Source organism: Actinoallomurus purpureus, assembly GCF_024055795.1.
GTDB classification, from domain to species: domain Bacteria; phylum Actinomycetota; class Actinomycetes; order Streptosporangiales; family Streptosporangiaceae; genus Actinoallomurus; species Actinoallomurus purpureus.
In genome coordinates, this window is record NZ_JAMXMY010000002.1 from 1 (window position 1) to 55,932 (window position 55,932).

Sequence of the window (55,932 nt, forward strand, 5' to 3'; positions counted from 1 at the left end):
CTCCGCGGACCGGCGGTGGATCGCGGCGGACCATTCCTCGTCGGTCGGTTCGAGTCCGACGGCGAGGGGGCTCGGCGCCACCAGGACGAGCCGGCGGATCCGGTGCGGGTGGCGGGCGGCGTACCGGTCAGCCGACGACCGTGCAGGTCGTCGTCGCCTTCTTGGCCGGGTCGCTCTCGGAGGTGGCGGTGAGCCTGACCCGGCCGGCGTGGACCGCGCCCGTCGCCCTCTTGGCGTAGACCCGCACTGTCGTGCTCTGCCCCGCCTTGGCCGTGGCGAGGGCGTTGGGCAGCCAGGCCGTCCAGCCCTTGCCCGCCGCGGTGGCGGACAGCCGGTAGACGTCGGAGTCACCGTACGGGCCGGCCCCGGGCGCACCGGTGTTGCGCAGCGGCAGCGTGCACCGGGCCCAACCGCGCTGCGGGGCGGCGACGCCGGCGCGGGGCGACAGGCGTACGCCCCGGCGCTGGGTTCCGGCGCCGTCCAGCGACCGGATCGCGATCGTGTACGACAGGATGCCGGTCTTGTCGCGCTTGATGTTGAGCACGTAGAAGTGCAGCCGGTTCGCCTGATCGACGTACTCGTACTCACTGCCCGAGTCGGTGCCCGCGTGGAACAGCGCGTCCGACAGTTGCCGGTAGTCGCCGATCGTCATCTTCTGCGGCGTGCCGTTGGGCAGGACGAAGTCGACCTTGTCGATGTCCTGCGGGTGGGCGTCGACGGTCCAGATGAACGGGGCGGCGTCCTGGTTCTTGGTCTTGGCGAGCAGTACGCCGCTGTCCGGGGTGAACGAGTCGAAGCCCATGCGGTCGACGACCTCGACGGTGTAGTTGTCGTAGCCGCCGCCGTCGCAGAGGGGATCCGTCGAGGTGTCGCAGGCGGGGCTCTTGTCGCCGCCGTTCAACGCCAGGTTGATCCCGGACAGTTCGCCGGAGGCGGGCTGCGCCTCACGGGCATTCACCCTGGCCACCACGATCCCCGACCCGGTCAGGCCGTCGCGGGAGAGGTTCAGGACGTTCGACGGGTCGACGATGCCGAGTTTCATCTTGTTGCGCAGCATGTGCTGGGCGCCCATCGAACTCCCGGCGGTGCCGGGGACCAGCCAGCGGCTGTGCGGGCCGCCGGGGCCGTTGAACGTTCCCCGGCTCAGCATCTCCCACGGGCCGGAGTAGTCGCGGCGCCGGGGAACCGAGTACGGGTTGTTGTAGTTGTCGCCGATCCCGAGTATGTGGCTGAACTCGTGGGCGTAGGTTCCCATCCCTGAGCTCTCCGCCTGGATGGAGCTCCCGTTGGCGGCGTTCGGCCAGATGTTGGCGGAGGCCTGCCAGGAGGTCCAGTCGACGTAGCGGGTCTTGTTCCAGTTCGGCAGCGCCGGGTCCGGCGGCCCCCAGTCGTCGGTGACGTCCTCGCGCGTGTTGAACTTCATCTGCCCGAACTCCTGCCAGGTGGACGACTCGTCCTGCCCGGCGCTGAGGAAGAACACGAAGTCGTACTGCGACGCGACCTGTTCACCGACGTCCGCGACCCACTGAGCGCGCGCGTCCTTGCGGAAGTCGCGGTCGCACGTGTCGCCCGCCGGGCAGCCCTGGCCGCCCTGCATGCTGGACTCCACGCCGTACTCGTGGCTCTTGGCGGGCATCCGGTACGGACCGAACCCCTTCAGGTCGATGCCGTACCGACCGCCGGAGTCCTCCATCCAGTACTCGTGGATGGTGTGCCCGCGGTTGAGCTGCTCGGGCTTGTTGAGGAAGTCCTGGTAGAACTGCGGCACCTGGTCGCGCGGCACGTCGCTCACCGAGGTGGGGTTGCCGTAGATGGTGGAGTTCTTCGGCTGGGAGACGATGAACGACTGGTTCGGATAGTCGACCAGGACCAGCGCGCCCTTGAAGTTCTTGATGGAGCCCGCGCGGGCCGGGTCGTTCCAGTGGGTGTTCGGGATCGCCTTGTAGTCGTCCCAGGTCATCGTGTCCGGCAGCTCGTAGTTCTGCGGGTCGATCGGCCGGGGCGCGTTCTGCGCGTACGACCGCAGGGGCTGCGCCTGCTGCCAGGGTTGGGTCCGCGGCCAGTGCCGCATCTGCCAGGGATTCGGGGTTGGTTTCGGCGGTTTCGCGACCGCGGCCGTGGCGGGCGTGCCGGACAGCAGCAGCATCGCCGCCGAGAGCAGCGCGCACGCGCCGAACACTCTCCGAGGCCGCTTCGTACGCACGCCGGCGAACCGGGCGGGAGCACCCATGACATGTCCTCTTTCGGGGGAAGGGTCCACGTCACCGTCCGCTCCTGGGGTCGGGGGCACGGGGTGTCGGAGCGGATCGGACAGTCGATCATCTCCCGTGGCCCTGGTTCGCACCAGAGATCAGCCAAGGGCCGAGTGGCTGGCTTCGGCCATCACCCCGCGCACCGGCGAGGCGATCACCTCCCGCTGAGGCTCACGGTTCGCCGTGTCGATCCGCCGCGCCCAGGCGGTCGGGGACGGGCCAGACGTACGGCAGGTCGTCGGGGACGTCCGGGAAGAACCGCCCGTAGTGGGCGGGGTCCTTGCGGAGCAGCGCGGATCGGTGGCTGCGGTGGAACTCCGCCTCGCCCAGCCACGGCGGCAGGGCGCCGGCCTGGGCGAGCCGATCCTGATCGCGTGCGACGGCGATCCGCTTCGCCGCCCGCAGTTCGGCGCTCAGGCTCGCGGCGCAGGTGTCCCGGCGGCCGGTGCTGCACCACTGACGGCAGATCTCCAGGCCGTAGCGCGTCAGCGCCTCCTCGTAGCCCGCCCACATCCGGACCGCCGGGTGATGCCGCCAGCCGTATCCGGGAACGGTGAGCCCGCGCAGCACCTGCAGCGCCTCGACCCGCTGCTTCCCGAGGCGGCGCGGATCGAGAATGCGCGCCGTGGCAGCGAAGTCCGCGTACGGAAGGAAGGTCTGCATCGCGTCCCCGGAGTACGGTCCGGACCGGCCGGCGAAAACCGATCGTCCGTGTCCTACCCACGGAACCGAGGCGGGACGGCCCGCGCTCAGCTCCTGATCCCTTGCCGCGGACGACGGCCGGCCTTCCGGGACCGGTGCTCCGACCAGTGCCGGAGGAGGAGACGGAGGACGGTCAGAGCGGCGTGCCGGCGTTCGGCGTCCCTGGACCAGACGGCAGGGAGGACGACGACGGCGACGAGGACCAGGACGACGAGAACGGCGAGGCAGGCACTCAGGCCCGGGAGGAGCGCGATCTCCTCGTAGCCGCTCAGGGAGTGAGTCACGGACGAACCTCCGGCCAGGTGGAAGCGCCGGAGGTCTCTTCCGCCCATGGCCAGGGCCATGGACCGACGGCACCGGGCCTGAAGTCGAGCACCGTGATGACGACGCCGCCGCGGGGGAATACTCCCCTCCTGGGTCCCGATGGTAAAGCGTCGCCACCGGCACGGCCAGAGCAGATTTCACCGAGGGGGCCCATCTCAGTTCCCGCAGCCCGCCGATCCCGTACAGAATGCTCGATGAACGGCCGATTCCCTGGCGGCTTTCGGCGTTTTATCCGGTTTCTTCGAGTCAATGCCCGCACATTCGGCGCGCGTCCGACCCCCCGTCGATCGTGTGCGCCACGAAAGCGTCGTGATTCGCGGGGGACATGGGGTTGAGTACCCCGTCGACGTCCACGTACAGCAGCGGCCTGGTCGCCGGCCGGCTGCCAGGCCGCAGCACACCCCCGATGCCCCAGGCCATGGGATCATCGTCCCCGACGAACCGGCACGGCGGAACCCGGTCACGCCGATCGACAGAGGCGCCACCGGGACTCGGCCGTGTGCACCACCGCCATCGACGCCCGCCGCGCCGACGACAGTGCCGACCGGCTAGGCCGTGAGCAGTTTGCGGTAGACCGTGGCGGACTTGACGTAGTCCTCGTCGCCGTAGACGCCCTTGTCGGTCCACTGCCAGATCGTGTAGGAGCTCCACGCCGACGGGACCGGGATCTTGTGGGCGGTGGCCTTGTGGTCGTTGACCCACAGCCGGTCCTTGGCGGAGAACGCCTTCGAGTTACCGGTGCAGTCGATCCACCAGTCCTTGAACGTGTTGATGACCGCGTAGCGGCCCGTACGGGCGTGGTACTCGTTCAGGAAGGCGCCGATCCACGTGACCATCTTCGCGTGGCTCAGGCCGTAGCACTTGTTCTTGCCGTACGGGTTCTTCTCGATGTCGAGCACGCCGGGCAGGGTGTGGCCGTCGGCCTTGCCCCCGCCGCCGTGGGCGATGAAGTAGTCGGCCTGACGCTTGCCGTTCGCGGTGTTCGGCGTGGCGAAGTGGTAGGCGCCGTGGGCCAGGCCGGCCTTGCGCGCGCCCGCGTACTGGGACGCGAAGGTGGAGCTGACGTACCGCACGCCCTCGGTGGCCTTGATGTAGGCGAACTTGTTGCCCCTCGCCTTGACCGACGCCCAGTTGATCTTCGCTTGGTAGGCGCTGACGTCGATGCCGGGAATGAGGCCCTTGGGCCGGGATGCCGTGCGTACGGTGCTGTCCTGCGGCTGGGCCGCCGTTCCGGCGGCGTCCTGGCGCGCGTCGGCCTGCCGCGGGGCCGGGGACGAGCACCCGGTCAGGACGCCGCAGGCCAGGCTCGCGGCCACGGCGGCGCTGAGGGGGACGAGGGTGGTCTTCCGCACGGATGAGGCTCCTTGGGCGATGATCTTGGCCTGAGGGACCCTATCGTCCGTTTCGCCCTGACCTGTCGCCTTTGCCGACTCTTGACCTCCGCGCGCACGAGGCGCTCGGTCGTCAGTGTCGGGGAATCGCTCACCGGCCGACCCTGTCGGGACGGATGCGCGAAAAAGGGGCCCTCGGGTCGAGGGCCCCTTTCGCCGTACTTGGTGTTACTTGATGACCTCGCGCTCGGCGGACGCCGTGCTCTTGGCGGTGGCCGCCGGCGGGGTCGGGTCGCCGAGCTGGGACACGTGAACGGTGTCCTGCTTGGGCAGCGCCCCGTTCAGGAAGTAGGCGTCGAAGTAGGAGTCGACGCCACCTGGGCGCAGGTCGCCGCGGTGCACGATGCAGTGCGTACGGTCGCCGTCCTGCACGACGAGGTGCGAGCCCTTCAGGGCCTTGTGCAGTTCGAGCGCGCCCGCGTACGGGGTGGCCGCGTCGGCGGTGGCCTGGAACATCAGGATGTTCTTCGGCAGGTCCTTGGTGTGGCCGACCTTGACCGGCGTGCCCGCCTTGGCGTTCCAGTACAGGCAGGGCGCGTTGAACCAGACGTTGCCCCACGTCTCGAACGGCGCGGTCCGGTTGACGCGCACGGCGTCGGCGCGCCACTTGTTCCAGTTCAGCGGCCAGTGCGTGTCGGTGCACTGGACGGCGTTGTACACGGCGAACTCGTTGTCGTCGCTGCCGCCGGTCGTCTGGGCGCCGAAGGTGCCGACGAACTTCTCGACGTCGTTCGTCTTGTAGGCGGCCAGGCCGACCGCGTAGGAGTTCCACACGGCCTGGCTGCGCCGGTACGCCGCGGTCTGGATGCCGTCGACGAGCTCGTCCGGGCCGACCGCGGAGACCGCGCCGCTGGAGTCCTTGAAGGTCACGGCCTTCTTGCCCAGGGCCGCATCGAGGCCGTAGAAGAACTTGTGGACCTTCGCCGGGGTGTTACCCAGGTGGTACACGTTGTCGTACTTGGCGATCCAGCCGAAGTAGTACTCGATGTTCTTGTCGAACGCGTAGTCCTGGTCCAGCTGGGCGTCGTACCAGACGTGCTTGGGGTTGACGTTCCCGTCCAGGACCATGCGGCCGACGCGCTTGGGGAAGACCGTCGCGTACACCTGGCCGAGGTAGGTGCCGTACGAGGCGCCGTAGTAGTCGAGCTTCTTGTGTCCCAGCGCCTTGCGGATCGTGTCCATGTCACGAACCGAGTCGATGGTCTTGATGTGGTCGAGCAGGTCCAGCTTCGAACCCGCGCCGAACTTCTTGTAGCACGCCTGGGCGTAGGCCTTGGTCTTGAGCAGCCAGGCCGCGTCGTCCGCCTTGCCGCCGGTGCCGTACTCCGGCCGCGGGGCGTTGCTGTAGTTCTCGTCGCAGGTGAGCTTCGGCGTGCTGAACCCGATTCCGCGCGGGTCGAAGCCGATGACGTTGTACGCCTTCTGCATCGCGGCCGAGTTCTGCGCGTAGACGCGCGCGCCGAACAGGGCACCCTCACCGCCCGGGCCGCCCGGGTTGACCAGGATGTCGCCCTTGGCGGTGCCCGAGCCCTGGTGCGGCGTACGGGTGACCTCAAGGGTGATCTTCTGGCCGTTCGGGTGGGCGTAGTCCAGCGGCGCCTGGAGTTCGGCGCACTGAATGATCGTGGATACCTTGACCGGGCCGAGGGCGTCGTACGCCTTCGCTCCGTTCACGATGTCCGCCGAGCAGGCGTGCCAACTGAGGCTCGCCGGGCGGAAGGCATCGGACGTGTCCGTGGCCGCGGACGCGCTTGTGGCGCCGGCAAGGCCGAGTCCGGTCATACCGAGACCGGCCGTCGCGGCAACGACGACAAGCTTCTTCACGAGACCCCTTTCGGGCCGGGCGTGACGGGCCCGGCCGACAGTGAACAAGGGGAGATTGTCGTTCCGGACAATCCGTGACATAAGGCCGAAAGTAAGAAGTTTGCCAAAATGTGACGCATTACGGCAGGTGTTCCCAGTGGGAGTGACTGCGAGTGGTCGACGGGGGCCGGTGCGTCACTCGGCCGGCGGTCGGGTGCGGGTCGCAGTCGCCGGCAGGGATCTTCGCGGGGCCGGCCACGGGTGCCGGGGCCGCTCCTCATTCGCCGTGCGATCGCCGCCCGCCGATCCGGCGTTTCGTATCGCGATGTCAGGTCGAATGACGCGGAATGCTCGGCCGAGGCCGAAAGGAGATGGGGGTTTAGAGTGCTTTATCCGGTTCTGTGATGGCGGTTACCGAGCGTTCGGTTCGTTCATCGCGGTCTTCCTCCCCGGATGCCGAGGAGGAAGGCCGTTGAGTGCGATATTCCGGGCAGAGGAATGGTGCCCGGGCCCTGGCGTCACCAGGTGATCAGTGGAAGCCGCTCGGTGGCGATGAACAGCCACGCGACCACAACCACCAAGGTGGCCAGGCGGAACGTGTGGCCCCACGTACGCAGTGCGAGCCGCACCGTCCTCCCTACTTCCTGGGCGGTGGTTGACTTCATGTGGTCCCCCCTAAAAGTAGAAAAGACGCCCATTCGGGCGCCCATGACCAGCTCGAAAATGGTAGTTGACGGTGATGGTGGTTGCTATTGCCTTACTGCCTCCCAGCGACAGATCTGGTCTCTGTACTGTCGGTGATCTTGCCGGACCGTGTCAAGTTTCGCACGGTAAAGAATTGGCCTGCTCCATCGGTCGTGCAGAACACCCTTACCGGGAATGAATGCCGATGCGCGGGAAATGCCGAATTCCGCCCAGGGTCCGGGCGTCAGATCACGTCCCAGGGGACCGACGCGTACGCCTCGGTGAGGGTCTCGACCAGCCCCGGATCGACCGGGAGGGTCAGGTCGTCGACCCGGTCGACCGGCGCGACGCCCCCGGAATTGGCGACGAACACCGTGTCGAACGCCGGCAGGTCGGCCACGCGAACGGTGCGCCGCCGCGAGGGAAGCCCGCGGGCCGCCAGCGCCGGTTCGAGCACCTGCATCGTGATGCCCCGCAGCGCGGGAGCGTCGGGCCAGACGACCGAGTCGCCGTCGAAGAAGCCGACGTTGGCGATCGACGTCTCCGAGATGACGCCGCCGGGCCCGGTCAGCAGCGCGTCGTCGAAGCCCTCACGCTCGGCCGCCATCCGGTGGTGGATCTGGCCGAACGCCCCGACGTGCTTGATGTGCGCGACCGGCCGCTCATAGCGCACCGTCCGCAGGCCCTGCGGGGCCGCGGGCATGCCCCCTGGCGGGCGGACGATCACCATCACCGAGACGTCCTCCGCGTCGACCGGCCGGAACACCGTGACCCGGATCGTCGCGTCCGGGATGTCGTCACCGAGCGCGTGGCGGATGTGGCCGCGGACCCGGTCGCCGTCCAGGCCGAGGCCGAACAGCTCCCGGTTGGCGGCGTCCAGCCTCGCCAGATGGAGATCGAGGCCGCGGGTGCGCCGGTCCCGGACCTGCATGACGGTGAGGTGGCCGTAGTTCACCAGCGCGAGGTGCCGTAGCCGGTCGGCGGTCGCCGGGCCGCCGTCGACCTCGACGCGGAGGGGAGCCGGAGTCGCCATGATCACACGATAGCGAGCGCGGCGCCCAGCCCGGCCGCGTCCTCCTCACCGCGCCCGATGCCGAAGACGCGGCCACCACCGTGCCGACCTCACCGGGCCCGAGCCCGCGCCGGGCCGTCCCGTTGGAACCTTCCAGCCGGCCCGAGAGTCGTACAGCCTTACAGCCCAGAGGAAACACGAACAGGAGGACCATGACGCTCCCCGCCTATGACCTCGTCGGTGAGACTCTGCTGCGCGCCCTCGCGGAGCGCGGCTTCCAGGCGACCCTGCCGGAGCCCACGACCCTCGAGATCGTCCTGCCGGACGGCCACTGCCTCACGCAGGACATCACCGAGTGGCGCCGGAACGCCGACCGCGGCGGCCCGGCCGTGGTGCCGCGGATCGCCGCCGAGTTCGCCGATCAGGCCGCGACGGTGCTCGGCCGGTACGCCGCCCAGCAGCGGGCCGGAGGGATGCCATCGCCCGAGAGCCTCCGGACGCGGATCTATACCGACGAGGCCATCGGCGACATGCGGGACGGCGTGGTGGCCCGCCGGCTCGCGCCCGGCCTGCTGGAGACGGTGGTCATCGACCACCCCGACATGATGACGGTCCTGAACCGCGCCGACCTCGGTGACGCGGACGAGAACCGGGTCTTCGGCACGGCCCTCGCCAACTCCATCGGCGCCGAGCCCCACTACGCCGAGAGCGACGACGTGCAGGGCGTTCCCGTGACGCACATCGGCGGCACGCACCGGTACGTCGGCGCGCACGTCCACGTTCTCGGGCGCCACGTCGACCCCTCCCGCGCCCCGTACGGAGCGCTGGTCTCCTTCCCGGTCCCCGAGTACGTGATCGTTCATGTGATCGAGGACGACGTGCACCTCTTCGGGGCGATGGAGGTCATGCAGGCCCTTACGGAGCACCAGTTCGAGAGGGGCGAGAAGTCGATCAGTCCCCAGGTCTACTGGTGGCGGCCCGGCCCGTACGAGCGGCTGCCCGAAGAGGAGGCCCTCGCCGGCGGCGGGGTCCCCGACCTGCGCCCGGTGGGCATCGAGATCGACCACGAGGACAAGACCGTCACCTCCGGGACCGCGGACACCGCCGAGCTCGTCGACCTGTGGATGCTCGACCGCGCCTGAGCGAGGGCTGGACGACGCGGCGTCGCGGGGCGCTGAGAGAATCGCGTCTGATGTATTCACTCGTGTTCTCGCTGATCCTCCGCCGCCTTCCGGCCGAGACCGTCCACCGGATGAGCTTCGCCGGGCTGCGCCTCCTCGGCGCGGTCCCCGGGGCGGTGCCGCTGCTGCGCCGCGCCCTCGGTCCCCGCGACCCGGCGCTGCGGGTCCGCGCCCTCGGCCTGGAGCTCCCCGGGCCGCTCGGACTCGCCGCCGGGTTCGACAAGGACGCCGAGGTGTACGAGGCGCTGGGCGCGTTCGGCTTCGGGTTCGTGGAGATCGGTACGCTCACCGCCCGCCCGCAGCCCGGCAACCCGAAGCCGAGGTTGTTCCGCCTCGTACGCGACCGGGCGATCGTCAACCGGATGGGTTTCAACAACCACGGTGCTCGGGCGGCGGCCGCACGCCTCCGGCGGCACCGGAACGTCATCGTCGGCGTGAACATCGGCAAGACCAAGGTGGTGCCGGAGGCCGAGGCCGTCGCGGACTACGTCGAGAGCACCGAGGCGCTCGCCGCGCTCGCCGACTACCTCGTCGTCAACGTCAGCTCCCCGAACACCCCCGGCCTGCGGAACCTCCAGGCCGTCGAGCACCTGCGGCCGCTGCTCACCGCCGTACGGGAGGCCGCCGACCGGGTGTCCGACCGCCGGGTGCCGCTGCTCGTGAAGATCGCCCCGGACCTCGCCGACGCCGACGTCGACGCGGTCGCCGACCTGGCGCTCGAACTCGGCCTCGACGGCATCATCGCCACCAACACCACCATCTCCCGCGACGGGCTGGCCACCGATCCGGCCGAGGTCGAGGCGGCGGGCGCGGGCGGCCTGTCCGGGGCACCGCTGAAGCGGCGGTCGCTCGAGGTGCTGCGGCGACTCCGCGACCGGGCCGGCGACCGCCTCGTGCTCATCTCCGTCGGCGGCGTCGAGACTGCCGATGACGCCTGGGAGCGCCTCCGCGCCGGGGCGACGCTCGTCCAGGCGTACACGGCGCTGATCTACGGCGGCCCCCTGTGGCCCCGCACGATCAACCGCGGCCTCGCGCGCCGCCTGCGCGGTACGGCCGCCCGCCGCTGACGCGGGCCGCGCCCCGAGGATCCTCCGGGCTCGGCCCGCGAAGATCCACCGGTCACGGTCCGGCGGCGCTCAGCGGGGACGCCAGAACGGCTTGCGGGCGGCCTTCTCGTCCACGAAGGCGGCGAGCTCGCGAAGCGTACGGTCCCACAGCTCGTCCAGCTCCCGGCCACGGGGGCCCGCCGGGTCGTCGCAGGTACGGAGCGCGGCGACGAGGTCGGTGAGCCCGCCGGGGACGAGCACCTCCAGGCGACTGCCCAGGTCGGCGAGGATCTGGCGGCGTTCGAGCTCCGAGGCCGGCCGGTCCGCGCGCAGGCGCCGCAGCTCCTCCGCGACCTGGGCTCGGGCGTCCACGGCCGTCGACGGCTCACGCCGGGGCATCCGCGTCCGGGCCGCGCTGAAGCCCCGCACGGGTCCGCCCGGGGCCGCGCCGCTCGGTGGCGGAGCGGCGGCCGGAGCGGGCGCGGGCGGCCCTCCGTACCCGCCAGGGGCGGCCGGAGCGCCGTACGAGCCCGGCGCGAAGGCGGCGGCCATGGCGACCGGCGCCGCCTCCCAGCCGGAGGGCGGCTCGACGGGCTGGATCACCTTGTGCGCCGGCGCGCTGTCGGCCGCGACGCGGGTGTCGACGGCCACGAAGGCGGTGAACCGGCAGAGCACGCCGTACCGCAGGGACGTGTCGACGATCCGCTCGATCTCCCGCTGCGGGTCGCCATCGCCCGCGATGTGCCGGTCCTCCAGCTCCCGGAGGTGGGCGCGGGCCCAGATCGCGGTGGCCGCCGGATCGTCGGTCTCCACGGGCTCCAGGCGGCGCTCCCAGGGTGCGCCGTCGGCCGCGACGCCGCGCAGGGTGACGGCTCCGGGCGCGGTGCACCGCCCGCGAACGACCAGGGGCACGCCGGGGAACAGGTCGCCCGGCCGCGCCGGCGTCAGGGTGTCCGGGACGGCCGAAGGCATCTCCAGGGACACGCCGGTCACGGCCGGGGTGGCGATGCGCCGGTGGACGTGGTCCATGACCTCGTCGAGACGGTCCTCCGACTCGACCAGTTCGCACCGGCCGGCGCCCGCGGCGGCGAGGCGGCCCAGGAATCCGGCGTTGACCGCCCGGTCGATGCCGATGGTGTGGACGCGGAGGCCGTCGAGGGACAGCCGCCCGAGGACCTGGTCCTCGTTTCCGACCTGGCCGTCGGTGACCAGGACGATGATCCGGTCGCGGCCGGCGTCACCGGACAGGAGCGCGACCGCCTCCTCCAAAGGGCGCAGGATCTCGGTGCCGCCGCGCGCATCGAGCCGGGCCAGGTGCTCGACGGCGCGGTACCGGTTGCGGTCCGTCGCGGCGGACAGCCCCTCGGGAAGGGCCCACTCGATCTCGTGGTCGAAGGACAGCACGGCGAACCGGTCGCCGCCATCCGGGGTTCCGCCGCGCAGGGTGTCGACGATGCGGGCGGCGGCGCGGCGCGCGGCCACCATCTTCCAGCCGCCCATGCTGCCGGAGCGGTCGAGAAGGATGACGACGTCGCGTGGGCGCGGCGCGGCCGGGCCCGCGGGCGGCAGCACCGTCACGGTGAACGTCTCGCCGGACACCGCGCACGAGGCGCCGGCGGCGTACCGCAGCCGCAGGACGAAGTCGCGGTCGAGCCGCTCGCCCGGCTCCAGCCGCAGGGTGCGGCCGTCGGTGGTCACCGTGTGCAGGCTGGACCGTACGCCGTCGAGGGCGAGCCCGGCCGGGTCGACGTCCACGGACAGCTCGAGCCGCACCGGGTCGGGAAAGCCGGGCAGCAGCACCGGCGGGCTGATGCGGGACGCGTCGGGCACCGCGTCGGTGTCGGATCGCGTGCCGGAGCCGGCGGACGGGCCGTCCAGCGGCGCGCCGGGGATGTAACGGGGCGCGACGACGAGGGGGAACCGCAGCGTGGCCTCCCCGTCCTCGTACGGCAGGGGCTGGCTGAGCGTGAGGCGTACGGTCACGCGCTCGCCCGGCAGGATGTTGCCGACGCTCATGGTGAACACGTCGGGCCGCTCCTCCTCGGCCAGCGCCGCCCGCTGTCCGGCCGCGAGCGCCGCCGCGTAGTCCTCGCGGGCCTGGCCGCGCTCCTTCAGCACGCCCTCGACGACGCGGTCGGCGGCCTCCATGCGCATTTCGGTGACGGCGGCGCGGTCGGGCAGCGGGAAGACGTAGGTCGCCTCCAGCGGGACGTCGAAGGGGTTCTGGAACCCCTGGGTCATCGTGACGCGGGCGGACAGGCCGGTGACCGCCGCCCGTACGTCGACCGACTCGAGGGGCAGGTTGCCGCGTTCGGTGCGCAGGGCGCCCAGCCCGGCCTCCGGCATCGGCTCCACATCGCCGGACAGCGTTTCGATCTTCACAGGAGGCCCCTTTCGGTGAGCAGGTCGAGCAGGGGAGCCGCGGCGGCCACGATGGCGGCGGCGTCGTCGGAGGACGGGGACGAGTCGAGGAGCAGCGTCACGCCGGGAGCCAGCCGGACTCCGCGGACGAGCAGGTCGTCTTCCCTCGTATGGGACATGCCAGGAGCGGACCCGGCCGCCGGCCGCCTGAGCGGAGACGCCGGCGGCTCGGGCTGGAACGCCGGCCGCTCGGGCTGGAACGCCGGCCGCTCGGGCTGGAACGCCGGGCGCCCGGGTGGGGGCGCCGGGCGCTCGGCCCAGAACCGGCGGGCGCCCGGGACCGCGCGGCCTCTGCCGGCATCCCGGGAGGGAAGGACCGCGCCGGGCTCCGATTCTGAGGGAAACGTGCCGGGCTCCGGGGCCGAGTGGATCGCGCCGGGCTCCGTGGTCGCCTCTCCCGAGCTCGCCGGCACCGCGTCGAAGGCGTCGAGGGTGTCGAGCCGGGCGATCCGCCGCAGCGTCGCGTCGGTGGCGCCGGTCAGCTCGGCCTGGATGTCGGCGAGGGAGCGGCCCTCCGCCTGGCGGCGCTTGACGGCCACGAGCTGCAGCAGGTGCCGCGGGCCGTACACGGCGACGCGACCGCGCCGGCTCAGCGGCGGGTCGACCAGGCCGATCGTCACATACCACCGGATCGTGCGCTCGTTGGGCAGGTCACGGACCCGTCCGCCCGGCCGTGGCGAACGCCCGTCGGTCAGGGCGGAGGCGGCCAGGGCCGTCAGCTCCGCGAGCGTCCATGGTCCGTCCATGCCTCCACGATGACACTGTAACTATTGCAGTGTCAATGACGCTCGGGTCCGCACTTCGTCAAGCGGCTTGAACAGGCCGTTCAAGTGCCTTGAACCGCCGGCGCCTCGACAGCACCCTTTCCGATGAGGAGGAGTGCCGTGTCCGGACGAGGTGCGTCCATGGCCGGCGCGTCGGCGCGGGCCAGATACCGGGCCCTGCGGGCGCAGCAGCGACAGGAGCGAGCCGTCGCCCGGCTCGTCGTCTCCGGTGTCGCCGGATCCATGGCCGCAGGGCTGCTCGGCTGGCTGCCCGGGGTGGCGGTCGGTGTGGGCCTGCTGCTCGCGCACCTTCTGTACTTCCGCGTCCGGCCCTGCGCGCTGACCGCATGGCGGCGGGGCGCGGCCGCCGAGCGGCGGACGGGCCGCCGGCTGTCCCGGCTGGACCCGGCGTACTTCCACGTCCTGCACGACCGGGCGCTTCCCGGCGGTCTCCGGGTGAATCTGGATCACCTGGTCGTCGGCCATACCGGCGTGTACGCGATCTCCTCGCGACGGTGGCCGCCGCTGACCCGGTTGCGGGCGGACGGCCGGCTGTGGGCCGGGCCGCGGCGGCTGACGCGCCTTCCCGTCCGGGCCCGCCGGGCCGCCTCGGTGGTCGCGGACCGCATCGCCGCCGAGACCGGTCGCGAGGTCGAGGTGTCTCCGGTGATCGCCGTGCACGGTGGTCGGCTGCCGCGCGGCGGGATCCTGTTCGACGGGGTGCTCCTGCACCGGGCCGAGCGCGTGAACCGGCTCATCGAGCGGCAACCGGTGCTGTTCACCACCGCCGAAGTGGCGGCGATCGCCGCCGCCGCAGAACGCATCCTCCCCCCGATGATCGACATATGACGAAAAACCGGCACGCTTCGTGACGGATTAGTACGCTCAGCGCGACAGCCGAAGATTTTTCACAGCCGGGGAGATCGCATGGAGGGTCGCATCGTGGTCTTCGGCGCGACCGGCTACACCGGCAGGCTGACCGCGCGCACCCTGGTCGCCCAGGGGGTACGGCCCGTCCTCGCCGGGCGGAACGCCGAGGCCCTCGCCGCGCTCGCCGACGAACTGGGCGGCCTCGACACCGCGTACGCGGACGCCACCGAGCCGCGGACGGTCCGCGCCCTCGTCGAACGCGACGATGTGCTCGTCACGACGGTCGGCCCGTTCCTCCGGTACGGCCAGTCGGCCCTCGCCGCGGCGGTCGACGCCGGTGCGCACTACCTCGACACGGCGGGGGAGTCGCTGTTCGTGCGCGAGGTGTTCGAGGGGTACGGCGTCAAGGCGAGCTCCGCCCTTCTCCCCGCCTTCGGCTACGACTACGTGCCCGGGAACCTGGCCGGGGCCCTCGCCCTCGACCGGGTCGGCGAGGACGCCGTACGGGTCGACGTCGGCTACTTCGTCGGCGGCGGCTCCCTCGTGCGCGGGCTGTCCGGCGGAACCCTCGACTCGGCGTCCGGCCTGCTGGCCACGCGCATGTACACCTACCAGGACGGCGTCGTCGAGGAACCACGCTCCCGGGTACGGGACTTCGAGATGGCCGGCCGGTCGCGGATGGGGGTGTCCATCGGGGCGTCCGAGCACTTCACGCTGCCGGCGTCCTATCCCGGGCTGCGTGAGGTCAACGTCTACCTCGGCTGGTTCGGCGCGGCGACCCGGGCCGCCGCCCGGCTGCCGCGCGGCCGGGCCGCCGTCGCCGCGATCCGTGTGTGCGGTGGAGGGCTGGCCCGCCTGGCCCGCCGACGGGCCGGCAAGGGCACGCTGACGTCGCGGATCGTGGCGGCAGCCTACGACGCGGACGACGCCCTGCTGACCGAGGTCCACCTGTCGGGCGGCGATCCGTACGATTTCACGGCCGGAATTCTCGCGTGGGGTGCCCGCCAAGCCGCCGGTGGAATGACGGAAACGGGGGCGCTCGGGCCGGTTGCGGCTTTTGGGTTGTCCGAACTGGAAGCGGGCTGTGCCACGGCGGGAATAGCGCGCGTCACGGGCTGAGGAATCGGCCGCGGGATGCGGGTCGGATCCATGCGAGCTCGCCACGCTGCCGACCTGCGACAAGACGATTTAGCGCGCAGTTCCCGGTAAATCTCGATAATCGGTTTAAATGCCATCGAATCGGCCTATTAGTCATCAGTCTGGAGATCGTTTATCCGGCGCGCCAAATTATCTACGCAAGGCTCGCTGGAAACAGTTGAATGCGAGGCGGAAAAGGCTTTACCTTCGCGCCATGGAAGACCGCCTCCTGGTCGGTGGCCTGCGGTCGGGCGATCCCGGCGCGATCGGCGCGGTGTACGACGCGTACGCCGATCGTCTCTACGACTATTGCTGGTTCCAGCTGCGCAACCGTGAGACGGCGCAGCTGGCCCTGCGCGACGCGCTCCTCGGCGCCGAGGCCCACATCGGTGAGCTGCGCGCCCCTGAGCGGTTCGGGCTCTGGCTGTACGCCCTGACGCGGATCGAGTGCCGCCGCAGGCGGCCTCCGGGGGTGCTGCACCCCGACCTGGCCGTCGCCCGGCACGACCAGGACGACGTCGACCTGCGCGTGATCGCCTGGCGCGCGGTCACCGGGCTGCCGGCGCTCAGCCAGGAGCTCCTCGACCTGCGCCACCGGCACGCCCTCACCCCCGCCCACATCGCCGGTGTCGTCGGGCTGCCGGCCCGCGAGGTCACCGACCTCCTCCACCAGGCGAGCGCCCTGCTGGAGGCGGCCGTGCTCGCGGAGATCCTCGCCCACGACGACCCGTTCGAGTGCGACGGGCGGGCGGCGATCCTGCGTAACCGCTGCGGGGAGCTCGGCGACGACCTGCGTGAGGCACTGGTGTGCCACGGTATGGAGTGCGGAGTCTGCGCCGCCCACCTGCCGCGCACGATCTCCACCGCGAAGGTCTGCGCGCTGCTGCCCCACGCCACGCCGCCCGACTCCCTGCGGCAGCAGGTCACCAGTTGCTTCACGGACCCGCGGCTGGCCGGCTACCGGCTGTTCGCCGCCGCCCGACTGCGCGGCTTCGGGGCCCGCGGATTCCCCGCGCAGCAGGGGCCCGGGCGCTCGCGCACGCCCGCCCGTGACTCGCGCTGGCCGCGCGGGCTGATCGCGGTGACCGGCGCGGTGTTCACCGCGGTCAGCGCCGTGACGGTCTGCCAGTGGCTCAGCCAGGACACCCACCGCACCCACGTCGCCGGCGGTACGGTCCCCGCGCCCCGCGCGCGCGTGCCCAGTCCCGGCCTGATCGGCGCGCCGGCGGTCGGACGGCCGGTGTCGGCGACGTTCCCGCTCGGCCCTCGCGACCGGGCCGTGGCGCCGAGCGCGCTGGACGGGGCGCGGCCGAAGGCCCTCGATCCCGCCCACGGCGACGGACGGCTCGACGTCGCGCCCGGCCGACTCGTGCTCGGCCCCGGCGACAGCGGCACCATCACCCTCCGCGCGGTCGGCGGGCCGGTCCGATGGCAGGCCGCGGTGACGGGCGCGGCGACCGTCAGCCCCGCCGGTGGATCGCTCGACCGCGGAGAGACGGCCACGGTGTCCGTCCAGGCCCCGGACGACGGCCCGGGCGGCGCCGTCATCGTCTTCTGGCCTACCGGCGCGCGCGTGGCGGTCGACTGGAGCGGCCCGGCGTCCCGCCCGCCGCATTCGTCCCCGCCGCCCACCGGCACGCCGCCCACCGACACGCCGCCCGCGTCACCGCCGACCTCCACGCCTGCGCCCCCGCCCTCTGCGCCCCCGCCCTCTGCGCCTGCGCCCCCGCCCTCGACCCGGCCGCCCCTGAGCCGGTCGCCCGAGCCCCCGTCGACCACCCCGCCCTCCGCCCACTCCGACCCACCGGAGCCGCGGCCCGTCCCAGAAGGACATCCCGGCCCGGCCCGGCACCCGGCCCCGTCGGCCGAGGGCACCGGCTGATGCCGGCGTTCACGGTGCGCCCCGGCGATCTGCGCGGCGACGTGGTCGCTCCGCTCGCGGTCGCTCCCCGGCTGGTCGACATGGTCGAGCGGATCCAGCGGGCCCCGTGGCCGCAGTGGCTAGAGCCCGGTGTCCGGATGCGCCGCGAGGTGGCCGAGCTGTGCCGGCTCCAGGCGGCGCGCGGGCTGACGGTCCTGGCCTGGCTCGCCGAGGGCGACGCCCCGGGCGACATCGACTGGCTGCTCGACACCCATCGGCTCACGGGCCGGCGGCAGGAGCGGATGTACGGCGCGGCCGAAGGGCTCGCCGACCCGGTCCGCGAGCTCGTCGTCGCCAACTGGACCTGGGTGCTGTCCACCACCCACGGCGGCCGGGTGACCGCTCCGTTCTTCGCCAGCCGCGCCTATCCGGACGACGGGTACGCCGCCGCGCACGCGACCGTCACGCTGCTGCAGCTGTGGGACCGCGTCCCCGAGGTGCGCCAGGCGCTCGCCGTGGCGTGGGCCGCGACGCGCACCCCGGCCGACTGGTGCAAGGCGGCCGAGCTGAGGGCCGGACACGGAGGCGAAGTGCCGATCTTCACCTATCCGCGGGGACCGCTGCCGCCGAAGTCCGCGGTGCGGCCGTGGATCGGCAGACTCCTGCGCTGCGCCTGACCACCGCCCGCCGCTCGCCTTCCTGCGGGAACCCAAGTCTGACCGGCCCCCGCCGCTCGCCTTCCTGAGGGAACCACGACGGTGACGGGTGTTTCTCTTGTGACTGATGGGGCTACGTGAGTGACAGATCACTCGCGAGGAGCCGGTCCGAGGGGGCACTTTGTCAGTTGTGATCCGGCGCCGGCTCGGCGCCGTGGTGTTCGCGACGCTCGCGATCGCCGGCCCGCCGGCCGGCCCGGTCGGCGCCGAACCGGCCGCCCTGTCCCCTGGAGCGCCCGGCGCCCGCTTCGCGGAGCCCGGGCCGCCCAGCGCCAGTGACGTCGCGCGGGGCAGGGAGCGGGTGCGCGAGGAGACCGCTCGGGTCGGACGCATCGGGGCCGCCCTCGCTCAGGCCGACGGGCTGCTCGACGACCTCGGTGACCAGGCGGAGAGCGCCGTCGAACGCTACAACGGCGAACGCGTCAGGCTCGCCCAGGCCGGCGCGGCGTACGAGGCGGCCGTGCAGCGGTCCGCGCAGGCGCGACGCCGGCTCGCCGAGGTGCGGGACGACGTGGCGGCGCTGGCGGCCGGTGCCTATCAGAGCCAGGGCGGCCTGCTGTCCGGCGCCGCCGCTCTGGGCGGGCCGGGGGGACCCGCCGGGTTCCTCGCGCGGGCGACCACGATGCAGGTGCTCGCCAACCGCCAGCACGCCCTGCTCCAGCGGGAGGCCGCGGTCAGGACCGTCGCGGATGTCTTCGAACGTCAGGCGCGCGACGCCCTGGCGGCCCGCCAGGAGGCGACGCGCAGCGCCGCCGACGCCTGGCACGGGGCCGTCACGGCGGTGACGCGGCAGCAGGAGGCCGTGAAACGGATCCAGGGACGGAAGGCCGCCCTCGTCGCCGAGCTCGACGCGGCCCGGACGCACGCCGCGGCCCTGGAGCACGCCCGCGCCGCGGCCCTCGAACGGGCCCGCCTCGGAGCCCAGAGGACCGTCTCGTCGCATCACGTGGTCCTCACCGGTACGGCCGGCGGCCGGGCGCTCGTCCGCGGACTCACGCGAGGAACCGACATGGGCTCCGTCGCCGCCTCCGCCGCGCTGAAGTGGCTCGGCACGCCGTACTCCTGGGGCGGCGGCAATGAGACAGGGCCGACCCGGGGCATCGCCCAGGGGGCGGGCACGGTGGGGTTCGACTGCTCGGGCCTGGTGACGTACGCCTGGGCGCGGGCCGGGCTCCGGCTGGTCCACTACGCGACCGCGCAGTACAGCGCCGGACCGCACCCGGCGCGGAGCGAGCTGCGCCCGGGCGACCTGGTCTTCTTCGCGCACGATCCCGCCGATCCGAGCACGATTCACCACGTCGGGATCTACATCGGCGACGGCCGGATGGTCGAGGCGCCGTTCACCGGCGCACGGGTACGGATCTCTCCGGCGTTCCGCCCGGACTACGCCGGAGCGACCCGCCCCGTCGTCGCTTAGGGCCGGCTTCGAGACAGGCCCTAGAGCCCGCGCGGAATGGGCGCCAGGTCAGGGCGGTCCGTTCCGCGCGGGCTCTCAGTGACCGTGCGTCGCCGCCCGCTTGAGCGAGCGCTCGATCTCGGCCTCGGCCTCGACGCGGCCGGTCCAGCTCGCGCCCTCGACGGACTTGCCGGGCTCGAGGTCCTTGTACACCTCGAAGAAGTGCTGGATCTCCAGCCGGTCGAACTCGGGTACGTGGTGAATGTCGCGCAGGTGTTCCATGCGGGGATCCGTGGCGGGCACGCACAGGACCTTGTCGTCGCCGCCGGCCTCATCGGTCATTCGGAACATTCCGACCGTACGGCACCGGATCAGGCAGCCGGGGAACGTCGGCTCCTGGAGGAGGACCAGCGCGTCGAGCGGGTCGCCGTCCTCGCCGAGCGTGTTGTCCACGAATCCGTAATCGGCGGGATACTGCGTCGAGGTGAACAACATCCGGTCCAGCCGGATACGGCCGGTCTCGTGGTCCATCTCGTACTTGTTGCGCTGACCTTTCGGAATCTCGATAGTGACGTCGAATTCCACAATGTCCTCCGCTCCCCGGGGCGGGCCGAGGTAGTTCTGGTTGGATGTTGGCTCGTACAAGGATGTCGCACGTCATGACTACACGGCGATGGGGGAGGGGCGTCACGTGCCGAGGCCTGAGCGCGTCATGGCCATGCTCACACTGGCGCTCCTGAACGTTTTCCTCGTCGCCGCCGCGCTCGCAGTGGTCAAGCTCACACCAGACCGTTCCCTCGCGGTGCGCCCGCCAACCGTTGCGGAGCGGGCGATCGTCAGCGCGGCCGCGCCCGCGCTGGGCCCGACGTCCGCGGCCGCGCCCGCCCCGGGCTCGGGCAACCTCGCGTCGCGGCTGGACGGCCTCATGAGCAGGGCCGGGATGGGCTCCGACCTGACGGGCACCGTGATCGACGCGAGCACCGGCCGGGCGTTGTACACCAGCAACGCCGACCGATCGGCCGTCCCGGCCTCGACCACCAAGCTGGTCACGTCGACGGCGGCGCTCGCCGCCGTGGGGCCCGATCACCGGCTCACCACCAAGGCGGTCAAGGGTGGCGGGGGCGTCGTCCTCGTCGGCGGCGGCGACTCGACCCTGACCCGTACGGCGGCCAAGAACGCCTACCCGCGCCCGGCCTCGCTGACCGACCTGGCGAAACAGACGGCGGCCGCTCTCAAGGCGGCCGGCACCCGCAGCGCGCGCGTCGACTACGACGTGTCCCTGTTCCAGGGAAGGCAGATGGGGCCGGGTTGGAAGCCCAACTACGTCTCCGAGGGCGACGTCTCCCCGGTGTGGGCGCTCGAGGTGGACGAGGGCAGGGTCGCCCCGTCCTCGCACGTGCGCGTGCAGAATCCGCCCCGGATCGCCGCGGACGCGTTCGTGAAGCTGCTGCGGAAACAGGGGATCTCCGCGACCATCGGCTCCTCCACCACCGCGCCGCGGGGTGCCCGGCAGCTCGGCGCCGTGCAGTCACCGCCGGTGTCCGCGCTGGTCGAGGCGCTGCTGACCAACAGTGACAACGACATGGCCGAGGCGATGGCCCGCCAGGTCGCCCTCGCCCGCCACCGGCCGGCGTCCTTCGCCGGGGGAGCCGCGGCCGTGCACGACGTGCTGGCGGGGCTCGGGCTGGCGAACGGCGTCGCGACCGTCGACGGCAGCGGTCTGTCCCCCAACAACCGGATCACTCCGAATGCCCTGGCCCGGATCCTCGTCGCCGGGTCCTCCCCTGCCCACCCCGAGCTGGCCTCGGTGATGTCCGGCATGCCGATCGGAGGCTTCTCCGGCACCCTCGCCTTGCGGTACCGCACCGGCACCGCCGCGGCCGGGATGGGCCTAGTCCGGGGCAAGACCGGCACGCTCAACAACGTCAACACGCTCGCCGGCGTCGCGTACGACACCGACGGCAGGCTGCTGGCGTTCGCCTTCATGGCCAACAACGTGGCGAACTCCGAGGCCGCGAAGGCGGCGCTCGACAGTCTGGCCGGCACCCTCGCGACGTGCGGCTGCCACTGACGCCGTTCCGGGAGTCGATCGGGCCCGTTCACGCGTTGGGCCGATATGGGCATGCCCCCGACACCAGCGGGGACGTACCGTAGAGGTGCCCGGCCGGAGAGGTTTGTGATGCCAGCATCCATGATCGACTGGAACGTCGCCGTACAGACGGGGACCCGCCTCGTTCGCTCGGGACCCCAGGTGAGCCCCACCGAGGCTCGCCAGGTCGTCGTCGAGCTCAGAGACCTGTCGCGGATCGCGCAGGGCCATGTCCGTGACTTCACCGGGATGGACGGCGCGCTCGACCCGTCCCCGGCGAAGGTCGTCGACCGCCCGGGCTGGATCAAGGCGAACGTCGACGGCTTCCGTGTCGTCCTCGAACCCCTGATGGAACAGCTCCAGGAGCGCCGGGGCGGCGGCATGCTCGGCGGCCTCGGCGGAGCCGCGGGCGGCGCGGTCGTCCAGGCCGTGGGATCGCGGGTGACCGGAGCCCAGGTCGGCGCGATCCTCGCGTACATGGCCAGCCGCGTCCTCGGCCAGTACGAGCTGTTCCTGCCGCCGGACCCGACCGGCCGCGCGCCGACGGGGCGGCTGACGCTCGTCGCGCCCAACATCGTCAGCGCCGAGCAGGAGCTGGACGTCGACACCCGTGACTTCCGGCTGTGGGTCTGCCTGCACGAGGAGACGCACCGGGCTCAGTTCGCGTCGGTGTCGTGGCTGCGCGCGTACGTCCAGGACCAGATGACGGCCTTCCTGCTCGCCGCCGACCTCGACCCGGGGGCGCTGCTCGACCGGCTGCGCGACGTGGGCGAGGCGGTCGCCGACGCGGTGCGCGGCGGCGAGGGCAACCTCATCGACGCCATCCAGACGCCGGAGCAGCGGGAGATCCTCGACCGCCTGACCGCCGTGATGACGCTGGCCGAAGGCCACGGCGACTACGTGATGGACGCCGTCGGCCCCGAGGTGGTGCCGAGCGTGGCGGAGATCCGCGCCAAGTTCCAGCACCGCCGTGCGGGCGGCTCGCAGGTCGACCGGGCCATCCGCCGCCTGCTCGGCCTCGACATGAAGATGAAGCAGTACGCCGAGGGCGCCCGGTTCGTCAGGCAGGTCATCGACCAGGCCGGCATGGACGGGTTCAACCGCGTCTGGACCTCCCCGAACACCCTGCCCACCCACGACGAGATCAAGGATCCCGCCCTGTGGGTCGGCCGGGTCATCGGCAAGCCGGAGCTGCCGCCCACCGCCGAGTGACCGGCGGGCGGGGACTCAGGCCGTCCGGTGCGGCGCTGTGCTCGCGTACCGCCTCGGGACGCCGGGCGGAGGCGGCCCGCGTCGGCGTGGAGACCACCGTCGCCGAGCTCCGGCACGGCCGTATTCGGCGGGGGTCGCCCCTCCGCCGGTCGCCGCGCTGGAGAATGGGGCCGTGGGACCTGATCCGGCGGTCGCGGCGGTACGCCTGGCGGTCCGCGGCACGCTCCGCGAGATCGAGCCGGGCGACCTGGTGCTCGTCGCGTGCAGCGGTGGCGCCGACTCGCTCGCGCTGGCCGGGGCCCTGGCCTTCGAAGCGGCCAGATCCGGCCACCGGGCCGGTGGCATCACCGTCGACCACGGTCTGCAGGAGGGTTCGGCCGAGCGCGCCGCCGGCGTCGTACGGACGATGGCGGGGCTCGGACTCGACCCGGTGGAGGCCGTGCGCGTCGCCGTCGGCACGTCCGGTGGCCCCGAGGCGGCGGCCCGCGACGCCCGGTACACCGCGCTCGCCGACGCCGCCGCGCGCCATCGCGCCGCCGCCGTCCTGCTCGGACACACCTTGGACGACCAGGCCGAGACCGTGCTGCTCGGCCTGGCGCGCGGCTCCGGCGCGCGATCCCTGGCCGGGATGCCGAAGGCGGCGGGCCGCTACCGTCGGCCGCTGCTCGACCTCGACCGCGACCTGATCCGCCGCGCGTGCCTCGCCATGGGCCTGGCACCCTGGGACGACCCGCACAACGGCGACCCGGCCTTCGCCCGGGTGCGGGTCCGCCGCGACGTGCTCCCGGTGCTGGAGAGGGAGCTCGGACCGCGGGTCGCCGCCGCGCTGGCCCGTACGGCGCGGATGCTGCGCGACGACGCCGACGCCCTCGACGCCTGGGCCGAGCGCGCGCTCCGGGAGGCCACCGTCCCGGCCGGCGCGCCCACCCCTCGGTCCGCGGGCGGATCGCCGCCGGCCGAGACCGGCGAAGGAGCGGCGCATGGGCGCCGGGCCGGCGCGTCGCCGCGGGAGGCGGGAGGGGCGGCCGTTCCCACGGCGGATGCGCGAACGGAGAAGGCCCCGAGCGCGCTGCGCGTCGGCGCGTTGGCCGAGCTGCCGCGCGCCGTGCGCACCCGGGTCCTGCGCCGGGCGGCGATCGCCGCGGGCAGCCCGCCGGGCACCCTGGCGGCCGTCCACATCGACGCGGCGGACGCGCTCGTTACGGCGTGGCGGGGCCAGTCCCACGTGGACCTACCCGGCCGGGTTCGGGTCTGGCGCCGGTATGAAAAGCTGCTCTTCGGGCCGTCCGAATCCTCCGAAATCTAGACGACCCGGAGTGTTCGGGCGGGCAGGGACTGGCGCGGCCCGTGGCCGCATGATCGCGAAAGGCTCTGCGGTGGACGAAACGGACATGCGGGCAGATCTGGAGAAGGTACTCATCCCGGAGGAAGAGCTCCAGGAAAAGATCCGGGAGCTCGCCGCCAAGATCGACGCCGACTACGCGGGCCGGGAGATCCTGCTCGTCGGGGTACTCAAGGGCGCGGTGATGGTCATGGCGGACCTGGCCCGCGCGCTGCACTCACCCGTCTCGATGGACTGGATGGCCGTCTCGTCGTACGGCTCCGGCACGCAGTCCTCCGGCGTCGTGCGCATCCTCAAGGACCTCGACGCGGACATCATGGACCGCCACGTCCTGATCGTCGAGGACATCATCGACTCCGGGCTCACCCTGCACTGGCTGATGAGCAACCTGGAGTCGCGCGGCCCCGCGTCGCTGGGGGTCTGCGCGCTGCTGCGCAAGCCGGACGCCGCCAAGATCGAGGTCGACGTGAAGTACATCGGGTTCGACATCCCCAACGAGTTCGTGATCGGTTACGGCCTGGACTACGCCGAGCGCTACCGCAACCTTCCCTTCGTGGGCACACTTGCGCCACACGTCTACGGTGGAAGTGGGGAACAAGAGGGTTAGCTTAGTACGTTGCATCTTGCGAAGTAGTGCACCGGTCGTCGTGCTGCGGTCTTCCGTGAGACCGGTGTACCTTCGGTATCCCGGCTGCAAGGCGGGGAGCCACACTCGGGAAGGCCGCCTCGGCGCATTACGTGTCGAGGTCTTGGAGACGCTGGTCGGGAGGGACGGGCCCCATCGCGGGGCACCGCATAAATGGATCTGAAGCGCTACTTTCGCGGGCCGTTGCTATGGATTCTGGCCTTCGGGGCGCTGGTGCTCCTCGTCATGTACGGGATCAATCCCGGGGGCTCATACGAGAAGGCCGACACCTCGAGGGTCGTCCAGGCCATCCAGAACAACGAGGTGACCTCCGCCCAGATCATCGACAAGGATCAGCGGATCGAGGTCAAGCTCAAGAACGGCAAACAGCTGCAGGCCTCGTGGGTCAGCGGCCAGGGCAACGACCTGGCCAAGCTGCTCCAGCAGAAGACCGACGCAGGCCAGTTGAAGAGTTACAACACCTCGGTGCCGAAGCAGAACGTCTTCTTGAGCCTGCTGTTCAGCTTCCTGCCGATCGTCGTCGTCGTGCTGATCTTCCTGTTCATCATGAATCAGATGCAGGGCGGCGGCTCGAGGGTGATGAACTTCGGGAAGTCGCGGGCCAAGCTGGTCACCAAGGACACCCCCAAGACGACCTTCGCGGACGTCGCCGGAGCCGACGAGGCGATCGAGGAGCTGCAGGAGATCAAGGAGTTCCTGCAGAACCCCGCCAAGTTCCAGGCCATCGGAGCGAAGATCCCCAAGGGCGTGCTGCTGTACGGCTCGCCGGGTACCGGTAAGACGCTGCTGGCGCGTGCGGTGGCGGGCGAGGCCGGTGTGCCGTTCTACTCGATCTCCGGTTCGGACTTCGTGGAGATGTTCGTCGGTGTCGGCGCCTCCCGCGTCCGCGACCTGTTCGAGCAGGCCAAGGCGAACGCCCCCTCGATCATCTTCGTCGACGAGATCGACGCGGTCGGCCGGCACCGTGGCGCCGGCCTCGGCGGCGGTCACGACGAGCGTGAGCAGACGCTGAACCAGCTGCTCGTCGAGATGGACGGCTTCGACGTCAAGGGCGGCGTCATTCTGATCGCCGCGACCAACCGGCCGGACATCCTCGACCCGGCGCTGCTGCGCCCGGGCCGTTTCGACCGGCAGATCGTCATCGACCGTCCCGACCTCGAGGGCCGCAAGGGCATCCTGCGGGTGCACGGCCGCGGTAAGCCGTTCGCGCCCGACGTCGAACTGGACACCATCGCCCGCCGCACTCCCGGCTTCACCGGTGCGGACCTCGCCAACGTGATCAACGAGGCGGCGCTGCTGACGGCGCGCATGGACCGTAAGCAGATCGACATGAACACCCTCGAAGAGGCGATCGACCGGGTCATGGCCGGGCCGGAGCGCAAGAGCCGGGTCATGTCCGACAGGGAGAAGAAGACGATCGCCTACCACGAGGGCGGTCACGCGCTCGTGGCGCACGCGCTGCCGAACGCCGACCCGGTGCACAAGATCACGATCTTGTCCCGTGGGCAGGCGCTCGGCTACACGATGACCCTCCCGATGGAGGACAAGTTCCTCGCGAGCCGGTCGGAGATGCTCGACCAGCTGGCCATGCTGCTCGGCGGCCGTACGGCCGAGGAGCTGGTCTTCCACGAGCCGACGACCGGCGCGGCCAACGACATCGAGAAGGCCACCGCGATCGCGCGCAAGATGGTCACCGAGTACGGCATGTCCGAGCGCCTCGGCGCCCGGAAGTTCGGCGACAACAACGCCGAGCCGTTCCTCGGCCGGGAGATGTCGCACAGCCGCGACTACTCCGAGGAGATCGCCTCGGCGATCGACGACGAGGTCCGCCGGCTCATCGAGTCCGCTCACGACATCGCCTGGGAGATCCTGGTCGAGTACCGCGACGTGCTCGACGACCTCGTGCTCCAGCTCATGGACAAGGAGACCCTCTCCAAGAACCAGGTGCTGGAGATCTTCGCGCCGATTGAGAAGCGGCCGGCGAACCCGTCGTACAGCGGGTACGGCAAGCGGCTCCCGTCGGACCGCCCGCCGGTGCTGACACCCAAGGAGCTGGCGCTGCTCGGCCCCAAGGACGTCCAGGACCTGACCCAGGGCAACGGCAGCGGCTCGTCCCGCCTGGCGCTCGGCGAGCCCCAGGACAGCGATTCCGAAGGCAAGGCGTGAGCGAGGAGTTCGAACTTCACGGACCGCCGATCGACCACGCGCGGGTCGAGAAGGCGGTCCGTGAGATCCTGATCGCGGTCGGGGAGGACCCCGACCGCGACGGGCTCGTCGACACCCCGGCGCGGGTCGCCCGCGCGTACGCCGAGCAGTTCGCCGGGCTGCGGCAGCGGCCCGAGGACGTCCTCACGACGGTCTTCGACGCCGACCACGACGAGATGGTGCTCGTCAAGGACATCGAGGTGTACAGCACCTGCGAGCACCACCTGGTGCCGTTCCACGGCGTCGCGCACGTCGGCTACACACCGAACGCCCGCGGGCAGATCACCGGGCTGTCCAAGCTGGCGCGCCTCGTCGACGTGTACGCCCGGCGCCCTCAGGTGCAGGAGCGCATGACGTCACAGATCGCCGACGCGCTCATGGGCGTCCTTAAGCCGCGCGGCGTGATCGTCGTCATCGAGGCCGAGCACCTGTGCATGACCATGCGCGGGGTGCGCAAACCCGGCGCGAAGACGGTGACGTCGGCGGTGCGGGGCGACTTCCGCGACTCGCCGAGCACCCGCGCGGAGGCGATGAGCCTCATCCTCGGTCGCTGACACCTGCCCTCCGGGTGACGGCTCCATGACCGGGAGAGCCGTTCGTGAACTCCAGGGTTTGACTGTTCGTCGAAACAAGAGTCGGCGGTGTTCGCGTTGCGGGAGACTGCGGCCGGATTCCTGAGGAATCGATGTCGGTGTTGATGGCTACCGGGGAGACCCGGTCGACGACGCTGTGGGGCCGTGATGGGCGAGACGAAGCGCGACGCACCAGGTCGTGAGCCGGGCGGTCGCGCGGGAGAGGCGGGAGAGCTGGAGCGCCGCCGGCAGCGGCGCTGGGTCCCGGCCACCGCCGGATGGCTGTCGTTCCTGATCGGGCTGCTCGACGTCATCGGCGCCCTGCTGCCCGAATGGCACCGCCGGATGGTCCGGCTCGACGAGATCGTCCCCGGATCGGTGAACAACGCGGCCCGTACGGCGACCCTGGTCGCCGGGTTGCTCCTGCTCCTGCTGTCCCACGGCCTGCGCCGCCGCAAGCGCCGCGCGTGGCGCGCCGTCGCCGGCCTGCTCGCCTTCACGATCGTCTCCCACGTCGTCAAGGACTTCGCGCTGTCGGCCATCGTCGCGGCCGCGATGTTCGGGGCGCTGATCTACTTCCGCGACGAGTTCTACGCGACCGGCGACCCGCGGACCCGGTGGCGGGCCCTGTGGGTCGGATCGTTCCTCGCCGCGGCCAGCGTCGGAGTGGGCCTGCTGTTCATCGCGCTCAACCACCACGGCCTCGTCCGCGACTATTCCTTCTCCGAGCGCCTGCGGCACGTCGTCGGCGGCCTGTTCGGCGCCTCCGGGCCGGTGACGTTCACCTCCGACGGCAGGAACGACCTGTTCGGGCTGATGCTGGGCTCGCTCGGCCTGTTCACCGCCGGCACGACGATCTTCCTGTTCCTCCGGCCCGCCGAGCCCGCCCCCTCGATGTCCGCCGACGACGAGAACCGGGTCCGGGACCTGCTCGCCCGGCAGGGCGCCCGTGACTCGCTCGGCTACTTCTCCCTCCGCCGGGACAAGAGCGTGATCTGGTCCCCGACCGGGAAGGCGTGCGTCACCTACCGCGTGGTGTCCGGCGTGATGCTGGCCGGCGGCGACCCGATCGGCGACCCCGAAGCCTGGCCCGGCGCCATCGAGGCGTTCCAGGAGGAGGCGGCCCGCCACGCCTGGGTGCCCGCCGTCATGGGCTGCAGCGAGCTCGGCGCCGAGATCTGGTGCCGCGACACGGGCCTGTCGGCGCTCGAACTCGGCGACGAGGCGATCGTCGACGCCGCCGAGTTCTCCCTCGACGGCCGGACGATGCGCAACGTCCGCCAGATGGTCAACCGGGTCGCCCGCCAGGGCTACACCGCCGAGGTCCGCCGCGAGAACGACTACGCCCCCGACGAGCTCAGGGCGCTGTGGGACCAGGCCGACGCCTGGCGCGGCACCGATACCGAGCGCGGGTTCTCCATGGCGCTGGGCCGCGTGGGCGAACCCGGCGACGAGGAGTGCGTGGTCGCCACCGCCACCAAGGACGGCGAGCTGCACGCCATCCTGCACTTCGTCCCCTGGGGCACCGACGGCCTGTCCCTGGACCTCATGCGCCGCGACCGCGCGGCCCAGCCCGGCCTCAACGACTTCCTGATCGTCGAGGCGATCAAGGCCGCCCCCGATCTGGGCGTCAAGCGCGTCTCGCTGAACTTCGCGGTGTTCCGCGCGGCGCTGGCGCGCGGCGAGCGGATCGGCGCGGGGCCCGTCCTGAAGGCATGGCGCGGCCTGCTGATCTTCCTGTCCCGCTGGTTCCAGATCGAGTCGCTGTACAAGTTCAATGCCAAGTTCCAGCCGGTGTGGCAGCCGAGGTTCTTCGTCTATTCGAGCCTGGGCGACGCGCCCCGCATCGCCCTGGCCGCTCTGGAGGCCGAGGCCTTCTTCGTCTGGCCGCGCGTCCGCATCCCCGGCCTCAAGCGGCCCCCGAAGCGCGTCGCGGCGTAGGTCTTACGGATCACCCGGCAGGCCGGTCCGCGCGGCGAGCCCATAGGCTGACCCCATGACCATGAGCGTCGCCGGCCTGCCCGACCCCGGGCGCTGCCTCGTCATGGGCGTCGTCAACGTCACGCCCGACTCCTTCTCCGATGGTGGCGCCTGGTTCGACCATGACGCCGCGATCCGGCGCGGCCTCGCTCTCGTCGCCGAGGGCGCCGACCTCGTCGACGTCGGAGGCGAGTCGACCCGGCCGGGCGCGCAGCGGGTCTCGCTGCGCGAGGAGCTCCGACGGGTCGTCCCGGTGATCGAGGCGCTCGCCGCCGAGGGCGTGCCGGTCAGCGTCGACACGATGCGCGCCGAGGTCGCCGAGGCCGCCATCGACGTCGGCGCCCGGCTGGTCAACGACGTGAGCGGCGGCCTGGCCGACCCCGCCATGCCGCGCGTGGTGGCGAAGGCCTCCGTCCCGTACGTCGTCATGCACTGGCGTGGGCACAGCCACGACATGGACAAGCGCGCGGTCTACGCCGACGTGGTCCGCGAGGTGCGTGACGAGCTGCGGGCCCGCATCGGGGCGATCGTCGCGGAGGGCGTCGACCCCTCCCTGCTGATCGTCGACCCCGGCCTCGGCTTCGCCAAGCGGCCCGAGGACAACCACAACTGGACCCTCCTCGCCCACCTCGACGCCCTGCGGGCACTCGGCCACCCGGTCCTCGTGGCGGCGTCCCGAAAACGGTTCCTCGGCCGGCTCCTCGCCGCCCCCGACGGCACCCAGCGCCCGTTCACCGAGTCCGACGACGCCACGGTCGCGATCACCGCGCTGGCCGCCGCCGCCGGGGCCTGGTGCGTACGCGTGCACGAGGTCCGCCCCAACGCCGACGCCGTACGCGTCGCCGCGGCCTGGGGAGCCGCCCGGTGACCGAGCTGGACGCGCGGGCGGTGGAGGTGGCGCACGCCGAGTTCTACGCCGCGTTCGAGTCCGCGGACCTGGACCGGATGGGCGCGGTGTGGGCCGACGGTTCGTACGCCGACGACGTGGTGTGCGTGCATCCGGGCTGGCCGCTGATCCGCGGCCGCGGCGCGGTCCTCCGCTCCTGGGCGCTGATCATGGCCAACACCCCGTACATCCAGTTCGTGCTCACCGACACCCAGATCAAGGTGTCCGGCGACCAGGCCGTCGTCAGCTGCGCGGAGAACATCATCACGGCCGCCGAGGAGACCGAGATCGGCCTCACCTCCGGGGGAAGCGTCGTGACCACCAACGTGTTCGTACGTACGGAGGCCGGATGGCGGCTGTGGCTCCACCACGGATCGCCCGTGCTGGGCAGGGAAGAGGACGTCGAGTGAGAGGGAGCGCGTGGTGAGCGGCGCCGACCGGATCGTGCTGCGGGGCCTGCGCGCGTGGGGCCGCCACGGCGCCCTGCCCGCCGAACGCGAGCTCGGCCAGGAATTCATCATCGACGTCACCCTGGGCCTTGACATCCGCCCGGCCGCGGCCGGAGATGATCTATTGCGTACCGTCGACTATGGCGCACTGGCCGACCGGCTCGTGTCCGTGGTCGAGGGCGAACCCGTCAACCTGATCGAGACTCTGGCCGAGCGACTGGCGGCCCGCTGCCTTGAGGTGGCACTCGTCGAGAGCGTGGAGGTCACCGTGCACAAGCCGAACGCCCCTGTGCCGCATCCGTTCACCGACGTGGCCGTGACCATCCACCGGAGCCGCTCATGACGACTTCCGAGCAGAAACACCGGACCGTGCTCTCGCTGGGCAGCAACCTTGGCGACCGCCTCGACAACCTGCAGGAGGGGATCGACGCGCTGTTCGACGCGCCCGGCCTCGACTTCGTCGCGATCTCTCCGATCTATGAGACCGAGCCGGTCGGCGGTCCGGAACAGGACGACTTCCTCAACGTGGTGATCGTGGCGGACAGCAGCGTGGCGCCCCAGTCGCTGCTGGAGCGTGTGCTGAACATCGAGGAGTCGATGGACCGCACCCGCGACGTCCGCTGGGGGCCGCGCACGCTCGACATCGACATCGTCACCATCGACGGGGTGACGTCGGACGCGCCGGAGCTGACCCTGCCGCACCCGCGCGCCCACGAGCGGGCGTTCGTGCTGGTCCCCTGGTGCGACGTGGATCCGGACGCCTCGCTGCCGGGGCGCGGGCGGATCGCGGACCTCCTGCCCTCGGTCGCCGGTCAGGAGCTCCGGCGCCGCGACGACCTCTCCCTGCAGCCTCCCGCGTGAAGCCGACACGGATCGCGGTCCTGGCCGCCATACTGATCGGCGTCGCCGTCGTGGTGTGGGCGGTGGTGCGCTTCTGGTACACCTCGCTGCCGCTGCTGCCCTGGACGATGCTGCCGTCGCTGCTGCTGCTCGCCCTCGGCGAGCTGTACACCGCCTTCTTCACCCGCGCCCGGATCCAGCACCGGCCCGGCACCAAACCGATCGAGCCGCTGGTGGCCGCGCGGCTGGCGGCCCTGGCCAAGGCGAGCTCGCACGCGGCCGCCGTGCTCGCCGGCGGCTTCGCCGGAATGGCGATCTTCCTCGTTTCGTCCCTGGACAAGCCGACGCCACGGCGTGACTTCTTTGTCAGCGGCGGCACCGCCCTGGCCGGCATCGCGCTCATCGGCGCCGCGCTGTTCCTGGAGTACGCCTGCCGCGTGCCGAAGGGCCCGGAGGACGAGGACGACCACCGGAACGCCTCGCGCATCTGAGAGCCCGCGCGGAACGGACCGCCGGGCTCGCGGTGCCCATTCCGCGCGGGCTCTGAATGTCGGTGGCGGCTGCGATCGTGTGAGGCCCGGCGACCACCGAGACAGGAGGAGCGGATGTCGTCCGCAGAGGAGTTGCGCGGGTTCGCGCTCGCACTGCCCGAGGCCGAGGAGCGCGAGACCTGGGGCCGTCCGACCTTCCGGGTCCGCGACAAGATCTTCGCGATCGTGTCGGACGACGGCGCGTCGGCGAGCGTGAAGGCCACCAGGGACGAGCAGACGGCACTGCTCGCCGAGGACCCGGAGATCTTCTCCTTCCCGGTGTACGTCGGGCGGCACGGCTGGGTCGGCGTCGACCTGACCCGGATCGACCCCGATCACCTGCGCGAGCTCCTCACCGACGCGTGGCGCCTGACCGCGCCCAGACGCCTCGTGAAGACCCACGACGCGGGTTGTTAGTCGGAGCTCTGCCAGCCGGGCCAGATCGGCGCAAAATAGTAGCCATGGCTACAGTAGCCATGTATGGTAATTGTCATGAGCAAGGCACCGAACGGGCCGACGCCGGGCTACCTCGTCTGGCGGCTGGCGAACAGATGGCGCGTCGCCGTGGATCGCGCACTCGCGCCACTGGGCCTCACGCACGCGCAGTACGTCCTGCTGTCCTCGCTGTTCGGCATGGAACGCTCCGGGCTGCGGCCCAGCCAGCGTGAGCTGGCCGACCGCACCGGCCTGGAGCCGCTGTACATCTCGAAGCTGGCCCGGTCGCTGGAGGCGGACGGCCTCATCGAGCGCGCCCGCGACCTCGCCGACACCCGCGCCGTACGCCTCGCGCTGACCGACCGGGGCCGCGAGGCGGTACGGCCGGCCCTCGACACCGTCCAGCGGCTTCTCGACCGGCTGCTGGCCCCATTGGGCGGCCAGGACGGCTCGCGGACCGAAGCGTTCGTCCGCGACCTGACGGCCCTCCTGGACGCCCCGCTCGACCCCCCGCACCAGCAAAAGGAAGACTGAGATGCCAGAGATCGCCGTACTCGACTCGACCATCCACTACGAGGACTCCGGGGAGGGGACGACCTTCGTCTTCCTCCACGGCAACCCGAGTTCTTCCCACCTCTGGCGGAACGTCCTGCCCGGCGTGGGCGCGGGCCGCCTGCTCGCCCCCGACCTCGTTGGGATGGGCCGCTCCGGTAAGCCCGACATCTCGTACAGCTTCGCCGACCACGCCCGCTACCTCGACGCCTGGTTCGACGCGCTCGGCCTGGACCGCGTCGTCCTGGTCGGCCACGACTGGGGTGGGGCGCTCGCCTTCGACTGGGCGGCCCGCCATCCTGATCGGGTCCTCGGCCTGGCGTTCCTGGAGAGCATCGTCAAGCCGATGGCCTGGGAGGATCTGTCGCCGCAGGCCCGCAAGCGCTCGGAGATGATCCGCACTCCCGGTGCCGGCGAGGAGATGGTGCTCGAGCAGAACCTCTTCGTCCGCCAGGCGTTCACCGGCGGCGTACTCACCCCGGCGGGCGACGAGGACCTGGAGACCTACCTCGCCCCGTACCCGACCCCGGAGAGCCGCCGTCCCATCCTCGCCTGGGCGCGCCAGATACCGCTCGGCGGCGAGCCGGCGGAGTTGGTCGCCCGCATCGAGGCGTACGACGCGTGGCTGGCGAAGAGCCCGGACGTCCCGAAGCTGCTCATGACCTTCGAGGGCTCACCGACGCTGCTCATCGGCGAAGAGATGGCGGCCTGGTGCGCGGCCAACATCGCCGCCCTGGAGACCGTCGCCTGCGGCAAGGCCGGCCACCACGCCCCCGAGGACCGCCCGGAAGAGATCGCAACGGCCATCGGGAACTGGGCGGACCGCCACGACCTGAGGTAGGGGGCGCGAACATCGCCGTCGCTGTTGCCACCTTGCCGCCGGTACGGACCCGGGTACGGGTGAGATGTCGGGTTCGTTGGGGCAACGGCGACGGCAAAGCGAGAGGCCCCACGACGCGGGGCCTCTCGCTGCCGAAGCCGGCGGGGTCAGGTCAGGGTGATCCAAGAACCCGACGGCGGGTTTCCTGTCACTACCTTGCCGGGGGGTAGGCAGGTACCTCGCTCGTCGTCGGAGCGCTGCGGGCGTGGGCCAATTCCTGCTGTAGCTGCTGGTTCTTCCTTACCAGCGTTGACATCGACTCCTCGCGCTCCTCCCTCAGGCCACGGAACTCACGGCGAGCCCGCGTGGAGCGCAGCAGTGACAGCAAGGAGAGCGCGAGGCCCGCGATGACGAAGGCGCCGACGATCACCCCACCGATGAATACCTGCGCCGTGGTGTGCACTCCGGGCACATGCTGGCCGAAGACGTTGAGCGAGGCAGATGACGAGTTCGCGGTGATGATTCCCATGCCGACTGCTACGGCGGCTGCGGCCAGAACGATTCCTAGGAAGACCATAGGCCTTCTCCTCTCCTCGGGCGGCGGAGGTCGCGCGAATCGGGGGCTCTCGCGCGGCGTGTGACACCATCCACCCGAGTGAGTGGTTTGGTCAAGTTTGCCGGAAATCGACTTATTCGACAGTGTGTCGAGCAAGGTCGACGCTCCGCGTTCGTTGAGTGGCTTATTGTCGCTTTCGCGGTAGCGAGCCTCTTACTGAGAGGAACCGCGAGCCCTTATTGGATGGGGTCTCTCATAACGGCGAGGTGTCCGGAGCCTGCACGGCTTGAGATATCCGGGCGATGTGGATGTCAATCGTGTGCGCGTTGGTCGGTTCCTTTGTGGGACGGTTTCGCCCATCGGACTGGGCGGCGCGGCGACCGGGGAGGGGCAGGAGCCGGTCAGCCCTGAATGGAGAAGAACAGCGTGTCCATGGTGTGTCCGTACTGGAGAGCGCTCTGCCATTCGTCGTGCTCGACCCGCATCTTGTCGATGAGCCTCTGGGCCTCATGGGTGAAGGCGTTGTCCATGCGGTCCAGGACCGCGGCGTAGGCGTCGGCGAGTGGCTTGGCCCTGGCCAGCGCCAGACGGCCGATGGCCGGGTACCCGTCCATGGGCGACGGAACGTGGAAGGGGATCTCGTCGGGCGGCCCAGCGAACAGGAAGTCGAGCGGCAGCAGGTCGGCGGGGACGCCGAGGCGCCGCAGTTCGTCGCCCATGCGCCCGAAGAACGTGGAGGGCTTGGAGTACACGCCGAAATCGATGGGGTCGGACCCGCTCCAGTCGATGATGTGCTGGAGCGCCTTGTAGTACGCGTAGCCCACGTATTCGCCGTCCGCGTTGGCGTGGCCCGCGAGGAGGTGGTCGAGTGCCTCGGGGATGGTGAGGCCGAGATCGACGCCTTGGTGTTCGAGGCTGAGCTGGTCGGCGCGGGCGTCCTTGCGTATGTGATCGCGGAGCATGCGCTGCTGAGTCGCGTTGAGTTCGCCTCCTTGCAGGTAGGCCACGACGCGGCTCTGGTCAGCGGTGGTCATCGTGATGATGTGGCTCATGGGTTTCATGATGGCGGCGGGTGCGGACAAGTCACCGTGCGGAGTTGGGAGGCCTCTCGCGGGTCGGCCGCCGGCTGTGGAGATCCACGGGTCGAGATATAGTCGGTTTCTGATATCAGGAGGCGACTATGACTCGGAGTGCTGACAACCCATTGGGTCTGGCGGTGATGGGGCTGCTCATGGAGCGGCCGATGCACCCGTACGAGATTTCGTCCGTGCTCCGCGAGCGCGGCAAGGACGCCAGCGTCCGGGTCAACCGGGGGTCGCTGTACGACGTGGTGGCCGCGCTGGAGCAGGAGGGCTGGATCACCCCGCAGGCACGGCTCCAGGAGGGGAAGCGGCCGGCCCGGACGGTGTACGCGCTGACCGAGACGGGGCGCGGCGTCTTCGTCGAGCGGCTCGACGAACAGATCCGCAACCCGCGACGCGAGTTCCCTGTCTTCCTCACCGCCGTCGCCTACCTCGGCGCGCTCGGCCCGGAGGGTGCCCGCGCGGCTCTGGGGGAGCGGGCCGACCGGCTCCGGGCCGCCATCGCGAACGACGAGCGGGCCCTGGACGACGCGCTGCGGTCGGGGCAGGTGCCGCGTCTGTTCGTCATCGAGGCGGACTACGCCCTGCACATGGCGCGCGGCGAGCTCGCCTGGGTCGAGGCCACCGCCGAGCAGATCACTAACGGGGCCCTGCCGTGGCCCGAGCGTCATGATGATGAAGGAGAGCGATGATGAGCGCGAACGACGGTCTGCTCTTCGGGATCTATCCCGGAGGAGCCGCCGGCGACGACACCGGCGGCCTGGCCACCGGCCCGGCGGACGATCCCGAGCGGATTCGGGCCGCTCTCGATCGGCTGCGGCCCGACGGCCGGGATTTCCTGGTCCGGGGCTATGTTTCGTTCGTCGACGCCGACGACACCCGTAAGGTGACAGAGAGTCCGGAACGGGTCGAGCAGTACGCCGGAGACGGGCGGGTCCTGGATCTGGTCGCCCAGTACCAGTCCCGCAGTGGGGACGTCACCGGGTACACCCGTTTCGCCCGCGAGCTGGTCCGGCGTCACGGGCATCGGACCGTGACACTGCAGGTCACCGAGGAGCCGAACGTCCCCGGAAACCCGACGCTCGACGGCTACTACCCGCGCGTGCGTGAGGCCCTCGTCGAAGGGGTGCTCGCCGCCGCCGACGAGGCCCGGCGGCAGGGCTTCGGCCATCTCCAGGTCGGTTTCAACACCACACCGCTGTTCGGGCCCGGCGCCGACTTCATCGCCTCGCTCACCGACCTGGGCGGCAAGGAGTTCGTCGACGCCCTCGGCTACGTGGGCCTGGACTTCTTCCCCGACGTCTTCCAGTCCGTTCCCCTGGACCAGCTGCACGATGCCGTCACCGGCCTGCTCGGGCACCACCGCGCCGAGCGCCTCACCCCCGCCGGGATCGCCCCCGAGGTCCCGCTGCACATCACCGAGAACGGCTGGCCCACCGGCCCGGACCGGTCACCGGAGCGGCAGGCGGAGGTCCTGGAGGCGACGGTCCGGGCGATCGCCGAGTGCCGGGTCGCGCACAACATCGGCGCGTACACGCACTTCGCCCTGCGCGACGCCGACAGCACCGTCCCCGGGCTGTTCCACCAGTTCGGCCTCCTCGCCGACGACTACCGGCCGAAGCCGGCCTTCGCCACGTACCAGGAGCTCATCGCACGGTTCGGGGGATAGGCCCTGCGGTTTTCCACACCCTTCTCGGCGGCCGCCCGCATTCACGGCTGGGATGGTGCCGACCCGGTCGACGCCGACTCGCCGGACGTCGCCGCCAGCGGAAAAGGCGAGAGCGCGGCCGATGGCCGCGCTCTCTGTTGGGGAGCCGTCCAGATCAGGGCTTGCTGTTCTGGTCGACCAGGTTGGTCATGTTGCCGAGCGCGTCCAGGGTGTGATCGAGCTCGTCGCCCTGGGGTTGCTGGCCCCAGGGCCGGGAGGTTCCCTTCTCACGGTCGTCCCCCCAGCCGGTGGTCTTCTTCCATAGGTCGCTGAACAGCCAGAAGAGCGCCAGCAGGTCCTGTTCGTCGAGCTGGGCGAGCTTGGTGTCGCCGTGCGACTGCACCGCGTTCATGAGCGCGCCGACCTTGTCGACGATCTCGGAGAGCGGTCCGGCCATATGTTCGACGAGCTTCACCACGCGCCCCTGCAGTTCGGCCTTGAACTCGGCGTCGTAAGTCGGCTCGGGGTCGGTCAGGAGCCACTCGACCTCTCTCCGCTCGCGGACGAGAGCGTCAAGGTCGAGCCTGTTGGGTGTGTTCATGATTTGTTGGGTGCCGTTGACCTCAGCACCTCTACCTCCGCATGCGACCGTCCCGAACACTTTCGCAATGTCAGCTATCTCCTCCCCGGTCACCGGTCACGGTCAGCCGCCCGGTCTTGCCCTGCGCCGCCAGCCGTACGTCCTCCAGGGCGCCCTCCGCCTCCGGCGACTGGGAGCTGATTGCCCAGCAGTACGACCAGATGGTCAAGTACGCCACCGCGCTGAAGCTGCGCACCGGTGAAGCTGAACAGGTGCTACGCCGTTTCACCCGCGGCGGCCCTAAGCACCCCACCTACCGGGCCATTGAGGAGGTGGGCCGGGCGGTCAAGTCGATCTTTATCGCCGATTACATGGCCTCCGAAGGGCTACGCCGGGAGATCCACGAGGGCCTGCAGGTGGTGGAGAACTGGAACTCCGCCAACGCCGATCTGTTCTACGGCAAGGCCGGCACCATCGGCGGAACTGACCGGGAGAACCAGGAGGTCTCCATGCTCGCTCTGCACCTGCTGCAGTCGGCCCTGGTCTTCGTTAACACCGTCCTGGTTCAGTCGCTGCTGAAGGACCCGGCCTGGGCTGAGCGGCTCACCGACGCCGACCGGCGCGCGCTCAGTCCGCTCTTCTGGTCGCACGCCAACCTGTACGGCACTTTCCACATCGACATGGACACCCACCTGGACCTGGGCTTGGCCGCCTGAGAAGTGCCTCCGGCCATGATGTGGTCGGCGTGGTACAGGCCCTGGGTGAGCGGGCGGGGCGCGTGCTCGTCGGCCGTGCTGGGGGAGACAAAGGTGATCGCGGAACGTGGTGGCGTCGAAGGCCGGAGCCTGGTCGAGGTCTTTCTGCCGGAGCGATCTCGACCAGGTAGGCGGGTCAGTTGTCGATTGCCTGGTAGAGGGTGGTCCAGAAGTCGTTGATGGCGTTCGCCGAGTCGGGGGTGGACATCCCGGTCTGGGTGAGCAGGATGCCGACGAGGCCGTTCTCGGGGTCGGCGTAGGTGGTGGTGCCGGCTCCGCCGTCCCAGCCGAACTGGCCGATGGGCGCGTAGTCGCCGCGGTAGGTGCGTACCGCCATGCCGAAGCCCCAGCCGCCGTGCTGTCCCAGGCCGTACCCCGTATGGAGGACGTTGCGGGCATAGACCTCTCGGGCGGCTTGCTGCTCGGGCGTGAGGCGGTTGGTGGTCATCAGCTCGACGGCGGCCCGGGACAGGATGCGTCGGCCGTCGTGCATGCCGCCGTTGAGGAGCATGCGGAAGTAGGCGTGGTAGTCGTCGGCGGTGGAGTCGAGTCCGCCGCCGCTGGACGGGAACGCCGGAGGCTTGCTGTGGTGTCCGCCTTCGGCCGGGTCTTCCACGTTGAGCTCTCCGGTCTGCCAGTCGGGGGCGTACAGGGGCGGCAGCCGGTGGATCTTGTCGGCGGGCACGTGGAAGGCGGTGTCGGTCATGCCGAGGGGGTCGAAGATGCGCTCGCGCAGGAACGTCTCGAACGGCTGGCCGGTGACCCTGGCCACCAGCACGCCGAGCACGTCGTCGCTGAGGTTGTACTGCCAGCGCTGTCCGGGCTGGTAGGCCAGCGGGAGCGTACCGAGGCGGCGCATCCACTCATCCGGCCCCGGTTCGGGCAACAGCCATCCGTCCTCCTGGCCGTAAACCCCCTGCTCGAAGAGCGCGCCCATGATCGGAGCGGTCTTCGCCGTCAGATCCAATCCGAGCCCGCACGTGGAGGTGAGCAGGTCCCGTACGGTGATCGGCCGCCGCGCCGGCACGGTCTCGTCCAGCGGGCCGTCGGGCCGCTTCAGCACCTGCCGGTCGGCGAGTTCGGGCAGCCACGAATCCACCGGCTCGTCCAGCCGCAGCCGGCACTCATCCAGCAGGACCATCGTCGCCGACACCGCGACCGGCTTGGACGTGGAAGCCATCCGGAAGATGGTGTCCCGGCTCATCGGCGCGCCCCCGTCATGGCGCATTGTCCCGATCGTTTCGACGTGTGTCTCCTCGCCTCGGCTGACCAGGGCGACGAGTCCGGGAATCTTCCCGGACTCGACATGCCCGGCCAGCACCTCGCGCAGTCTGTCCAGCTCGGTCTTGGAGAAGCCGCTGTTGCTGTGTCCCATCACAAATTTCCTTACATACAAGTGTTCGATACACAACGTTGATCTTGCGTGACCCGTCCCGTCCCGGCGTGGCGCTCGGCCTCGGGCGCGATGTGCTGGGTCGTCGTCAGACGGTCTTGTCGTGTTTCCTTAACCGGCGGCGCGCTCGATGGCGTCGGTCAGTTGCTTCCGCGCACGGGCGGGGACGTAGCCGCCGTCGGTGTAGTTCCGGGCGAACGCCTCGGCGAATTTCACCGGGTCCTGCCCGACGATCTCGCGGATCGGCGTTCCGTCCGCCGCGGCCTGTTCGAACAGGGCGGCGAGGTCTTCGAACCTCGACGCGTCGCTGTCGGCGTCAGTCGGCACGAAGTGCATCATGTGCCGCTGAATAGCTTCGACCGCTGTGCGGTAGTTCGGCGGAAGCTGTCGTACGCGTGCCTGGTACTGCCGCCACCGCCGCTTGGGGCCGATCATCATCGCGACGAAACCGCCGAATTTGGTGTCGGACATGGTGATCCGTCTCCTTTGTGGAGCTGTTCGAGCCGTTGTGTGGGGAAGCTCCAGATCCTCCACCAGGCCGGTTGTTCATGCATCGCTGAACGTCTGCGACAGTACATTGCATTCATAGATGAGTCAACATCTTGGGAAAGCCGATAAGCCTGTTCAAGCGCAGTCTGTGGACGAATACTGCAATGAGTATGACGCTGATTGCAATAGATGATCAAGATCTGTGTTGCAATGGACTTCGAGTGATTGCATACTGTGCGGCGGGAGTGCGGGCGCCGAGGCGCGCACGCCGGCAGATGGGAGACGAGCACCGATGCCCGGAGACAGACTCACCGACGAGGACCGTCGGCACATCGCTACAGGGCTGGCCGAGGGGCTCGGATACACCGAGATCGGCCGGCGTCTCGGGCGGCCCGGCTCAACCATCATGCGGGAGGTCACCCGCAACGGCGGACCCGACGATTACCGGGCGCAGCGGGCGCAGGAAGCCACCCAGCAGCGTGCGCGCCGACACCGGCAGGCCAAACCTCCGGCGCCGCCGATCGGCGACAGCAGCCACGGGCGCGACCCCCAGGCGGTCCAGAACGTCACCGAATCCTTCGCCACGCTCCTTGAGCAGCAAGGGATGCCCCGGATGGCGGCCAGGGTGCTGGCCTGCCTGCATGTCACCGACTCCGGCAACCTCACCGCCGCCGACCTGGTCCAGCGGCTTCACGTCAGCCCCGCGTCGATCTCGCAGACCGTCGCCCTCCTGGAACAGCAGGGACTCCTCAAGCGGGAACGAACTCCCGGCGGGCGCCGCGAACGCTACGTCGTCGACGACGAGCTCTGGGTCCGCTCCACCCTCGCGGCTCTGCAGATGAACGAGACCCTGGCCGCCACCTCGCAGCGCGCGGCGGAGGTCCTCGGGGCCGCGACCCCGGCCGGCGCCCGCTTCTGCTCCTCTGCCGAGTTCCTGCTCCTCGTGAACGCGAGCCTCGGACAGGTCATGGAGCAGTGGCAGCAGAACCAGGACGAACGGAACGCCAGGCACCGGTCATGATCTCTCGCGGCTTTCGGCGGGGCCCAGGAAGGGATCCCCTATGAAGACGCACTCCCACCATCGCTCACTCCTGCGCGGCATGCCATGTACGCGATAACGGCCAGCGCCACAGCGCCGCCACCCACCTCGGCGACGCCGAAGTCCCGCTCCAGCTCATCATGGGCAAGACCCGGCACAAGAACCCCCGCACCGCCATGCGCTACGTCAAACCCGGCGCCGAAGCCATAGCCAAGGTCACCGAGGCCCTGGCACCCCGCCGCCGTACCCACTAATCAACGGAGTGGCGGCTCGCCGCAGCTATAGGGGCTCTCGGGCCGTCGCAGGGATTACCCAGAGCTACTTTGGGGCTGGGGCCACGTTCGGGAGAAGACCCCCGAACTGGGCCACCAGGTGGTCGCGTGGGCGTTCGGCGACATGTACGCCCGTCCCGAACTGCCGCCCCGCGACCGGCAACTGGTCACCCTCGGCGTGCTGACCGCGCTCGGTGGCTGTGAGATCGAGCTGGAGGTGCACGTCAACGCCGCGCTCAACGTCGGTCTCGCGCCCACCGAGATCGCCGAGGCGCTGCTGCACTCGGCCGTCTACTGCGGGATGCCGAGGTCCATCAACGCGACGCTCGTCGCCAAGAAGGTCTTCGCCGAACGGGGCCTGCTTCCGATCACGAACGTGGCCTGACGGCGAGGCACGCGGTCGCCGCTCCCGGTGAGCGGCGATCGCCGAGGACCACGAAACGCTTCGTGTGGTGGCCTGGTGTGGCCAATAGACATGCGCGCATTGTCTGGAATGTATGGTTTGTGATCTTGATTCTGGGCTGTGGCGGAGGTTGGTCATGGGGTTCGGGAGACGTGCACTCATCACCGGGCTCGCCGGTGCTCTCACCCTCGCGGCGCTGCCCGCGACCGCGTCGGCCACGACCTGGCGGTACCTCACGATCAAGGGGTTGAGCCGGGCCGGGAAGGTGCCCTGGATCACCGCACAGATCTACGACCCGGCCGCCAAGAAGTCCTGGCCGGTCATGGGCCGTGACAACGCCGTCGCGAAGCTGCCGGACAAGCGGACGTACGAGATCTACGCGACTCTCGCCCGGGCCGAGCTGCGCGAGTCGCCGGAGAACACCGTCGTTCTCACGACCTTCAAGCTGTCCAAGGGCCACGACAAGGTCACGCTGAGCGCCAAGAGCGGGAAGCCGATCGACGTGTCGGTCGGCGACTCGTCCGTCCAGGGACGGATCCGGGTCCACGTACGGCACGGGGCCATGGACTTCACCACCGACGACGTTCCCGGGCGGCTGTACGCCGTACCCGTCAAAAGGTCCGGGGTGACCTTCACCCAGGGCAGCACGTGGACCGGCTCGGGCCTGCTCTACCGCCTCGGCACGTCGTACTCCGGGGGCGTCCCCGCCGGGGTGACCCAGCACGTCACCAAGGCGGACCTCGCGGCGGTCAAGGTCACCTACCGGTCGTTCGGCGACGGCATGAAGGTGAATCCGCGCTGCCGGGGCGCCATCTGGGGCGGCGACGACGAGATGTGGCTGGACGCGCCCGCCACGGTCACCGAGTACGTCCAGCCGGGCGCAGCCTGCAAGCGGGAGCTGTGGTACGAGTCGTCGTCCCATCCGCTGTTCGGCAACGTGACGGTCGGCACGCGCACGTACGCCAAGGGCGAGGCCCCCGCGGAGACCTGGAACGCCGCGGTGTTCGCGCCCGCCGTCCCCGGCGGCTACCGCACCGGGGACACGTTGCACTACACGCCGGCCAACCTGCTGTCCGACGGCCCCGGCAACTGGGGATTCGACCAGTTCACCATCGCGAACGTGAAGCTGCGGTCCGGCACGAAGACGCTCGGGCTCGACGCGTACGAGCCGGACGTCACGCTGGGGAAGAAGACGGCGACCTACCGGCTCGACGTGACGGCGACCCGCGACGGCGCCGAGGCGACGCTGTCCGACCGCGTCCTGGTGAGCTGGGTGTTCAAGTCCGCGCGGACGGCGAAGAAGACGGCGCTGCCGCTGACCACGGTGCGGTTCGCGCCGCGCGGCCTCGACGTCCGGAACGCCGCCGCGCCCGGCTCCACGACCGAGATCCCGGTCCGTGTCGTGACCAACCCGGGCGCGACGGCCCACGCGGTCACCACACTGAAGGTCGAGGCCTCCAGCGACGGGGCGAAGACCTGGCAGAACCTCCCCGTCGCGAACGGCGTCGTCTCGGTCGTGAACCCGGCCGAGACGGGGTACGTCGCGCTGCGGGCGACCGTGGTCGACAGCGCCGGGAATCAGGTGACCGAGACCGTCTCGCGCGCCTACCGCGTGGCGGGCTGACCGGCTACCCGGACGTCACCACGCGTTCGCCCTTCGACAGACCCGACTTGATCTCGATGTACGTGTCGCCGCGGACGCCGATGGTGACCGTACGGGTGACGGTCCGGTCGCCCTGGCGCACCCGGACGGTGGAGGTCCCGTGGGACCCGGTCCGTACGGCCGACGACGGCACGTAGAGCACGTCCGCCGCGGACGCCGTGGTGACCGACACGGTCCCGGACTGGCCGATCAGCACCTTGGACGGCACGTCGTCGAACGCGATCATCACGCCGTACTTCACGAGCCGGTCGCTGGTCGTGGCGTTCGCGTCGATGTGCGTGACCGACCCCGCGTACGTCTTCGCGCTGTCGGTGCTGAGAGTGATCTTCGCTTCCTGGCCGATATGGACGTGCGCCACGTCGTTCTGGGAGAACGTCGCCTTCAGCTGCAGTTCCTTCAGATCCCCGATGGTGATGAACGTGGACGAGGCCGAGGCGGTGTCCCCGGCCTGACCGTTCACGGCGAGAACGGTGCCGTCGATCGGCGCCTTGATGACCGTTCCGGCCAGGGTGCGTTCCGCCTGGGTCACGGTGTTCTTCGCCTGGATCACCCTCGCCTCGAGTTGCGCCGTCGACGTCGTCCCGCCCGGTGATCCCGAGGATTTCCCGGAGCCCGGTGATTTCGACGCTCCGGAGTTCTTCGGAGTGCTCGGCGCGGTCGACGGCCGTTTCGTCGGACGCGGCGTGGTGGAGGTCTTCGTGGTGGGCGTCGGCGACGCCGTGGTCGTCGGCCGGTAGGCGGCCAGGGCGATCGTCGCGCCGCCGGTGACTCCCGCTCCGGCCGCGCCGGCGCCGGTCCCGCCGGTCGTGGTCGTATCGGCGCCGGAGAGGGTGGCCTCGGCGGCGGTCAGCGCCGCACGGGCCGCGGTCACGTCTTCGAGGGCCTTCGTCTGGTCGATCCGCGCCAGGCGGGCGCCCTCCTTCACCTTCGCGCCGACCTTGACGTACACCTTCTTCACCGTTCCGGACGTGCTGAACGTCAGGTCGCGGCTGTCGGCGCTCGCGACGTTCCCCGCCGCGCCCGCCGTGGCGGTCACCTCGCCCTCGGCCACCGGCGCGTACGTCGAGGCCGTCCCGGTCCGGCCGCTCGCGCCGACGCTGACGGCCGTCACCGCGCCGATCACCACGACCCCGATTACGCCGGTCGCCACCTGGGTACGTTTCAGCCGGAAATCCGGCGCGGACACCCGCAATCTCATGGCGCGCCATGCTGGCGTGCCGAGATGACACGGACCTGGGTACAAAATGAGAGTTTCCTTGGAAACAACTCTCATCATTTTCTTATTTTCGGATTAGGGTAATTCAACCTCGCTCCGCCAGCTTGTGCCAGGTGAAACGTCTACTCAGACGCAGATCCCTCGTGATCAACGGCACGCTGGGCGTTCTGCTGGTCGCCGGTATCGGCGTCGGATATCTCTCGCTGACCGGCGGGGACGACTCGGCGGGAGCGTCCGCCCTCAGTCGTACGACCCAGGTCGTGCGCGGCACCGTCGTCTCGTCGGTGTCGGCCTCGGGGTCGGTGGATAGCGCCAAGAGCCGGTCGCTCTCCTTCACGGCCTCCGGCACCGTCGCCAAGATCTACGTCCAGGCGGGTGACAAGGTCTCGAAGGGCGAACTGCTCGCCCGGCTCGACACGACCTCCGCCCAGGAGAACCTGACGTCGGCCAAGGCGAACCTCAGCGCCGCCGCGGACGGCGACACCTCCAGCGCCTCCGGCTACTCGTCGTACGTCTCGGCGAAGAACGCCTACAACCAGGCCGTCCGTGCCCTGGCGGGGACGGAGCTGCGGGCGCCCTTCGCCGGCACGGTCGCCGTCGTCAACGGTACGGTCGGAGGCTCGTCGAGCGGCTCGGGCTCCTCCGGATCGTCCTCCGGGTCGCAGAGCTCCGGCTCCTCCGGTGGTTCGTCCGGCGGTGGCTCGGGCGGTGGCTCGGGTGCCTCGTCCGGGTCGTCGAGCACGAGCAGTTCGTCGAGCAGCTCGTCCGGGAGCGGCTTCGTCGAGCTGGCCGATCCGAAGAAGCTCCAGGTCACCGGGGAGTTCACCGAGGCGGATGCGATCAAGCTGAAGGCCGGTCAGCGCGCCACCGTCTCCTTCGACGCGCTCAGCGGCGTGACCGCCACCGGCAAGGTGACCCAGATCGACATGTCGCCGACCACGAGCAACAACGTCGTGGAGTACGGCGCGACCATCACCCTCACCACGATCCCGGGCTCGGTGCGGATCGGCCAGACCGCGACCGTGCAGGTGACCACGGCCACCGCGCAGAACGTCCTGTACGTTCCGGCGGCCGCCGTCCGGACCGCCGGCGGGCAGAGCACGGTCACCGTGCTCCAGGGCGGCAAGCAGGTGATCAAGCCCGTGCAGACGGGCGTCAAGGGCGGCCAGGGCACCGAGATCAAGTCCGGGCTGAACGAAGGGGACCAGGTCGTGATCACCACGACGACCACCAGCACGAGTGGTTCCAGCGGCTTCGGCCGGGCCGGTGGCGGCCTCGGAGGCGGCGGCATCGGCGGGGGCGGGGCTCCCGGCGGCGGGGCCGGCGGAGGCCGGCCGTGACGCCCGGGCCGATGGTCCTCGACGTACGCGCGGTGACCAAGGTCTACGGCCAGGGCGACACGGCCGTGCACGCCCTGCGCGGCGTGTCCCTCCAGGTCGAACGCGGCGACTACGTCGCGATCATGGGGGCGTCCGGGTCCGGCAAGTCGACGCTCATGAACATCCTCGGCTGCCTGGACGTCCCGAGCGGCGGCCGCTACCTGCTCGACGGCACCGACGTCGGCGCGCTCGACGAGCGCCGGCTCTCGATCCTGCGCAACCGCAAGATCGGTTTCATCTTCCAGTCGTTCAACCTGATCCCGAGGATGTCCGCGCTCGCCAACGTCGAACTGCCGCTGGCGTACGGCGGCGTCAAGGCACCGGAGAGAAGGCGGCGGGCCCAGGCGGCCCTCAGCCAGGTCGGGCTCGGCGACCGGATGGACCACGAGCCGAACGAGCTGTCCGGCGGCCAGCAGCAGCGCGTCGCCGTCGCCCGCGCCCTGGTCACGGCCCCCGCGCTGCTGCTGGCCGACGAACCCACCGGCAACCTGGACACCCGCTCCACCGCGGACGTGCTCGGCATCCTCGACCAGCTCAGCCTGTCCGGCCGCACGATCGTCCTGATCACCCATGAGGACGAGGTCGCCGCCCGCGCCAAGCGGGTGATCCGGCTGGTGGACGGCGGGATCATCGAGGACCGCCGGCTACGGCGGGCCGGGCAAACAGGGGTGGCCGGGCCGCCGCCCGTCGCCGTGCCGCTCGCGGAGGGCGCCCGGTGAGCACCTGGGAGGTCCTGCGGTTCGCCGTGCGCGGCCTGACCGCCAACAAGATGCGCAGTGCGCTGACCATGCTCGGCATCCTCATCGGCGTCGGTGCCGTGATCATGCTGGTGGCGGTCGGGAACGGCTCGTCCGAGCAGATCAAGAACAACATCTCCCGGCTCGGCGCCAACTCGCTGACCGTCATGAAGTCGACGTCGGGCGGTGGAGGCGGCGGAGGCGGTGGCTTCGGCGGGTTCGGCGGTGGCACGCGGAGCCGTCAGCAGAGCAACGGCCCGCGGACCCAGGCGCACGACCTCACCGTCGACGACGCCAAGGCGCTCGTCGACCCGGTGAACGCCCCCTCCGTCAAGAGCGCCTCCCCGGTGACGACCTCCTCGTCGGTCACGACGACGTACGAGGGCACGAGCCACTCGATCAGCCAGTTCGTCGGGACCTTCCCCGCCTACTTCGCCGCCGCGAACAAGGAGATCGCCCGGGGAGCGGCGTTCACGGACGACGACGTGACGAGCAGCCGGAAGGTCCTGGTGATCGGCCAGACGGTGGCCGAGGACCTGTTCGGCACCGTCGACCCGCTGAACAAGCAGGTCAACGTGGGCGGCACGCCGTTCACGGTCGTCGGCGTGCTCAAGGAGTCGGGCTCGTCCGGCATGCAGGACGCCGACGACGTCGCGATCGGCCCGCTCACCGCCGTTCAGCAGAACATCACCGGGTTCGGGTCCTTGAGCTCCATCGTCGTGGAGGCCAAGAACTCCAAGGTCACCGACCAGGCTCAGAGCGAGGTGACCGACGTCCTGAACCAGCGGCACGAGATCTCCGGGTCCAACAGCGCCGACTTCCAGATCCTGAACCAGGCGAGCCTGCAGTCGGCGGTCAGCGCCTCCAGCCGGACCTTCACCGTGCTGCTCGGCGCGGTCGCGGCCATCAGCCTCCTGGTCGGCGGCATCGGCATCACCAACATCATGCTCGTCACCGTCACGGAACGCACCCGCGAGATCGGCATCCGCAAGGCCATCGGGGCGCCGAAGGGCGCGATCCTCGGCCAGTTCATCGCCGAGGCGACCGTGCTCAGCCTCATCGGCGGCGTACTCGGCGTGCTCGTCGGTGTCGTCGGCAGCCTGTTCAAGGTCGTCGGGGTCCAGCCGGTGATCGTGCCCTCCTCGATCGCGCTGGCCTTGGGCGTGTCCGTCGCGATCGGGCTGTTCTTCGGCAGCTACCCGGCCAACCGGGCGGCCAAGCTGCGCCCGATCGAGGCCCTACGCCATGAGTGACCCCAAGGAGAACGACGTGAGTGGTCGCAGAACGTGGACGTCGTACGACGAGCCGGGGGCGCACCCGGCCTCCGTCACCCGTGACGACGTGCTCTCCACCTCGCCGTTCGACGGCGACCTGGAGACCGAACTGGCGAAGGCCCCCAAGAGCCGGAAACTGCCCGGCCTGACGACCTACCTGGGCGCCGGCGCGCTGGTGGCGGCCGGATTCGGCGTCGGCGCCCAGGTCGACCGCCACTTCGGCGACCACACGACCACCGCGGCCCAGACCGCCCGGACGATGCCCGGAGGCGGGATGCCGGGCGGCGGGATGCCGGGTCGCTCCGGCACCGGTCAGGGCCAGAACACCGGACGGGCGTCCGGCGGCACCACCGGCACCGTGCAGAAGGTGGCCGGCAAGACCGTCTACGTCCGGACCGCCGACGGGGTCGTCCGGGTCACCGTGACCGGTACCACCAAGGTCCACGTGCTCCGGAGCGGCTCGGCATCCGCCCTCAAGACCGGCGCGAACGTCACCGTCCAGGGCACTCAGGCCAAGGACGGAACCCTCACCGCCACGTCCGTCACCCAGGGCACGTCATCCGGCGGCTGACGGGCCGGCGAAACCCCTCTCGAAGGAGAACGACATGGTCACCAGGCAGATGACGATCCGGGTGTTCGGCGGCACGGCCGTCGCGGGGGCCCTCCTGCTCAGCGCCGCGTGCGGCGGCGGCAGCGACAAGGCCTCGGCGCAGAGCGGCGGGCAGGCCGGCCAGCGCGGCGGCCCGAACTCCAGCGCGATGACCGCCTACCGCCAGTGCATGGAGAAACAGGGCGTGAAGATGGTCGGCCGCGGCCCCGGTGGGCCGGGCATGGGCGCGCCGAGCGGCAGACCGAGCGGCAGACCCTCGGGCACGCCCACCGCCAGGCCGTCGGGACGCCCGAGCGGCATGCCCACGATGTCCGCCGCGCAGAAGAAGGCCGCCCAGGCCTGTGCCTCCCTCCGCCCCAGCGCCGGCCCCGGCGCGCCGGGCGGTCAGCCGGGCGGCCAGAACGGCGGAAACCAGCCCGGCTCCTGATCAGTAGGGTGCGACCAGGTGCTCCCTGAGCGCTCGCCGGCTACTTGTCGATGTCGCCGACGACGAAGAACATCGAGCCCAGGATGGCGATCATGTCGGCGACGAGGTGGCCGGGCAGCATCTCGGTGAGCACCTGGATGTTGTTGAACGACGCCGACCGCAGCTTCAACCGCCACGGGGTCTTCTCGCCGTGGGAGACGAGGTAGTAGCCGTTGATGCCGAGAGGGTTCTCCGTCCAGGCGTACGTGTGGCCCTCCGGCACCTTCAGCACCTTCGGCAGCCGTACGTTGATCGGCCCGGGCGGGAGCTCTTTCAGCCGCGCGACGCAGGCGTCGGCGAGGTCCAGTGAGGCGTGCACCTGGTCGAGCAGGCACTCGAACCGGGCCAGGCAGTCGCCCTCGGTGCGGGTGACGACCCGCAGCACGTCCTTCAGCTCGCCGTAGGCGAGGTACGGCTCGTCGCGCCGCAGGTCGAAGTCGACGCCGGAGGCGCGGGCGATGGGGCCCGACACGCCGTACTGCTCGATCTGCTCGCGGGTCAGCACGCCGACGCCGCGCGTGCGGGCCCGGAAGATCTCGTTGCCGCTGATGAGCCGGTCGAGGTCGCCGATGCCATGCCGCACCCCCGCGACCGCGTCGGTGACCCGGCCGAGCCACCCGGCGGGCAGGTCCTCCTTCAGGCCTCCCACCCGGTTGAACATGTAGTGCATCCGGCCGCCGGAGATCTCCTCCATGACGCGCTGCAGCTGCTCGCGCTCCCGGAACGAGTAGAAGATCGGGGTGATCGCACCGATCTCCAGGGGGTACGAGCCGAGGAACATGAGGTGGTTGAGGACGCGGTTCAGTTCGGCCAGGAGCGTCCGCGCCCAGACCGCGCGTACGGGCACCTCCATGCCCAGCATGCGTTCGACCGCCAGGACGACGCCCAGCTCGCTGGCGAACGCCGACAGCCAGTCGTGCCGGTTGGCGAGCATGATGATCTGCCGGTAGTCGCGGACCTCGAACAGCTTCTCCGCGCCCCGGTGCATGTACCCGATGATCGGCTCGGCGGAGGAGATCCGCTCGCCGTCGAGCGTGAGCCGCAGGCGCAGCACGCCGTGCGTTGAGGGGTGCTGCGGCCCGATGTTGAGCGTCATGTCCTCGGTGGCGAGGTCCTTGGTCCCCGCCCCCACGCCCACGATCCGCTCAGTGCTCAAGAAATGCTCGCCTTCTCGCTCGCTCCGGTCACCATCGTGCCACGGGTGCTCTCGCGGAACGCGACCCAGTTGGGGTTGACTTGTCTTCACCATGAACGCTGGCGATCAGTACACGAACCCTGGCGAGGCGCACGACATGCCTCCGGGCAGCCCGAGCATCCTGCCGCCCGGCGCGCCGCCCCTCCCGCAGCGGGGCCCGCTGCCTCCACCTCCCGCCCCCAGCGGGCCGTCGGGGCCCTCTCCGGTGCCCATCGGCGGCCGGGCGGAGCAGGCGTTCGATCCGCCGAGCGGGATGGCGTGGGCGCGTGTCTCGCCGCGGCTGACCTGGCACCGGCGCATCGCCGTGCTGCTGTGGGCGCTGCCGATCACGGTCATCGGCGCCTTCGTGCTGTCCCGGACGATCGGCCTCCCCGGCGGGCTGATCTGGCTCGCCGTGGTCCTGGTCGCCTGCGCGATGAGCTGGATCGTCGCCGAGCTGAGCTACCGGTCGTGGGGTTTCGCCGAGCGCGCCGACGACCTCCTCGTGACGCACGGCTTCTTCGTACGGCACCTCGTAGTCGTGCCGTACGGGCGCATGCAGTACGTCGACGTGACCGCCGGGCTGCTCGAACAGTGGCTGGGGGTGGCGACCGTACGCCTGCACACCGCGGCCGCGGCCACCGACGCGCGCATCCCGGGCCTGCCCGCCCGCGACGCCGCGATCCTGCGCGACCGCCTCGCGCAGAAGGGCGAAGCGAGGTCGATCGGCCTGTGAACGGTCCCTACGGTCCGGGCGGGCCGCCGTACGGGCCGTCCCATGTGCCGCGCCCGCAGTTCGGGCCGCCGATGTACGGGCCACCACCGCCGGGCTACGGCCCCCCGCAACCGTACGGGCCCCGGCCCCAGCCGCCGGTGCACTTCTCCCAGGGCGTGCACCGGCTGCACATGGCCACCGCGGTGATCAACGCGGTGGGGGTCGTGGTCATCGCCTTCGTGCTCGGCGGATACTCGCTGCTGGTCACCCAGACCTCCGGTGGCATCGCGCTGATCCTCACCCCCCAGGTGATCGCTCGTTTCCTCATCGTGATGCTGCCGGTCAGCGGCGTCGCGGTGGCCGTCGGCTTCTGGACCTGGTGGTCGCTGAAGTTCTGGATCGCCGGAGACGACCTGGTGGTCGAGACCGGCATCCTGCGCCGCCGCAACCGCCGGATCCCGCTGTCGCACATCCAGGCGGTCGACGTCGTACGGCCGCTCGTGTCCCGGCTGTTCGGGCTCGCCGAGGTGCGGGTGGAGCTGGCCGGCGGCGACCAGGCCGAGACGAAGTTCCGCTATCTCGGGCGGCCGATGGGCGAGCAGCTGCGGGCCGAGCTTCTGGCCCGGGCCGCCGGGCTGCCGGGCCACACGCCCGAGGCGCCCGAACGCCCGTACTGGCGGGTGGGGTTCGGTGCGCTGCTGAGCTCGCAGCTGATGAAGCTGCCCGTCATCGGGGCCCTGCTGCTGTTCGTGGGCCTGCTGGTGTTCGGCTTCACCTTCGGTGAGCTCGGCGTGCTGGCCGCCGCGCTCCCGGTGCTGCTCGGCCTGGCCCGCGGCGTGATCGCGCCGCTGGTCATGCACACCAACTTCACGGCGGCCCTGTCCCCGGACGGCCTGCGACTGCGGTACGGCCTGATGGAGACCCGGATGCAGACCGTGCCGCCGGGCCGGGTGCAGGCCGTCCGGGTCGTGGAGCCGCTCCTGTGGCGCGGCAACGGCTGGGCGCGCATCGACGTCACGGTCGCCGGCTACGTCGGAGACCGGCAGGCGCTGTCGTCGGTGCTGCTGCCGGTGGCGCCCCGGCACGTCGCCATCCAGATGGTCAGCCTGGTCTTCCCGGGGACGAACGCCGAGGCGGTGCCGCTGCTGCCCGCGCCGCGCTCGTGGCTGGCGCCGTTCGGCATGGGCGAGGCCGGCACCGACGACGCGGTGTTCGTCACCCGCCGGGGCCGGGTGTGCCGGCGGCTCGACGTGATCGCTCACGCGCGGGCGCAGAGCGTCCGTCTCACCGCCGGCCCGCTGCAGCGGCTGCTCGGGCTCGGCACCGTCCACATCGACGCGCCGCCCGGCCCCGTCCAGGTCGCCGCCGAGAACCGCGAGCTCGGCGAGGCCCGGGCGATCGTGGAGTCGGCGGCCGGGCGGGCCGACCGGGCCCGCGCGACCGACATCAGCACCGAACGGTGGGCCCGGTGAACGACTACGCCCCGGGGTCGCCGGCCTTCGTCGCCGACCCGTACCCCGCCTTCGACCGCCTGCGCCGCGAGTCGCCGGTCCTCTTCCACGAGCCGACGGACCAGTGGGTCATCACGCGGTACGCCGACGTCAACGCGCTGCTGCGGGACCGGCGGCTCGGCCGGACGTACCTCCACGTCGCCACCGACGAGGAGTTCGGCCGGGAGCCGCAGCCGGAGTTCCTCGAACCGTTCTGGGACCTCAACAACGCGGGCATGCTCGACATGGAGCCGCCGGACCACACCCGCCTGCGGCGGCTGGTGTCGAAGGCGTTCACCCCGCGCATGGTCGAGGACCTGCGGCCCCGGATCCGGGCGCTCGCCGAGGGCCTCGTGGGCGGCCTCGTCGAGCGGGGCGGCGGCGACCTGGTCGCCGAGGTCGCCGAGCCGCTGCCGGTGACCGTGATCGCCGAGATGCTCGGCGTCCCGGAGGGCGATCGGCACCTGCTGCGGCCCTGGTCGGCGGACATGTGCGGGATGTACCAGCTGAACCCGTCGGAAGAGATCCAGCACGCGGCGGTGCGCGCCTCGATCGAGTTCTCCGACTACCTGCGCGACCTGTCGCGCCTGCGCCGGAAGGAGCCGGGCGACGACCTCATCAGCGCGCTCTGCCAGGTCGACGGGCTCACCGAGGGAGAGCTGATCGGCACCTGCGTCCTGCTGCTCAACGCCGGGCACGAGGCGACCGTGAACGCCACCGGCAACTCCTGGTGGGCACTGCTGCGCAACCCCGGGGAGCTGGAGCGGTTGCGCGCGGACCACGGCCTCATCGGCACGGCGGTGGAGGAGCTGCTGCGGTACGACACGCCGCTTCCGCTGTTCGAACGCTGGGTGCTGGAGGACATCGAGGTCGGCGGGGTGCCGATCCCGCGCGGCGCCGAGGTCGCCCTGCAGTTCGCCTCGGCCTGCCGGGACCCGGAGGTGTTCGCCGACCCGGACGTCCTCGACCTGTCCCGTACGCCCAACCCGCACCTGGCCTTCAGCGCGGGCATCCACTTCTGCCTGGGCGCGCCGCTGGCCCGGGTCGAACTGGCCGAGTCGTTCCGCGCGATCCTCCGGCTCGCCCCCGGGCTGAGCCTGCGAGCGGAGCCCGAGTGGAAGCCGGGCTTCGTCCTGCGCGGCCTGCGGTCGCTTCAGGTGACCGTCTGACCGGCGTCCAGTACGGCGGGCACGTCGACGCCGACGGTCTGGATGAGCCATCCGAAGCTGCCCAGGCCGGACGGGTCGATGAGCTCGGCGTCCTCGCCGGCGGCGCGCAGCGCCTGGATGTAACCGCGCGGGTCGGAGCGGGCCAGCTCGAGCGCGGGGCGCTCGCCGCGTAGTCCGAGGGCGCGCAGTGCGGCGCGCTGGGTGGTCAGCAGGGTGGCGGTCGCACCGGCGCGCCGGCCCGTCTCGCAGCAGGCGTCGAGCGCGACGTGCGCGGTGATGTCGCAGGAGCCGTCGGGCACGGGGGAGACGCAGCGGCCGTCGCGGTAGCCGGTCAGTGTGCCGTACGGCGGGCGGTGGTCCCGCTCGTGCGCGTAGTCGACGGCCAGGGCCAGACCGCCCCGCAGCCGCTCGATCACCGACCCCCACGCCGCGCAGCGATGCCGGCCGACCTCCGCGCGGTCACCCGGCTCGCGCAGCGGCCACCAGCGCTCCAGCCACTCCGTGTCCTCCGCGGCGGGCGCGGGACCCGGCAGCTCGGCGCCGGTGCGCGGGTCGACGACGACGAGACGTGGCCCGTCGCCGGTCAGCTCGACGACGTCGAGGGGCACGTTGTCGAGCCACTCGTTGGCGATGACCAGTCCGGTGATCTGGTCGGGCAGGGAGGACCGCCACTCGATCGAATCGTTCAGCCCGTCGGGGCGCGGGGCGACCTCGACGGCGATCGGGCGCAGCCGTCCGGACAGGCCCGCCACGGGCAGGATCTCGGTCAGCAGCTCCCCGCAGCCCGCGCCCACGTCGACGAGGTCGAACCGGGGCGGGTGGCCGAGGGCGGCGTCGACCTCGACGATCAGCCGCGCCAGGGCCAGCGCGAACCGGTGCGAGGCGTGCACAGAGGTCCGGAAGTGCGCGGCGGGCCGCTCGCCCCGCGTGTAGAACCCCTCGGGCCCGTACAGCGCCCGCTCCATCGCCGTCCGCCACCCGACCTGACTCACGCCCTGACCGTACCGCGTGCGCCTCGGGGCGGATGCCGGGTCAGACCTTCGGCTGACGCGGATCCCGATGACCGAACGTACGCTGATGCGGTGTTCGCCCGTGTTCTCCCCTGGCTCCGGCGGCATCCCCGGATGCTCGACCTGCTGTGGGCACTGCCCGTCATCGCCGTCTCGTTGAGCGTCATCGAGACGTTCCTCCACCCGATCCTCCAGGGCCAGCGCCCCATCGCCTGGTCCACCTACCTGGCCCTCGTCGCCGCGATGTGCGTCCCGATGATCTGGCGCCGCCGGTGGCCGCGCGCGGTGTTCGCGGTCGTCGCGGTCGTCGCGTTCGTGCAGTGGGCGTTCAACGTCCAGGTCGGGCCGGCGGATCTCAACCTGTTCGTCATGCTGTACACGATCGCGGCCACGTGCACGGTCCGCTGGTCGGTCGCTGCGGCGGCCATTCTCGAGCTCGGCGCCGTGCTCGCCGTGTGGCGCTGGTGGGTGAACGCCGGCCAGACGTGGGGCACGCTGGTCCCCTTCACGATCTTCGTCGGGGCGATGTGGTTCTGGGGGCTGTACGTCAGTACACGGCGGAAGTACACCGCCGAGCTGGAGGAGCGGGCGAAGCGCCTGGAACGCGAACGCGACGCGCACGTGCAGGTCGCGGCGGCGGCCGAACGCGCGCGGATCGCCCGCGAGATGCACGACGTGATCGCGCACAGCGTCA

General features: G+C 71.0%; 57 protein-coding genes (1 of these 57 only partly in view). 37 read left to right on the forward strand and 20 right to left on the reverse strand.

Features of this window, described 5'->3' with window-relative positions; all coding sequences use genetic code 11:
• Nucleotides 1-127: 127 nt before the first annotated feature.
• The 8 genes from NE236_RS04550 to NE236_RS04585 all read right to left on the reverse strand — a co-directional run bounded on the left by NE236_RS04550 (nucleotide 128) and on the right by NE236_RS04585 (nucleotide 8,189).
• The gene (locus tag NE236_RS04550) at nucleotides 128-2,230 is read right to left on the reverse strand and encodes a M6 family metalloprotease domain-containing protein (protein ID WP_252840533.1); all 2,103 of its coding nucleotides are present in this window, start codon (nucleotides 2,228-2,230) and stop codon (nucleotides 128-130) included.
• 193 nt (nucleotides 2,231-2,423) lie between these two features.
• Complete coding sequence (locus tag NE236_RS04555) at nucleotides 2,424-2,915, reverse strand: MSMEG_6728 family protein (RefSeq protein ID WP_252840534.1); 492 nt, start codon at nucleotides 2,913-2,915, stop codon at nucleotides 2,424-2,426.
• A gap of 86 nt (nucleotides 2,916-3,001) precedes the next feature.
• On the reverse strand, nucleotides 3,002-3,238 hold the full coding sequence (locus NE236_RS04560) for a hypothetical protein (RefSeq protein ID WP_252840535.1): 237 nt from the start codon (nucleotides 3,236-3,238) through the stop codon (nucleotides 3,002-3,004).
• 286 nt (nucleotides 3,239-3,524) lie between these two features.
• Nucleotides 3,525-3,698, reverse strand: a complete 174-nt coding sequence (locus NE236_RS04565; protein WP_252840536.1) for a hypothetical protein — start codon at nucleotides 3,696-3,698, stop codon at nucleotides 3,525-3,527.
• 128 nt (nucleotides 3,699-3,826) lie between these two features.
• A complete protein-coding gene (locus NE236_RS04570) occupies nucleotides 3,827-4,630 on the reverse strand; it encodes a GH25 family lysozyme (RefSeq protein ID WP_252840537.1) in 804 nt (267 codons plus the stop codon).
• 207 nt (nucleotides 4,631-4,837) lie between these two features.
• Nucleotides 4,838-6,493, reverse strand: a complete 1,656-nt coding sequence (locus NE236_RS04575; protein ID WP_252840538.1) for an alpha/beta fold hydrolase — start codon at nucleotides 6,491-6,493, stop codon at nucleotides 4,838-4,840.
• A 497-nt stretch (nucleotides 6,494-6,990) separates the two neighbouring features.
• Nucleotides 6,991-7,137, reverse strand: coding sequence for a hypothetical protein (locus NE236_RS04580; RefSeq protein WP_252840539.1), 147 nt, complete (start codon nucleotides 7,135-7,137; stop codon nucleotides 6,991-6,993).
• Nucleotides 7,138-7,400: 263 nt separating this feature from the next.
• On the reverse strand, nucleotides 7,401-8,189 hold the full coding sequence (locus NE236_RS04585; RefSeq protein ID WP_252840540.1) for an aminotransferase class IV family protein: 789 nt from the start codon (nucleotides 8,187-8,189) through the stop codon (nucleotides 7,401-7,403).
• A gap of 191 nt (nucleotides 8,190-8,380) precedes the next feature.
• Between NE236_RS04585 and NE236_RS04590 the strand changes: the two genes are divergently transcribed.
• Nucleotides 8,381-9,310, forward strand: coding sequence for a hypothetical protein (locus NE236_RS04590; protein ID WP_252840541.1), 930 nt, complete (start codon nucleotides 8,381-8,383; stop codon nucleotides 9,308-9,310).
• Between the two features lie 50 nt (nucleotides 9,311-9,360).
• The gene (locus tag NE236_RS04595; RefSeq protein WP_372494237.1) at nucleotides 9,361-10,416 is read left to right on the forward strand and encodes a quinone-dependent dihydroorotate dehydrogenase; all 1,056 of its coding nucleotides are present in this window, start codon (nucleotides 9,361-9,363) and stop codon (nucleotides 10,414-10,416) included.
• 69 nt (nucleotides 10,417-10,485) lie between these two features.
• On the opposite strand, the gene NE236_RS04600 is transcribed toward NE236_RS04595, so the two are convergent.
• The gene (locus NE236_RS04600) at nucleotides 10,486-12,777 is read right to left on the reverse strand and encodes a VIT domain-containing protein (protein ID WP_252840542.1); all 2,292 of its coding nucleotides are present in this window, start codon (nucleotides 12,775-12,777) and stop codon (nucleotides 10,486-10,488) included.
• Nucleotides 12,774-13,562 (reverse strand): MerR family transcriptional regulator, encoded by a 789-nt coding sequence (locus NE236_RS04605; RefSeq protein WP_252840543.1) that lies wholly within the window; start codon nucleotides 13,560-13,562, stop codon nucleotides 12,774-12,776. The genes NE236_RS04600 and NE236_RS04605 overlap by 4 nt, the downstream gene beginning before the upstream one ends.
• 138 nt (nucleotides 13,563-13,700) lie before the next feature.
• Here NE236_RS04605 and NE236_RS04610 point away from each other — a divergent pair, with 138 nt between their 5' ends.
• The 5 genes from NE236_RS04610 (at nucleotide 13,701) to NE236_RS04630 (ending at nucleotide 19,581) form a co-directional block, all read left to right on the forward strand.
• Nucleotides 13,701-14,429, forward strand: a complete 729-nt coding sequence (locus NE236_RS04610) for a nuclease-related domain-containing protein (protein WP_252840544.1) — start codon at nucleotides 13,701-13,703, stop codon at nucleotides 14,427-14,429.
• Nucleotides 14,430-14,507: 78 nt separating this feature from the next.
• The gene (locus NE236_RS04615; protein ID WP_252840545.1) at nucleotides 14,508-15,569 is read left to right on the forward strand and encodes a saccharopine dehydrogenase NADP-binding domain-containing protein; all 1,062 of its coding nucleotides are present in this window, start codon (nucleotides 14,508-14,510) and stop codon (nucleotides 15,567-15,569) included.
• 232 nt (nucleotides 15,570-15,801) lie between these two features.
• Nucleotides 15,802-17,469, forward strand: coding sequence for a hypothetical protein (locus NE236_RS04620; protein WP_252841163.1), 1,668 nt, complete (start codon nucleotides 15,802-15,804; stop codon nucleotides 17,467-17,469).
• Entirely contained in the window at nucleotides 17,469-18,125 is a 657-nt protein-coding gene (locus NE236_RS04625; protein ID WP_252840546.1) for a hypothetical protein, read from the forward strand. Before NE236_RS04620 ends, NE236_RS04625 begins: the two co-directional genes overlap by 1 nt.
• A gap of 169 nt (nucleotides 18,126-18,294) precedes the next feature.
• Nucleotides 18,295-19,581, forward strand: a complete 1,287-nt coding sequence (locus tag NE236_RS04630; protein WP_252841130.1) for a C40 family peptidase — start codon at nucleotides 18,295-18,297, stop codon at nucleotides 19,579-19,581.
• Nucleotides 19,582-19,656: 75 nt separating this feature from the next.
• Here the strand turns inward: NE236_RS04630 and NE236_RS04635 are convergent, their stop codons facing one another.
• Entirely contained in the window at nucleotides 19,657-20,145 is a 489-nt protein-coding gene (locus NE236_RS04635; protein ID WP_252841131.1) for an inorganic diphosphatase, read from the reverse strand.
• Nucleotides 20,146-20,251: 106 nt separating this feature from the next.
• On the opposite strand from NE236_RS04635, the gene dacB reads away from it, so the two are divergent.
• From dacB to NE236_RS04710, 15 genes are all read left to right on the forward strand, one after another.
• Nucleotides 20,252-21,631 carry a D-alanyl-D-alanine carboxypeptidase/D-alanyl-D-alanine endopeptidase gene (gene dacB, locus NE236_RS04640; protein ID WP_252840547.1) on the forward strand — a complete coding sequence of 460 codons (1,380 nt, stop codon included), beginning with the start codon at nucleotides 20,252-20,254 and terminating at the stop codon, nucleotides 21,629-21,631.
• Nucleotides 21,632-21,751: 120 nt separating this feature from the next.
• The gene (locus NE236_RS04645; protein ID WP_372494260.1) at nucleotides 21,752-22,861 is read left to right on the forward strand and encodes an Rv3626c family coenzyme F420 biosynthesis-associated protein; all 1,110 of its coding nucleotides are present in this window, start codon (nucleotides 21,752-21,754) and stop codon (nucleotides 22,859-22,861) included.
• A gap of 157 nt (nucleotides 22,862-23,018) precedes the next feature.
• Nucleotides 23,019-24,167 carry a tRNA lysidine(34) synthetase TilS gene (tilS, locus tag NE236_RS04650; protein WP_443612854.1) on the forward strand — a complete coding sequence of 383 codons (1,149 nt, stop codon included), beginning with the start codon at nucleotides 23,019-23,021 and terminating at the stop codon, nucleotides 24,165-24,167.
• Between the two features lie 70 nt (nucleotides 24,168-24,237).
• Nucleotides 24,238-24,810 carry a hypoxanthine phosphoribosyltransferase gene (gene hpt, locus NE236_RS04655; protein WP_252840550.1) on the forward strand — a complete coding sequence of 191 codons (573 nt, stop codon included), beginning with the start codon at nucleotides 24,238-24,240 and terminating at the stop codon, nucleotides 24,808-24,810.
• 192 nt (nucleotides 24,811-25,002) lie between these two features.
• Nucleotides 25,003-27,015 carry an ATP-dependent zinc metalloprotease FtsH gene (ftsH, locus tag NE236_RS04660; RefSeq protein WP_252840551.1) on the forward strand — a complete coding sequence of 671 codons (2,013 nt, stop codon included), beginning with the start codon at nucleotides 25,003-25,005 and terminating at the stop codon, nucleotides 27,013-27,015.
• Nucleotides 27,012-27,608, forward strand: a complete 597-nt coding sequence (gene folE / locus NE236_RS04665) for a GTP cyclohydrolase I FolE (RefSeq protein WP_252840552.1) — start codon at nucleotides 27,012-27,014, stop codon at nucleotides 27,606-27,608. Before ftsH ends, folE begins: the two co-directional genes overlap by 4 nt.
• A 186-nt stretch (nucleotides 27,609-27,794) precedes the next feature.
• Nucleotides 27,795-29,567, forward strand: a complete 1,773-nt coding sequence (locus NE236_RS04670) for a GNAT family N-acetyltransferase (protein ID WP_252840553.1) — start codon at nucleotides 27,795-27,797, stop codon at nucleotides 29,565-29,567.
• 55 nt (nucleotides 29,568-29,622) lie between these two features.
• Nucleotides 29,623-30,474, forward strand: a complete 852-nt coding sequence (gene folP / locus NE236_RS04675) for a dihydropteroate synthase (protein WP_443612852.1) — start codon at nucleotides 29,623-29,625, stop codon at nucleotides 30,472-30,474.
• Nucleotides 30,471-30,902 (forward strand): nuclear transport factor 2 family protein, encoded by a 432-nt coding sequence (locus NE236_RS04680; RefSeq protein ID WP_252840554.1) that lies wholly within the window; start codon nucleotides 30,471-30,473, stop codon nucleotides 30,900-30,902. Before folP ends, NE236_RS04680 begins: the two co-directional genes overlap by 4 nt.
• Nucleotides 30,903-30,915: 13 nt before the next feature.
• Nucleotides 30,916-31,284, forward strand: a complete 369-nt coding sequence (folB, locus tag NE236_RS04685) for a dihydroneopterin aldolase (RefSeq protein ID WP_252840555.1) — start codon at nucleotides 30,916-30,918, stop codon at nucleotides 31,282-31,284.
• Nucleotides 31,281-31,802 (forward strand): 2-amino-4-hydroxy-6-hydroxymethyldihydropteridine diphosphokinase, encoded by a 522-nt coding sequence (gene folK / locus NE236_RS04690; RefSeq protein WP_252840556.1) that lies wholly within the window; start codon nucleotides 31,281-31,283, stop codon nucleotides 31,800-31,802. Before folB ends, folK begins: the two co-directional genes overlap by 4 nt.
• Nucleotides 31,799-32,272, forward strand: a complete 474-nt coding sequence (locus NE236_RS04695) for a DUF3180 domain-containing protein (RefSeq protein WP_252840557.1) — start codon at nucleotides 31,799-31,801, stop codon at nucleotides 32,270-32,272. Before folK ends, NE236_RS04695 begins: the two co-directional genes overlap by 4 nt.
• Before the next feature lie 114 nt (nucleotides 32,273-32,386).
• Nucleotides 32,387-32,728, forward strand: a complete 342-nt coding sequence (locus tag NE236_RS04700; protein ID WP_252840558.1) for an MmcQ/YjbR family DNA-binding protein — start codon at nucleotides 32,387-32,389, stop codon at nucleotides 32,726-32,728.
• A 75-nt stretch (nucleotides 32,729-32,803) separates the two neighbouring features.
• On the forward strand, nucleotides 32,804-33,280 hold the full coding sequence (locus NE236_RS04705) for a MarR family winged helix-turn-helix transcriptional regulator (RefSeq protein ID WP_252840559.1): 477 nt from the start codon (nucleotides 32,804-32,806) through the stop codon (nucleotides 33,278-33,280).
• A 1-nt stretch (nucleotide 33,281) separates the two neighbouring features.
• Complete coding sequence (locus tag NE236_RS04710; RefSeq protein WP_252840560.1) at nucleotides 33,282-34,139, forward strand: haloalkane dehalogenase; 858 nt, start codon at nucleotides 33,282-33,284, stop codon at nucleotides 34,137-34,139.
• A gap of 190 nt (nucleotides 34,140-34,329) precedes the next feature.
• Here the strand turns inward: NE236_RS04710 and NE236_RS04715 are convergent, their stop codons facing one another.
• Both NE236_RS04715 and NE236_RS04720 read right to left on the reverse strand, forming a co-directional pair.
• Entirely contained in the window at nucleotides 34,330-34,695 is a 366-nt protein-coding gene (locus NE236_RS04715) for a hypothetical protein (protein ID WP_252840561.1), read from the reverse strand.
• 380 nt (nucleotides 34,696-35,075) lie between these two features.
• Entirely contained in the window at nucleotides 35,076-35,726 is a 651-nt protein-coding gene (locus NE236_RS04720; RefSeq protein ID WP_252840562.1) for a DUF7691 family protein, read from the reverse strand.
• Nucleotides 35,727-35,854: 128 nt separating this feature from the next.
• Between NE236_RS04720 and NE236_RS04725 the strand changes: the two genes are divergently transcribed.
• Both NE236_RS04725 and NE236_RS04730 read left to right on the forward strand, forming a co-directional pair.
• Nucleotides 35,855-36,448 carry a PadR family transcriptional regulator gene (locus NE236_RS04725; protein ID WP_252840563.1) on the forward strand — a complete coding sequence of 198 codons (594 nt, stop codon included), beginning with the start codon at nucleotides 35,855-35,857 and terminating at the stop codon, nucleotides 36,446-36,448.
• Complete coding sequence (locus NE236_RS04730) at nucleotides 36,448-37,425, forward strand: hypothetical protein (protein ID WP_252840564.1); 978 nt, start codon at nucleotides 36,448-36,450, stop codon at nucleotides 37,423-37,425. The genes NE236_RS04725 and NE236_RS04730 overlap by 1 nt, the downstream gene beginning before the upstream one ends.
• A gap of 154 nt (nucleotides 37,426-37,579) precedes the next feature.
• Here the strand turns inward: NE236_RS04730 and NE236_RS04735 are convergent, their stop codons facing one another.
• Nucleotides 37,580-38,005, reverse strand: coding sequence for a hypothetical protein (locus NE236_RS04735; RefSeq protein WP_252840565.1), 426 nt, complete (start codon nucleotides 38,003-38,005; stop codon nucleotides 37,580-37,582).
• A gap of 70 nt (nucleotides 38,006-38,075) precedes the next feature.
• Nucleotides 38,076-38,213, reverse strand: coding sequence for a hypothetical protein (locus NE236_RS04740; RefSeq protein WP_252840566.1), 138 nt, complete (start codon nucleotides 38,211-38,213; stop codon nucleotides 38,076-38,078).
• Here NE236_RS04740 and NE236_RS04745 point away from each other — a divergent pair.
• Entirely contained in the window at nucleotides 38,206-38,700 is a 495-nt protein-coding gene (locus NE236_RS04745; RefSeq protein WP_252840567.1) for a Tn3 family transposase, read from the forward strand. The two genes, NE236_RS04740 and NE236_RS04745, sit on opposite strands and share 8 nt — an antisense overlap.
• Before the next feature lie 175 nt (nucleotides 38,701-38,875).
• On the opposite strand, the gene NE236_RS04750 is transcribed toward NE236_RS04745, so the two are convergent.
• Both NE236_RS04750 and NE236_RS04755 read right to left on the reverse strand, forming a co-directional pair.
• Nucleotides 38,876-40,114 (reverse strand): serine hydrolase domain-containing protein, encoded by a 1,239-nt coding sequence (locus NE236_RS04750; protein ID WP_252840568.1) that lies wholly within the window; start codon nucleotides 40,112-40,114, stop codon nucleotides 38,876-38,878.
• 129 nt (nucleotides 40,115-40,243) lie between these two features.
• Entirely contained in the window at nucleotides 40,244-40,603 is a 360-nt protein-coding gene (locus NE236_RS04755) for a DUF1048 domain-containing protein (protein ID WP_225303135.1), read from the reverse strand.
• Between the two features lie 310 nt (nucleotides 40,604-40,913).
• Between NE236_RS04755 and NE236_RS04760 the strand changes: the two genes are divergently transcribed.
• From NE236_RS04760 to NE236_RS04770, 3 genes are all read left to right on the forward strand, one after another.
• The gene (locus NE236_RS04760; RefSeq protein ID WP_225303134.1) at nucleotides 40,914-41,642 is read left to right on the forward strand and encodes a GbsR/MarR family transcriptional regulator; all 729 of its coding nucleotides are present in this window, start codon (nucleotides 40,914-40,916) and stop codon (nucleotides 41,640-41,642) included.
• Between the two features lie 378 nt (nucleotides 41,643-42,020).
• Nucleotides 42,021-42,317, forward strand: a complete 297-nt coding sequence (locus NE236_RS04765; RefSeq protein WP_289849993.1) for a carboxymuconolactone decarboxylase family protein — start codon at nucleotides 42,021-42,023, stop codon at nucleotides 42,315-42,317.
• Between the two features lie 154 nt (nucleotides 42,318-42,471).
• Nucleotides 42,472-43,959 carry a hypothetical protein gene (locus NE236_RS04770; protein WP_252840570.1) on the forward strand — a complete coding sequence of 496 codons (1,488 nt, stop codon included), beginning with the start codon at nucleotides 42,472-42,474 and terminating at the stop codon, nucleotides 43,957-43,959.
• A 4-nt stretch (nucleotides 43,960-43,963) separates the two neighbouring features.
• Here the strand turns inward: NE236_RS04770 and NE236_RS04775 are convergent, their stop codons facing one another.
• Complete coding sequence (locus tag NE236_RS04775; RefSeq protein ID WP_252840571.1) at nucleotides 43,964-45,196, reverse strand: efflux RND transporter periplasmic adaptor subunit; 1,233 nt, start codon at nucleotides 45,194-45,196, stop codon at nucleotides 43,964-43,966.
• Between the two features lie 131 nt (nucleotides 45,197-45,327).
• On the opposite strand from NE236_RS04775, the gene NE236_RS04780 reads away from it, so the two are divergent.
• From NE236_RS04780 to NE236_RS04800, 5 genes are read left to right on the forward strand one after another with little or no spacing between them, the layout of a single operon-like run.
• Nucleotides 45,328-46,554, forward strand: a complete 1,227-nt coding sequence (locus tag NE236_RS04780; RefSeq protein WP_252840572.1) for an efflux RND transporter periplasmic adaptor subunit — start codon at nucleotides 45,328-45,330, stop codon at nucleotides 46,552-46,554.
• Nucleotides 46,551-47,312, forward strand: a complete 762-nt coding sequence (locus NE236_RS04785; protein WP_372494239.1) for an ABC transporter ATP-binding protein — start codon at nucleotides 46,551-46,553, stop codon at nucleotides 47,310-47,312. Before NE236_RS04780 ends, NE236_RS04785 begins: the two co-directional genes overlap by 4 nt.
• The gene (locus NE236_RS04790; protein ID WP_252840573.1) at nucleotides 47,309-48,583 is read left to right on the forward strand and encodes an ABC transporter permease; all 1,275 of its coding nucleotides are present in this window, start codon (nucleotides 47,309-47,311) and stop codon (nucleotides 48,581-48,583) included. Before NE236_RS04785 ends, NE236_RS04790 begins: the two co-directional genes overlap by 4 nt.
• Before the next feature lie 16 nt (nucleotides 48,584-48,599).
• Complete coding sequence (locus NE236_RS44320; protein WP_252840574.1) at nucleotides 48,600-49,175, forward strand: DUF5666 domain-containing protein; 576 nt, start codon at nucleotides 48,600-48,602, stop codon at nucleotides 49,173-49,175.
• A 34-nt stretch (nucleotides 49,176-49,209) separates the two neighbouring features.
• Nucleotides 49,210-49,641 (forward strand): hypothetical protein, encoded by a 432-nt coding sequence (locus tag NE236_RS04800; protein ID WP_252840575.1) that lies wholly within the window; start codon nucleotides 49,210-49,212, stop codon nucleotides 49,639-49,641.
• A 40-nt stretch (nucleotides 49,642-49,681) separates the two neighbouring features.
• Here the strand turns inward: NE236_RS04800 and NE236_RS04805 are convergent, their stop codons facing one another.
• The gene (locus tag NE236_RS04805) at nucleotides 49,682-50,836 is read right to left on the reverse strand and encodes an NADH-quinone oxidoreductase subunit D (protein ID WP_252840576.1); all 1,155 of its coding nucleotides are present in this window, start codon (nucleotides 50,834-50,836) and stop codon (nucleotides 49,682-49,684) included.
• Between the two features lie 91 nt (nucleotides 50,837-50,927).
• Between NE236_RS04805 and NE236_RS04810 the strand changes: the two genes are divergently transcribed.
• The 3 genes from NE236_RS04810 to NE236_RS04820 are packed head-to-tail and all read left to right on the forward strand — an operon-like array spanning nucleotide 50,928 to nucleotide 54,228.
• Nucleotides 50,928-51,590 (forward strand): PH domain-containing protein, encoded by a 663-nt coding sequence (locus NE236_RS04810; protein WP_252840577.1) that lies wholly within the window; start codon nucleotides 50,928-50,930, stop codon nucleotides 51,588-51,590.
• Complete coding sequence (locus NE236_RS04815) at nucleotides 51,587-53,041, forward strand: PH domain-containing protein (RefSeq protein ID WP_252840578.1); 1,455 nt, start codon at nucleotides 51,587-51,589, stop codon at nucleotides 53,039-53,041. The genes NE236_RS04810 and NE236_RS04815 overlap by 4 nt, the downstream gene beginning before the upstream one ends.
• Nucleotides 53,038-54,228, forward strand: coding sequence for a cytochrome P450 (locus NE236_RS04820; protein WP_252840579.1), 1,191 nt, complete (start codon nucleotides 53,038-53,040; stop codon nucleotides 54,226-54,228). Before NE236_RS04815 ends, NE236_RS04820 begins: the two co-directional genes overlap by 4 nt.
• Here NE236_RS04820 and NE236_RS04825 read toward each other — a convergent pair.
• Entirely contained in the window at nucleotides 54,213-55,220 is a 1,008-nt protein-coding gene (locus tag NE236_RS04825; protein ID WP_308209045.1) for an SAM-dependent methyltransferase, read from the reverse strand. The two genes, NE236_RS04820 and NE236_RS04825, sit on opposite strands and share 16 nt — an antisense overlap.
• A 90-nt stretch (nucleotides 55,221-55,310) precedes the next feature.
• On the opposite strand from NE236_RS04825, the gene NE236_RS04830 reads away from it, so the two are divergent.
• Nucleotides 55,311-55,932: the 5' portion of a sensor histidine kinase gene (locus NE236_RS04830; RefSeq protein ID WP_252840580.1), read on the forward strand. It continues 584 nt past the right edge of the window; the window shows 622 of its 1,206 coding nt (coding positions 1-622); its start codon is at nucleotides 55,311-55,313; its stop codon lies off the right edge, out of view.

What these genes read in the sequence shown, in the direction of transcription:
- NE236_RS04550 (WP_252840533.1), bottom strand. Translation starts at nt 2,230, where the DNA reads ATGGGTGCTCCCGCCCGGTTCGCCGGCGTGCGTACGAAGCGGCCTCGG.
- NE236_RS04555 (WP_252840534.1), bottom strand. Translation starts at nt 2,915, where the DNA reads ATGCAGACCTTCCTTCCGTACGCGGACTTCGCTGCCACGGCGCGCATT.
- NE236_RS04565 (WP_252840536.1), bottom strand. Translation starts at nt 3,698, where the DNA reads ATGGCCTGGGGCATCGGGGGTGTGCTGCGGCCTGGCAGCCGGCCGGCG.
- NE236_RS04580 (WP_252840539.1), bottom strand. Translation starts at nt 7,137, where the DNA reads ATGAAGTCAACCACCGCCCAGGAAGTAGGGAGGACGGTGCGGCTCGCA.
- NE236_RS04585 (WP_252840540.1), bottom strand. Translation starts at nt 8,189, where the DNA reads ATGGCGACTCCGGCTCCCCTCCGCGTCGAGGTCGACGGCGGCCCGGCG.
- NE236_RS04590 (WP_252840541.1), top strand. Translation starts at nt 8,381, where the DNA reads ATGACGCTCCCCGCCTATGACCTCGTCGGTGAGACTCTGCTGCGCGCC.
- NE236_RS04595 (WP_372494237.1), top strand. Translation starts at nt 9,361, where the DNA reads ATGTATTCACTCGTGTTCTCGCTGATCCTCCGCCGCCTTCCGGCCGAG.
- NE236_RS04605 (WP_252840543.1), bottom strand. Translation starts at nt 13,562, where the DNA reads ATGGACGGACCATGGACGCTCGCGGAGCTGACGGCCCTGGCCGCCTCC.
- NE236_RS04615 (WP_252840545.1), top strand. Translation starts at nt 14,508, where the DNA reads ATGGAGGGTCGCATCGTGGTCTTCGGCGCGACCGGCTACACCGGCAGG.
- NE236_RS04620 (WP_252841163.1), top strand. Translation starts at nt 15,802, where the DNA reads ATGGAAGACCGCCTCCTGGTCGGTGGCCTGCGGTCGGGCGATCCCGGC.
- NE236_RS04625 (WP_252840546.1), top strand. Translation starts at nt 17,469, where the DNA reads ATGCCGGCGTTCACGGTGCGCCCCGGCGATCTGCGCGGCGACGTGGTC.
- NE236_RS04645 (WP_372494260.1), top strand. Translation starts at nt 21,752, where the DNA reads ATGATCGACTGGAACGTCGCCGTACAGACGGGGACCCGCCTCGTTCGC.
- ftsH (WP_252840551.1), top strand. Translation starts at nt 25,003, where the DNA reads ATGGATCTGAAGCGCTACTTTCGCGGGCCGTTGCTATGGATTCTGGCC.
- NE236_RS04670 (WP_252840553.1), top strand. Translation starts at nt 27,795, where the DNA reads ATGGGCGAGACGAAGCGCGACGCACCAGGTCGTGAGCCGGGCGGTCGC.
- folP (WP_443612852.1), top strand. Translation starts at nt 29,623, where the DNA reads ATGACCATGAGCGTCGCCGGCCTGCCCGACCCCGGGCGCTGCCTCGTC.
- folK (WP_252840556.1), top strand. Translation starts at nt 31,281, where the DNA reads ATGACGACTTCCGAGCAGAAACACCGGACCGTGCTCTCGCTGGGCAGC.
- NE236_RS04700 (WP_252840558.1), top strand. Translation starts at nt 32,387, where the DNA reads ATGTCGTCCGCAGAGGAGTTGCGCGGGTTCGCGCTCGCACTGCCCGAG.
- NE236_RS04705 (WP_252840559.1), top strand. Translation starts at nt 32,804, where the DNA reads ATGAGCAAGGCACCGAACGGGCCGACGCCGGGCTACCTCGTCTGGCGG.
- NE236_RS04710 (WP_252840560.1), top strand. Translation starts at nt 33,282, where the DNA reads ATGCCAGAGATCGCCGTACTCGACTCGACCATCCACTACGAGGACTCC.
- NE236_RS04715 (WP_252840561.1), bottom strand. Translation starts at nt 34,695, where the DNA reads ATGGTCTTCCTAGGAATCGTTCTGGCCGCAGCCGCCGTAGCAGTCGGC.
- NE236_RS04720 (WP_252840562.1), bottom strand. Translation starts at nt 35,726, where the DNA reads ATGAGCCACATCATCACGATGACCACCGCTGACCAGAGCCGCGTCGTG.
- NE236_RS04725 (WP_252840563.1), top strand. Translation starts at nt 35,855, where the DNA reads ATGACTCGGAGTGCTGACAACCCATTGGGTCTGGCGGTGATGGGGCTG.
- NE236_RS04730 (WP_252840564.1), top strand. Translation starts at nt 36,448, where the DNA reads ATGAGCGCGAACGACGGTCTGCTCTTCGGGATCTATCCCGGAGGAGCC.
- NE236_RS04735 (WP_252840565.1), bottom strand. Translation starts at nt 38,005, where the DNA reads ATGAACACACCCAACAGGCTCGACCTTGACGCTCTCGTCCGCGAGCGG.
- NE236_RS04745 (WP_252840567.1), top strand. Translation starts at nt 38,206, where the DNA reads ATGGTCAAGTACGCCACCGCGCTGAAGCTGCGCACCGGTGAAGCTGAA.
- NE236_RS04750 (WP_252840568.1), bottom strand. Translation starts at nt 40,114, where the DNA reads ATGGGACACAGCAACAGCGGCTTCTCCAAGACCGAGCTGGACAGACTG.
- NE236_RS04755 (WP_225303135.1), bottom strand. Translation starts at nt 40,603, where the DNA reads ATGTCCGACACCAAATTCGGCGGTTTCGTCGCGATGATGATCGGCCCC.
- NE236_RS04760 (WP_225303134.1), top strand. Translation starts at nt 40,914, where the DNA reads ATGCCCGGAGACAGACTCACCGACGAGGACCGTCGGCACATCGCTACA.
- NE236_RS04770 (WP_252840570.1), top strand. Translation starts at nt 42,472, where the DNA reads ATGGGGTTCGGGAGACGTGCACTCATCACCGGGCTCGCCGGTGCTCTC.
- NE236_RS04775 (WP_252840571.1), bottom strand. Translation starts at nt 45,196, where the DNA reads ATGAGATTGCGGGTGTCCGCGCCGGATTTCCGGCTGAAACGTACCCAG.
- NE236_RS04800 (WP_252840575.1), top strand. Translation starts at nt 49,210, where the DNA reads ATGGTCACCAGGCAGATGACGATCCGGGTGTTCGGCGGCACGGCCGTC.
- NE236_RS04810 (WP_252840577.1), top strand. Translation starts at nt 50,928, where the DNA reads ATGAACGCTGGCGATCAGTACACGAACCCTGGCGAGGCGCACGACATG.